General features: G+C 61.7%; 51 protein-coding genes, 8 tRNA genes and 1 pseudogene (1 of these 60 cut by a window edge). 48 read left to right on the top strand and 12 right to left on the bottom strand.

All coding sequences use genetic code 11. The features are described 5' to 3' along the window. On the bottom strand, positions 1–511 hold the 5' portion of the coding sequence (locus tag P8014_RS01970) for a peptidylprolyl isomerase (protein ID WP_337815624.1). It extends 8 nt beyond the left edge of the window; 511 of the gene's 519 nt are visible here — the first part of the coding sequence; the start codon lies at positions 509–511; the stop codon falls past the left edge of the window. 110 nt (positions 512–621) lie between these two features. Here P8014_RS01970 and gltX point away from each other — a divergent pair, with 110 nt between their 5' ends. Continuing rightward, positions 622–2,049, top strand: a complete 1,428-nt coding sequence (gene gltX / locus P8014_RS01965; protein WP_337815656.1) for a glutamate--tRNA ligase — start codon at positions 622–624, stop codon at positions 2,047–2,049. A 37-nt stretch (positions 2,050–2,086) separates the two neighbouring features. Then, positions 2,087–3,469 carry a cysteine--tRNA ligase gene (gene cysS / locus P8014_RS01960; RefSeq protein WP_337815623.1) on the top strand — a complete coding sequence of 461 codons (1,383 nt, stop codon included), beginning with the start codon at positions 2,087–2,089 and terminating at the stop codon, positions 3,467–3,469. Between the two features lie 3 nt (positions 3,470–3,472). On the opposite strand, the gene folD is transcribed toward cysS, so the two are convergent. After that, entirely contained in the window at positions 3,473–4,327 is an 855-nt protein-coding gene (gene folD, locus P8014_RS01955; protein ID WP_337815622.1) for a bifunctional methylenetetrahydrofolate dehydrogenase/methenyltetrahydrofolate cyclohydrolase FolD, read from the bottom strand. A 174-nt stretch (positions 4,328–4,501) separates the two neighbouring features. Between folD and P8014_RS01950 the strand changes: the two genes are divergently transcribed. The 13 genes and pseudogenes from P8014_RS01950 to P8014_RS01890 all read left to right on the top strand — a co-directional run bounded on the left by P8014_RS01950 (position 4,502) and on the right by P8014_RS01890 (position 13,778). Further along, a tRNA-Pro gene (locus P8014_RS01950) sits at positions 4,502–4,578 on the top strand. A gap of 26 nt (positions 4,579–4,604) precedes the next feature. Further along, positions 4,605–4,681, top strand: a tRNA-Arg gene (locus tag P8014_RS01945). A gap of 36 nt (positions 4,682–4,717) precedes the next feature. Continuing rightward, positions 4,718–4,793, top strand: a tRNA-His gene (locus tag P8014_RS01940). Positions 4,794–4,803: 10 nt separating this feature from the next. Continuing rightward, positions 4,804–4,879: transfer RNA gene (locus P8014_RS01935), tRNA-Lys, on the top strand. Positions 4,880–4,979: 100 nt separating this feature from the next. Further along, a tRNA-Leu gene (locus P8014_RS01930) sits at positions 4,980–5,064 on the top strand. Between the two features lie 49 nt (positions 5,065–5,113). Beyond that, positions 5,114–6,412 carry a trigger factor gene (tig, locus tag P8014_RS01925; protein WP_337815621.1) on the top strand — a complete coding sequence of 433 codons (1,299 nt, stop codon included), beginning with the start codon at positions 5,114–5,116 and terminating at the stop codon, positions 6,410–6,412. A gap of 4 nt (positions 6,413–6,416) precedes the next feature. After that, positions 6,417–7,052 carry an ATP-dependent Clp endopeptidase proteolytic subunit ClpP gene (gene clpP, locus P8014_RS01920; protein WP_337815620.1) on the top strand — a complete coding sequence of 212 codons (636 nt, stop codon included), beginning with the start codon at positions 6,417–6,419 and terminating at the stop codon, positions 7,050–7,052. A 137-nt stretch (positions 7,053–7,189) separates the two neighbouring features. Further along, a complete protein-coding gene (gene clpX / locus P8014_RS01915; RefSeq protein WP_337815619.1) occupies positions 7,190–8,464 on the top strand; it encodes an ATP-dependent Clp protease ATP-binding subunit ClpX in 1,275 nt (424 codons plus the stop codon). Positions 8,465–8,694: 230 nt separating this feature from the next. Then, a pseudogene (gene lon, locus P8014_RS01910) lies at positions 8,695–11,037 on the top strand (endopeptidase La); the annotation flags it as partial. Between the two features lie 303 nt (positions 11,038–11,340). Continuing rightward, on the top strand, positions 11,341–11,613 hold the full coding sequence (locus P8014_RS01905; protein ID WP_337815618.1) for an HU family DNA-binding protein: 273 nt from the start codon (positions 11,341–11,343) through the stop codon (positions 11,611–11,613). A 10-nt stretch (positions 11,614–11,623) separates the two neighbouring features. Continuing rightward, positions 11,624–11,699: transfer RNA gene (locus P8014_RS01900), tRNA-Val, on the top strand. Positions 11,700–11,712: 13 nt separating this feature from the next. Further along, positions 11,713–11,789, top strand: a tRNA-Asp gene (locus P8014_RS01895). A 93-nt stretch (positions 11,790–11,882) separates the two neighbouring features. Continuing rightward, a complete protein-coding gene (locus P8014_RS01890) occupies positions 11,883–13,778 on the top strand; it encodes a SurA N-terminal domain-containing protein (protein WP_337815617.1) in 1,896 nt (631 codons plus the stop codon). A 39-nt stretch (positions 13,779–13,817) separates the two neighbouring features. Here P8014_RS01890 and P8014_RS01885 read toward each other — a convergent pair whose 3' ends face one another. From P8014_RS01885 to P8014_RS01870, 4 genes are all read right to left on the bottom strand, one after another. After that, positions 13,818–14,063, bottom strand: a complete 246-nt coding sequence (locus P8014_RS01885) for a hypothetical protein (RefSeq protein WP_337815616.1) — start codon at positions 14,061–14,063, stop codon at positions 13,818–13,820. 86 nt (positions 14,064–14,149) lie between these two features. Beyond that, positions 14,150–14,836, bottom strand: a complete 687-nt coding sequence (locus P8014_RS01880) for an FHA domain-containing protein (RefSeq protein ID WP_337815615.1) — start codon at positions 14,834–14,836, stop codon at positions 14,150–14,152. Positions 14,837–14,877: 41 nt separating this feature from the next. Next, on the bottom strand, positions 14,878–15,702 hold the full coding sequence (locus P8014_RS01875; protein WP_337815614.1) for a Stp1/IreP family PP2C-type Ser/Thr phosphatase: 825 nt from the start codon (positions 15,700–15,702) through the stop codon (positions 14,878–14,880). Further along, complete coding sequence (locus P8014_RS01870; protein ID WP_337815613.1) at positions 15,699–18,365, bottom strand: serine/threonine-protein kinase; 2,667 nt, start codon at positions 18,363–18,365, stop codon at positions 15,699–15,701. Before P8014_RS01870 ends, P8014_RS01875 begins: the two co-directional genes overlap by 4 nt. Here P8014_RS01870 and P8014_RS01865 point away from each other — a divergent pair. Then, on the top strand, positions 18,364–18,492 hold the full coding sequence (locus P8014_RS01865; protein ID WP_337815612.1) for a hypothetical protein: 129 nt from the start codon (positions 18,364–18,366) through the stop codon (positions 18,490–18,492). The genes P8014_RS01870 and P8014_RS01865 overlap by 2 nt on opposite strands. A 125-nt stretch (positions 18,493–18,617) precedes the next feature. Here the strand turns inward: P8014_RS01865 and P8014_RS01860 are convergent, their stop codons facing one another. Further along, entirely contained in the window at positions 18,618–20,324 is a 1,707-nt protein-coding gene (locus P8014_RS01860) for a LysM peptidoglycan-binding domain-containing protein (protein WP_337815611.1), read from the bottom strand. Between the two features lie 254 nt (positions 20,325–20,578). Between P8014_RS01860 and P8014_RS01855 the strand changes: the two genes are divergently transcribed. Genes P8014_RS01855 through dnaQ form a run of 4 tightly spaced genes read left to right on the top strand, consistent with a single transcriptional unit; the run spans position 20,579 to position 23,170 of the window. Further along, positions 20,579–21,361 carry a methyltransferase domain-containing protein gene (locus P8014_RS01855; RefSeq protein ID WP_337815610.1) on the top strand — a complete coding sequence of 261 codons (783 nt, stop codon included), beginning with the start codon at positions 20,579–20,581 and terminating at the stop codon, positions 21,359–21,361. Continuing rightward, on the top strand, positions 21,342–21,794 hold the full coding sequence (gene rnhA / locus P8014_RS01850) for a ribonuclease HI (RefSeq protein ID WP_337815609.1): 453 nt from the start codon (positions 21,342–21,344) through the stop codon (positions 21,792–21,794). The genes P8014_RS01855 and rnhA overlap by 20 nt, the downstream gene beginning before the upstream one ends. After that, a complete protein-coding gene (locus P8014_RS01845; RefSeq protein ID WP_337815608.1) occupies positions 21,794–22,426 on the top strand; it encodes a LysE family translocator in 633 nt (210 codons plus the stop codon). Before rnhA ends, P8014_RS01845 begins: the two co-directional genes overlap by 1 nt. 18 nt (positions 22,427–22,444) lie before the next feature. Continuing rightward, positions 22,445–23,170, top strand: a complete 726-nt coding sequence (gene dnaQ, locus P8014_RS01840) for a DNA polymerase III subunit epsilon (protein ID WP_337815607.1) — start codon at positions 22,445–22,447, stop codon at positions 23,168–23,170. 7 nt (positions 23,171–23,177) lie between these two features. Here dnaQ and smpB read toward each other — a convergent pair whose 3' ends face one another. Further along, a complete protein-coding gene (smpB, locus tag P8014_RS01835; protein ID WP_337815606.1) occupies positions 23,178–23,654 on the bottom strand; it encodes an SsrA-binding protein SmpB in 477 nt (158 codons plus the stop codon). 112 nt (positions 23,655–23,766) lie between these two features. Between smpB and P8014_RS01830 the strand changes: the two genes are divergently transcribed. Genes P8014_RS01830 through P8014_RS01820 form a run of 3 tightly spaced genes read left to right on the top strand, consistent with a single transcriptional unit; the run spans position 23,767 to position 25,878 of the window. After that, positions 23,767–25,131, top strand: coding sequence for a sodium-dependent transporter (locus P8014_RS01830; protein WP_337815605.1), 1,365 nt, complete (start codon positions 23,767–23,769; stop codon positions 25,129–25,131). After that, the gene (locus P8014_RS01825; protein ID WP_337815604.1) at positions 25,128–25,565 is read left to right on the top strand and encodes a type II toxin-antitoxin system RatA family toxin; all 438 of its coding nucleotides are present in this window, start codon (positions 25,128–25,130) and stop codon (positions 25,563–25,565) included. The genes P8014_RS01830 and P8014_RS01825 overlap by 4 nt, the downstream gene beginning before the upstream one ends. A 13-nt stretch (positions 25,566–25,578) precedes the next feature. Continuing rightward, entirely contained in the window at positions 25,579–25,878 is a 300-nt protein-coding gene (locus tag P8014_RS01820) for an RnfH family protein (protein ID WP_337815603.1), read from the top strand. A 44-nt stretch (positions 25,879–25,922) separates the two neighbouring features. Here the strand turns inward: P8014_RS01820 and P8014_RS01815 are convergent, their stop codons facing one another. Further along, positions 25,923–26,258 (bottom strand): outer membrane protein assembly factor BamE, encoded by a 336-nt coding sequence (locus tag P8014_RS01815; RefSeq protein WP_337815602.1) that lies wholly within the window; start codon positions 26,256–26,258, stop codon positions 25,923–25,925. 110 nt (positions 26,259–26,368) lie between these two features. Between P8014_RS01815 and fur the strand changes: the two genes are divergently transcribed. After that, entirely contained in the window at positions 26,369–26,812 is a 444-nt protein-coding gene (gene fur, locus P8014_RS01810; protein ID WP_337815601.1) for a ferric iron uptake transcriptional regulator, read from the top strand. A gap of 408 nt (positions 26,813–27,220) precedes the next feature. Here fur and recN read toward each other — a convergent pair whose 3' ends face one another. Continuing rightward, positions 27,221–28,900 (bottom strand): DNA repair protein RecN, encoded by a 1,680-nt coding sequence (gene recN, locus P8014_RS01805; RefSeq protein WP_337815600.1) that lies wholly within the window; start codon positions 28,898–28,900, stop codon positions 27,221–27,223. 105 nt (positions 28,901–29,005) lie between these two features. Next, on the bottom strand, positions 29,006–29,875 hold the full coding sequence (locus tag P8014_RS01800; protein ID WP_337815599.1) for an NAD(+) kinase: 870 nt from the start codon (positions 29,873–29,875) through the stop codon (positions 29,006–29,008). Between the two features lie 93 nt (positions 29,876–29,968). Between P8014_RS01800 and hrcA the strand changes: the two genes are divergently transcribed. The 9 genes from hrcA to greA all read left to right on the top strand — a co-directional run bounded on the left by hrcA (position 29,969) and on the right by greA (position 41,568). Continuing rightward, on the top strand, positions 29,969–31,036 hold the full coding sequence (hrcA, locus tag P8014_RS01795; RefSeq protein ID WP_337815598.1) for a heat-inducible transcriptional repressor HrcA: 1,068 nt from the start codon (positions 29,969–29,971) through the stop codon (positions 31,034–31,036). Positions 31,037–31,174: 138 nt separating this feature from the next. Next, complete coding sequence (gene grpE / locus P8014_RS01790) at positions 31,175–31,723, top strand: nucleotide exchange factor GrpE (protein ID WP_337815597.1); 549 nt, start codon at positions 31,175–31,177, stop codon at positions 31,721–31,723. A gap of 100 nt (positions 31,724–31,823) precedes the next feature. Continuing rightward, complete coding sequence (dnaK, locus tag P8014_RS01785) at positions 31,824–33,752, top strand: molecular chaperone DnaK (RefSeq protein WP_337815596.1); 1,929 nt, start codon at positions 31,824–31,826, stop codon at positions 33,750–33,752. 188 nt (positions 33,753–33,940) lie between these two features. After that, positions 33,941–35,080, top strand: a complete 1,140-nt coding sequence (gene dnaJ / locus P8014_RS01780; RefSeq protein ID WP_337815595.1) for a molecular chaperone DnaJ — start codon at positions 33,941–33,943, stop codon at positions 35,078–35,080. A gap of 61 nt (positions 35,081–35,141) precedes the next feature. Next, positions 35,142–35,666, top strand: coding sequence for a DsrE family protein (locus P8014_RS01775; RefSeq protein ID WP_337815594.1), 525 nt, complete (start codon positions 35,142–35,144; stop codon positions 35,664–35,666). A gap of 18 nt (positions 35,667–35,684) precedes the next feature. Then, on the top strand, positions 35,685–36,488 hold the full coding sequence (dapB, locus tag P8014_RS01770; RefSeq protein ID WP_337815593.1) for a 4-hydroxy-tetrahydrodipicolinate reductase: 804 nt from the start codon (positions 35,685–35,687) through the stop codon (positions 36,486–36,488). Between the two features lie 215 nt (positions 36,489–36,703). Then, complete coding sequence (gene carA, locus P8014_RS01765) at positions 36,704–37,828, top strand: glutamine-hydrolyzing carbamoyl-phosphate synthase small subunit (RefSeq protein WP_337815592.1); 1,125 nt, start codon at positions 36,704–36,706, stop codon at positions 37,826–37,828. 27 nt (positions 37,829–37,855) lie between these two features. Then, positions 37,856–41,095, top strand: coding sequence for a carbamoyl-phosphate synthase large subunit (gene carB / locus P8014_RS01760; protein WP_337815591.1), 3,240 nt, complete (start codon positions 37,856–37,858; stop codon positions 41,093–41,095). Next, positions 41,092–41,568, top strand: coding sequence for a transcription elongation factor GreA (greA, locus tag P8014_RS01755; protein WP_337815590.1), 477 nt, complete (start codon positions 41,092–41,094; stop codon positions 41,566–41,568). Before carB ends, greA begins: the two co-directional genes overlap by 4 nt. A 7-nt stretch (positions 41,569–41,575) precedes the next feature. Here greA and P8014_RS01750 read toward each other — a convergent pair whose 3' ends face one another. After that, positions 41,576–41,845: a YhbY family RNA-binding protein gene (locus tag P8014_RS01750; RefSeq protein ID WP_337815589.1), complete on the bottom strand. Its 270-nt coding sequence runs from the start codon at positions 41,843–41,845 to the stop codon at positions 41,576–41,578. A gap of 46 nt (positions 41,846–41,891) precedes the next feature. Between P8014_RS01750 and rlmE the strand changes: the two genes are divergently transcribed. The 15 genes from rlmE to nuoH form a co-directional block, all read left to right on the top strand. After that, the gene (gene rlmE / locus P8014_RS01745) at positions 41,892–42,512 is read left to right on the top strand and encodes a 23S rRNA (uridine(2552)-2'-O)-methyltransferase RlmE (RefSeq protein ID WP_337815588.1); all 621 of its coding nucleotides are present in this window, start codon (positions 41,892–41,894) and stop codon (positions 42,510–42,512) included. Positions 42,513–42,553: 41 nt separating this feature from the next. Beyond that, a complete protein-coding gene (ftsH, locus tag P8014_RS01740; protein WP_337815587.1) occupies positions 42,554–44,485 on the top strand; it encodes an ATP-dependent zinc metalloprotease FtsH in 1,932 nt (643 codons plus the stop codon). A 10-nt stretch (positions 44,486–44,495) separates the two neighbouring features. Next, a complete protein-coding gene (gene folP / locus P8014_RS01735) occupies positions 44,496–45,404 on the top strand; it encodes a dihydropteroate synthase (protein WP_337815586.1) in 909 nt (302 codons plus the stop codon). After that, a complete protein-coding gene (glmM, locus tag P8014_RS01730) occupies positions 45,394–46,758 on the top strand; it encodes a phosphoglucosamine mutase (RefSeq protein ID WP_337815585.1) in 1,365 nt (454 codons plus the stop codon). Before folP ends, glmM begins: the two co-directional genes overlap by 11 nt. 64 nt (positions 46,759–46,822) lie before the next feature. Then, on the top strand, positions 46,823–47,569 hold the full coding sequence (tpiA, locus tag P8014_RS01725) for a triose-phosphate isomerase (protein WP_337815584.1): 747 nt from the start codon (positions 46,823–46,825) through the stop codon (positions 47,567–47,569). Positions 47,570–47,578: 9 nt separating this feature from the next. Next, a complete protein-coding gene (gene secG, locus P8014_RS01720) occupies positions 47,579–47,947 on the top strand; it encodes a preprotein translocase subunit SecG (RefSeq protein ID WP_337815583.1) in 369 nt (122 codons plus the stop codon). 40 nt (positions 47,948–47,987) lie between these two features. Then, a tRNA-Leu gene (locus P8014_RS01715) sits at positions 47,988–48,072 on the top strand. A gap of 248 nt (positions 48,073–48,320) precedes the next feature. After that, complete coding sequence (locus P8014_RS01710; RefSeq protein ID WP_337815582.1) at positions 48,321–48,677, top strand: NADH-quinone oxidoreductase subunit A; 357 nt, start codon at positions 48,321–48,323, stop codon at positions 48,675–48,677. After that, the gene (locus P8014_RS01705; RefSeq protein WP_337815581.1) at positions 48,668–49,144 is read left to right on the top strand and encodes an NADH-quinone oxidoreductase subunit B family protein; all 477 of its coding nucleotides are present in this window, start codon (positions 48,668–48,670) and stop codon (positions 49,142–49,144) included. Before P8014_RS01710 ends, P8014_RS01705 begins: the two co-directional genes overlap by 10 nt. Positions 49,145–49,170: 26 nt before the next feature. Continuing rightward, positions 49,171–49,899 carry an NADH-quinone oxidoreductase subunit C gene (locus P8014_RS01700; RefSeq protein WP_337815580.1) on the top strand — a complete coding sequence of 243 codons (729 nt, stop codon included), beginning with the start codon at positions 49,171–49,173 and terminating at the stop codon, positions 49,897–49,899. Then, positions 49,892–51,145 (top strand): NADH-quinone oxidoreductase subunit D, encoded by a 1,254-nt coding sequence (locus tag P8014_RS01695; RefSeq protein WP_337815579.1) that lies wholly within the window; start codon positions 49,892–49,894, stop codon positions 51,143–51,145. Before P8014_RS01700 ends, P8014_RS01695 begins: the two co-directional genes overlap by 8 nt. Further along, positions 51,145–51,651, top strand: coding sequence for an NADH-quinone oxidoreductase subunit NuoE (nuoE, locus tag P8014_RS01690; protein ID WP_337815578.1), 507 nt, complete (start codon positions 51,145–51,147; stop codon positions 51,649–51,651). Before P8014_RS01695 ends, nuoE begins: the two co-directional genes overlap by 1 nt. A gap of 4 nt (positions 51,652–51,655) precedes the next feature. Next, on the top strand, positions 51,656–52,951 hold the full coding sequence (gene nuoF, locus P8014_RS01685; RefSeq protein WP_337815577.1) for an NADH-quinone oxidoreductase subunit NuoF: 1,296 nt from the start codon (positions 51,656–51,658) through the stop codon (positions 52,949–52,951). A gap of 14 nt (positions 52,952–52,965) precedes the next feature. After that, positions 52,966–55,344, top strand: coding sequence for an NADH-quinone oxidoreductase subunit NuoG (gene nuoG, locus P8014_RS01680; RefSeq protein ID WP_337815576.1), 2,379 nt, complete (start codon positions 52,966–52,968; stop codon positions 55,342–55,344). Then, positions 55,341–56,413 (top strand): NADH-quinone oxidoreductase subunit NuoH (nuoH, locus tag P8014_RS01675; protein WP_337815575.1); only part of this gene is annotated, 1,073 nt, incomplete at its 3' end. The genes nuoG and nuoH, both read left to right, overlap by 4 nt.

Here is a 56,413-nt window from a genome sequence, read left to right as displayed (position 1 = left end):
TGCGCTGCTTGGCGCTGGTGATGTGCACGGGCTCGACGGGGACGTCCTGATGTCCGGCGCGGTTGCCGGTCTGCACGCCCTCGATGTTGCGCACCACGTCCATGCCCTCGATGACGCGGCCGAACACGCAATAACCCCAGCCGGACTGCGTCTTGGACTGGAAGTTGAGGAAGTCGTTGTCCTTGACGTTGATGAAGAATTGCGAGGTCGCGGAATCGGGCACCGCGGTGCGCGCCATGGCAATGGCACCGGTTTCGTTCTTGAGTCCGTTGTCCGCCTCGTTGCGGATCGGCGCGTTGCCGGCCTTGTGCTGCATGTCCTCGGTGAGGCCGCCGCCCTGGACCATGAAGCCGCGGATGACGCGGTGGAAGATCGTGTCGTCGAAGAATCCCGCGTCGACGTAGGCGAGGAAGTTCTCCACCGTCACCGGTGCTTTTTCGGGATAGAGTTCGAGCACGATGGTGCCCTGGCTGGTGGACAGCTCGACGATGGGGTTGGCGTTGTCGCTCATGTGGTTGCCTTTCTGCGTATGGAATCGGATGGATACAAGGCCCGTCATGATACGGGCTGCGCTGCGCACGGGGAAGGTGACGGTTTGTTTGATCGGGGCTTTCGGCTACCATCCGCGCCATGTCTGAAACACCGCTAAAGACCCGTTTTGCTCCCAGTCCGACGGGCAATCTCCATCTGGGAAATCTGCGCACCGCACTGTTCTCGGCCCTGCATGCCCGGGGTAGGGGGGGAAGTTTCCTGCTGCGCATCGAAGATACCGATGCCGAGCGCTCGCGCGCCGAGTTCAGCGCGATGCTGCAGGACGATCTGCGCTGGCTAGGCCTCGAGTGGCAGGAAGGGCCGGGCGTCGGCGGCGCTGCCGGTCCTTACTTCCAGTCCGAACGCAGCACGATCTACGCCGATTACTATGCGCAGCTGCTCGAGAGGGATTTCGCCTACCCCTGCTTCTGCTCCCAGGAGCAGCTCGCTGCCGCACGCGCCAGCCAGCGCGCAGCGGGGCGGCCGCCGCGCTACCCCGGTACCTGCGCGCATCTGAGCCATGAGGAGGCGCGGGCGCGGCGGGAGGCCGGAGAGCCGCATACGCTGCGTTTCCGTGTGCCACAGGGCGAATCGATCGGGTTCGAGGATCTCGTGCGGGGGCCGCAGGTATTTCGCAGCGACGATATCGGCGATTTCGTCATTCGCCGCACCGACGGCACACCGGCGTTCTTCTTCTGCAACGCAGTCGACGATGCGCTGATGGGGGTGACGCACGTCTGGCGCGGCGAGGACCATATCAGCAATACGCCGCGTCAGTTGCTTCTGCTGCGTGCCCTCGGGTTGACTGAGCCGCATTACGGCCATCTTGCTCTGATCGTCGGCGAAGACGGTGCGCCGTTGTCCAAGCGCCATGGGGCGACGAGCCTGGGCGAGCTGAGAGAGCGGGGCTATCTCGCCGCGGCGCTGAACAATTACCTCGCGCGGTTGGGACACAGTTATGCCGATGACGCCCTGCTCGACATGGCCGGGCTCGCCGCCGGCTTCGATCCGGCCCGGCTGGGCCGGGCCGCGGCGCGTTTCGATCTTGCCCAGCTCGATCACTGGCAGCGCCAAGCGTTAGCTGCCGCTGACGAGGTGGCCTTGCTGCAATGGGCCGGTACGGCCTGCGATGCGGTTCCGGTCGAGTTACGCCCGGCTTTTATCGCGGCGATCAGGGATAATGTGTCATTTCCCGACGATGTGCGTCTGTGGGCGCAAGCGGTGTTCGCGGGCTCTCCGGTGTTCGATGCGCAAGCCGAGGAGGTGCTGCGTGGGGCGCCTGTGGCGTTGTTTAGGGCTGCATCGGATATGCTGCCTGCGCATGCCGGGGATTTTCGTGCCTGGGCCAAGGCGGTTGGGGTGCAGGCTGGAGTGAAGGGGCGCGAGCTATTCATGCCGTTGCGTGCGGCTCTCACGGGGCAGACGCACGGCCCCGAGATGGCGCGCATATTTCCCTTGATGGACGAGGTGCGGATGCGCGAACGTTTGCAGGCGGCGGCCGGAATCGCCGCGGGTTGAGAACCGGGTCGTGTGAGCAGGGCCTAAGGAAGAAACGATGCTGAAGATCTACAACACCCTGAGTCGCGACAAGGAAGTCTTCGAGCCCATCGAGGCCGGTCGCGTGCGCATGTATGTCTGCGGTATGACGGTGTACGACTACTGCCATGTCGGCCACGGGCGCATGCTGGTGGTGTTCGACATGGTGGTGCGCTATCTGCGCTGGTTGGGCTATGACGTTACCTACGTGCGCAACATCACGGATATCGACGACAAGATCATCCGCCGCGCGCACGAGAACGGCGAGAGCATCGATGCCCTGACCGAGCGCTTCATTCGCGCGATGCACGAGGATCTGGAGGCGCTGGGCGTGCAACCGCCGGATCTCGAGCCGCGCGCCACGCAGTCGATCGATGAGATCGTGAGCCTGATCGGCACGTTGATTGAGAAGAAGTACGCCTACCGCGCTGACAACGGCGATGTGTACTACGACGTGTCGCGCTTCGAACACTACGGCCGCCTGTCGGGCAAGGATCCAAAGGACCTTCGCGCCGGCGCGCGCGTCGATGTGATCGAGGCCAAGGATGATCCGCTGGATTTCGTGCTGTGGAAGGCCGCCAAGCCTGACGAGCCGGCCTGGGAATCTCCCTGGGGAGGCGGCCGGCCGGGTTGGCACATCGAGTGTTCGGCAATGTCGATCAAGGCGCTGGGGCCGCAGTTCGATATCCACGGCGGTGGCCTGGATCTACAGTTTCCACACCATGAAAACGAAATCGCGCAGAGTGAGGCGGCGACCTGCAGGCATTTCGTCAATTACTGGATGCACAACGGTTTCGTGCGTGTGAACGAGGAGAAAATGTCCAAGTCGCTGGGCAACTTCTTCACGCTGCGCGATGTGTTTGCGCGTTATCGTCCTGAGGTGGTTCGTTATTTCATCCTCACCAGCCACTACCGCAGTCCGCTGAACTACGCGGACGACCAGCTCGACGCCGCGCAGCAGGCGCTGGACCGCCTGTATACCGCCCTGCGCGGTCTGTCCGGTGCGGAAGCGTCGGCCGGTGGCGAGTGGGAGGAGCGTTTCCGTGCCGCGATGGACGATGACTTCAATACATCCGAAGCCATTGCCGTGTTGTTCGAGTTGGCGCGGGAGGTGAACCGGGCGCGTGATACTTCGCCGGCGGAGGCGGCCGCGCTGGCCGTGCAGCTTCGCCGCTTGGGAGGTGTGCTCGGCCTGCTGCAAGCCGACTCCGAGGAGTGGTTGCGCGGCACGGCGCAGGCCGGTGGTCTGTCCGACGCTGAGATAGAGGGGCTGATCGAGTTGCGCACCCAGGCGCGTCAGCAGCGTGATTTCGCTGAGGCCGATCGTATTCGCGACGAGTTGCAGGAGGCCGGCGTGGCGCTGGAGGACGGCGCGCAGGGAACGATCTGGCGCCGGCAATAAGCCTCAGCCTTCGCGTTGGCGGTAGGCGCTCAGCGTGTTGTGCAACAGCATGGCGCGCGTCATCGGTCCGACCCCGCCGGGTACCGGCGTGATGTGACCGGCGCGTTCACGCGCGGTGTCGTAATCCAGGTCACCGGTCAGGTGCCCGGCCTCGTCGCGGTTCATACCTACGTCTATGACGGTGGCGCCAGGCTTGATCCAGTCGCTGTTGACGACGCCGCGCTTGCCGACCGCCACCACGAGAATGTCAGCCGCGGCCACATAGCGCTCGAGGTCGGCGGTGAACCGATGGCAGATGGTTACGGTGGCTCCGGCCAGCAGCAGTTCCAAGGCCATCGGCCGTCCAACGATATTGGATGCGCCGACCACGGTGGCGTGTCGCCCCTTGTAGGTTTCGCCGATGCGATCGAGCAGGCGAATGATGCCGAAGGGCGTGCAGGGACGCAGTGCCGGCAGACGCAGGGTGAGGCGTCCGACGTTGTAGGGATGGAAGCCGTCGACGTCCTTGCCGGGGGCGATCCGCTCGATGACCGTTTCGGTGTCGATATGGCTCGGCAGTGGCAGCTGTACCAGGATGCCGTCGACCGTATCGTCGGTGTTGAGCCGGTCTATGAGTCCGAGCAGTTCCTTCTGAGTGGTGTTTTCGGGCAGTAGGTGAGCCTGAGAGCTGAAACCGACTTGCACGCAGTCTTCACGTTTCTTGCGTACGTAGATCTGTGAGGCCGGATCGTCCCCGACCAGCACGACTGCTAGGCCGGGCAGGCGTGCGCCGCTGCCGCGCAGGCGCTCGACCTCTTGCGATATTTCGTCGAGGATCAGTGCGGCCTCGGCTTTGCCGTCGATGAACTCGGCGGTCATGTGCGGTGTCCTTCCCTATGGGGTGGTGACGGCGAGGCCGCGATTCTCGCATGAGCCCCTGATGCCGGCAAGGTTACGGATTTTGACGGGCGTTGACGAGGTGGTGGGGCTTGGGTAATATGCGCCTCCTGTGCAGCGCCGCCAGAGTTTGAGTGACACTCAACGCAGGTGATCCGGGGTATAGCGCAGTCTGGTAGCGCGCCTGCTTTGGGAGCAGGATGTCGGGGGTTCGAATCCCTCTACCCCGACCATTCACTCCTGGCAGGGTGTTACGAATGCGCCCGTAGCTCAGTTGGATAGAGCATTCGCCTTCTAAGCGAACGGTCGCAGGTTCGAGTCCTGCCGGGCGCGCCATAATTGCCCGGCTGGGTTGCACTGAAGATTTTTATGGTGGGCGTAGCTCAGTTGGTAGAGCCCTGGATTGTGATTCCAGTCGTCGTGGGTTCGAGTCCCATCGCCCACCCCAATTAGTTTTTGGGCCGTTAGCTCAATTGGTAGAGCAGTTGACTCTTAATCAATTGGTTGTAGGTTCGAGTCCTACACGGCCCACCAATTCGGAAAGTCATGCAAAGGCCCGCCACCGAGCGGGCCTTTGCATATGTGCGTGTCGTGGCTGTTGCCTCATGTTAGAATTTCCGGTTTAACGGTTTCGGCGAAAGTGGCGGAATTGGTAGACGCGCTGGATTTAGGTTCCAGTGGGGCAACCCGTGAGAGTTCGAGTCTCTCCTTTCGCACCACAATACGCGCCCGATGGCGCGCGGTACGTTATTCAAGAGGTGGTTTCGAATGCAGGTTTCGATTGAGTCGACCGGTAGTCTTGAGCGCAAGATGATTGTGCGGGTGCCGGTGGAGCGCATCGACACGGAGGTGCAGAAGCGTCTGCGTACGATGAGCAAGCGCATCAAGGTGGATGGGTTCCGACCCGGCAAGGTGCCGCTCAAGCTGGTGCAGCAGCGCTATGGCAGTGAGGTCTATCAGGATGTCGTCGGCGAGGTGATGCAGTCGAGCTTCCGCGAGGCCGTGCTGCAGGAAGAGCTGGCGCTGGCGGGTAGTCCTCAGATCGAACTGAATTCGCCCCAGCAAGACGGCGAGCTTGAGTATGTGGCCACCTTCGAGGTCTATCCGCAGATCGAACTCAAGTCGTTGGCCGAACTGAGCGTGACGCGTCCGGTCGCGGAAGTGACCGATGCCGACGTGGACAAGATGTTCGAAACGCTGCGCAAGCAACGTCGGACTTGGGAGGCGGCCGGTCGCGCGGCGCAGGACGGCGACCAAGTGGTGATGGACTTCAAGGGGATGCTCGACGGCGAACCTTTTGAGGGCGGCAGTGCGGAAAACCACAGTTTGGTGCTCGGCGAGGGGCGACTCATCGAGAGTTTCGAGTCGCAGCTCAGGGGGCTTTCGGTCGGCGATGAAAAGACGTTGGACGTGACTTTCCCCGAGAGTTATCACGCCAAGGACCTGGCAGGTCAGACGGTACAGTTCGAGATCAAGGTCAAGCAGGTCGATGCCCCGAACCTCCCGGAGGTGGATGATGAGTTCGCCAAGGCCTTCGGCGTGAGCGAGGGTGGCGTCGAGGGGTTGCGTGTCGAAGTGCGTGGCAACATGGAACGTGAACTCAAGCAGGCGCTCAAAGAACGCCTTAAGACGCAGGTCATGGATGCGTTGTACGCGGCCAACGAGGTCGAGTTGCCTGCCGCGCTGGTGAAGGACGAGATCGGCCGGATGCGTGCCCAGGTCGGCGAGGCGATGAGCGAGGAAGCGCGGGCCAATTTGCCCGACAACCTTTTTGAGGAGCAGGCGCGCCGTCGCGTCAGCCTGGGCCTGATCATCGGTGAGCTGGTGCGTGCGGAGAAGGTGGAACTGGATTCGGTGCGTGTCGACGAGACGCTGCAGGGCCTGGCCGCAGGCTACGAAGAGCCCGAACAGGTGGTGCGCTACTACCGCGGCAATCGTGAGGCGATGGCCAGCGTCGAAGCGCTGGTGCTCGAGGATCAGGTCATGGACCATGTGGCGGCGCAGGCGCAGGTGGCCGAGGAGCAGCGGAGCTTCGACCAGGTTATGAACCCCGGCAAGGGAGAGTGACGATATGAGCGTGATCGATGACGGCAAAGGTGGTGCACTGGACGCGCAGGCGCTGAATCTGGTTCCGATGGTCGTCGAGCAGACGGCCCGCGGCGAGCGTGCCTACGACATCTATTCGCGCCTGCTCAAGGAACGTGTGGTGTTCGCTGTGGGGCCGGTCGAGGACTACATGGCGAACGTGATCGTCGCCCAGTTGCTGTTTCTCGAGTCCGAGAATCCCGACAAGGACATCAGCCTCTATATCAACTCGCCCGGCGGCGCCGTGACCGCAGGCATGGCGATCTACGATACCATGCAGTTCATCAAGCCGCAGGTCAGTACGTTGTGCATCGGACAGGCCGCCAGTATGGGGGCGGTGTTGCTGGCCGGCGGTGCGGAAGGTAAGCGTTACTGTCTGCCGCATTCCCGGGTCATGATCCACCAGCCGCTTGGTGGTTTTCAGGGGCAGGCGACCGATATCGATATTCACGCCCGCGAGATTCTCAAGATCCGCGAACAGCTCAACGAGATCCTGGCTCAGCACACCGGGCAGAGCGTTGAACGTATTCGCGAGGATACCGAGCGTGATCGGTTTCTCGGCCCCGATGAGGCAGTCGAATATGGTTTGGTCGACAAAATGATGAACGCGCGTTCGAACTGAGTAAACCATCCGGGATAGGCCTCTTGTTTTGCCCCGGTCGTGATCGTTCCGGGGTAATATCCCTGTAATCTTCCGGCTTGCATCTTCCGTGCAAACCGGGCAATGTGTGTTTGAAAGAACCCCTCTGAGAGGTGCCGATGAGCGACGACAAACACCTCACCTCCGATAGCGGCAAGCTGCTTTACTGCTCGTTCTGCGGCAAGAGCCAGAACGAAGTTCGCAAGCTCATCGCCGGTCCGTCGGTTTTTATCTGTGACGAATGCGTTGAACTGTGTAACGACATCATCCGCGAGGAGATGGGCGAGCAGAGTCCGCTGGGTGGGGGTGAGCTGCCCAAGCCGCAGGAAATCAAGCAGATACTCGACGAATATGTGGTGGGGCAGGACCGTGCCAAGAAGGTATTGTCGGTGGCGGTTTACAACCACTACAAGCGCCTGAACGTGCGTACCCATAAGGATGCCGTTGAGCTGTCCAAAAGCAACATTCTGCTGATCGGACCGACGGGGTCCGGTAAGACGTTGTTGGCGGAGACGCTTGCGCGCCTGCTCAACGTGCCGTTCACCATCGCCGATGCGACGACCCTGACCGAAGCCGGCTATGTCGGCGAAGATGTCGAGAACATCATCCAGAAGCTGTTGCAGAAGTGCGATTACGATGTCGAGAAGGCGCAGACGGGTATTGTCTACATCGATGAGATCGACAAGATTTCGCGCAAGTCCGACAATCCGTCCATCACCCGTGACGTTTCCGGTGAAGGCGTGCAGCAGGCGCTGCTCAAACTGATCGAGGGCACCGTCGCATCGGTGCCTCCGCAAGGTGGACGCAAGCATCCGCAGCAGGAGTTCCTGCAGGTCGATACCCGTAATATCCTGTTTATCGTCGGTGGCGCATTCGCGGGTCTGGAAAAGATCATCCAGAATCGTTCGGCCAAGACGGGCATCGGTTTCTCGGCCGAGGTGCAGAGCAAGGAAGTCACCCGACCGACCGGTGAACTGCTGTTCGAGGTCGAGCCGGAGGACCTGATTCGTTTTGGCCTGATTCCAGAGTTCGTCGGACGTCTGCCTGTGGTTGCGACGTTGGAGGAACTCGACGAGGAGGCGTTGGTCACGATTCTGGTCGAGCCCCGCAACTCGCTGGTCAAGCAGTATTGCAAGCTGTTCGAGATGGAGGGCGTCGAACTTGAGTTTCGTGAGGATGCCCTGGGTGCGGTGGCGCGCAAGGCGATGGAGCGCAAGACGGGTGCGCGAGGGCTGCGCACCATCATCGAACAGGTCTTGCTGGATACGATGTACGATCTGCCTTCCCTGGAAAACGTCACCAAAGCGGTCGTCGACGATGCCGTCATCCGCGGCGAGGCTAAGCCCTACCTCATCTATGAGGGTGGGGAGTATCAGCGCGCCGCCGCCGACTGAGCCGCGGCACCTGCCCGCCCGCCTTGAAATGGTGGGCGGGCGCCCTCATTCATATCTCATGGCAGATCCCGCTGGCGCGTATAGCGCGCCAGCGTCGGCGATGCCGATCCACTGTACTGTACCAACGACGCTCGATGTTCCGCTTGGCGCTAATGGCGAGAGGGTAGGGAACGTCGTATGTCCATGCCCCAGCGTTGATTCGCGAGGACTCAATGGAAAACGATTCGAACATGCCTGTGCAGACCGCAGACGAACAGACCGTGATAGTTCCTGTGTTACCCCTGCGAGACGTGGTGGTCTACCCGCACATGGTCATCCCCCTTTTCGTCGGTCGTGACAAGTCGATCAAGGCGCTTGATCTGGCGATGGCGGACAACAAGAAGATTCTGCTGGTTGCGCAGCGCAGCGCAGAGGTGGATGAACCTGGACCGGACGATATTCATCGGATCGGTACGCTGTCGTCGATTCTGCAGCTGCTGAAACTTCCCGACGGTACCATCAAGGTGCTGGTGGAGGGTACGGACCGTGCGCAGGTGGTCGGTTTCCATGAGACGGACGGGACTTTTTCCGCGCAGATCCGTGTGCTTGAGCCCGAGGTGGCGAGCGAGGAACGCGAGATCGAGGTGCTGAGCCGGACGGTGCTCAACCTGTTCGATCAGTACGTCAAGCTCAACAAGAAGATTCCGCCTGAAATTCTGACCTCGCTGGCCGGTATCGATGATGCGGCGCGACTCGCCGATACTGTGGCCGCGCATATGGCGCTCAAGCTCGAGGAAAAGCAGCGCGTGCTGGAAATACAGGATATGCATGCCCGGCTCGAGCACATTATGGGGCTGATCGAGGCCGAGATCGATCTTTTGCAGATCGAGAAGCGCATACGCGGACGCGTTAAGCAGCAGATGGAAAAGAGTCAGCGCGAGTATTATTTGAATGAGCAGATGAAGGCCATTCAGAAGGAACTCGGGGAACTCGAGGATGCGCCGAACGAGGTTGAGGAACTGGCCAAGCGCATCGAAAAGGCCGGCATGCCCAAGGAGGCGCGCCAGAAGGCCGATGCGGAACTCAACAAACTCAAGATGATGTCGCCGATGTCGGCGGAAGCCACGGTGGTGCGCAATTACATCGACTGGCTGGTCAACGTGCCGTGGAAGAAGCGGTCGCGCGTCAGCCACGACCTGGTTGCCGCTCAGCGCATACTGGATGAAGACCACTTCGGGTTGGAAAAGGTCAAGGAGCGCATTCTCGAATACTTGGCTGTGCAGCAGCGTGTAAAGAAACTCAAGGGGCCGATTCTTTGCCTTGTGGGGCCTCCCGGTGTTGGCAAGACCTCATTGGGTCAGTCGATCGCGCGTGCCACCAACCGCAAGTTCACTCGCATGGCGCTGGGCGGCGTACGTGACGAGGCTGAAATCCGCGGGCACCGCCGTACGTACATCGGTTCCCTGCCGGGTAAGATCGTGCAGAATCTGTCGAGGGTTGGTACGCGTAATCCGCTCTTTTTATTGGATGAAATTGATAAAATGGCAATGGATTTCCGTGGTGATCCGGCGTCGGCACTACTGGAAGTGCTGGATCCCGAGCAGAACAGCACGTTCGCGGATCACTATCTGGAGGTCGAGTGCGATCTGTCCGACGTGTTGTTCGTCGCCACGGCGAACAGCATGAACATTCCGGGGCCTCTGCTGGATCGCATGGAGGTGATTAGGCTGCCGGGCTATACGGAGGACGAAAAAACCAGCATCGCCGAACGTTATTTGTTGCCCAAGCAGCTCAAGAACAACGGCTTGCGCAAGGACGAGCTGAAGCTGAGCGAGGGCGGGATGCGTGACATCGTGCGTTACTACACGCGCGAAGCGGGTGTGCGAAATCTCGAACGCGAGATTTCCAAGATCTGTCGCAAGGTGGTGATGCAACATGGCCTGGATCAGGAAGGTGAGCGCAGCGTGTCGGTGACGCCGCGTAACCTGGAAAAGTACCTTGGCGTAAAGCGATTCCGCTATGGCCGGGCAGAAGAGATGGATCAAATCGGACAGGTCACCGGCTTGGCCTGGACTGAGGTCGGTGGCGATCTGCTGACGATCGAAACGACCACGATCCCGGGCAAGGGGGCGGTGATCCGCACCGGACAGCTCGGCGACGTGATGAAGGAGTCGATCGAGGCGGCGCGTTCCGTGGTGCGCTCGCGTGCGCATGTGCTGGGCATAGAGAGCGATTACTTCGAGAAGCACGACATTCATATCCACGTGCCGGAGGGTGCAACGCCCAAGGACGGTCCCAGTGCCGGTATCGCCATGTGCACGGCGCTGGTGTCGTCCATCACGGGCATACCGGTCAAGGCCGAGGTCGCGATGACCGGTGAGATCACTCTGCGCGGCGAGGTGTTGCCCATCGGTGGCTTGAAGGAGAAGCTGCTGGCTGCGCATCGCGGCGGTATTACCACCGTATTGATCCCGCAAGAAAACGAGAAGGATCTGGCCGAGATTCCGAAGAACATCAAACAGAAACTCGATATCCGTCCGGTGCGCTGGATAGATGAGGTTCTAGCGGTCGCATTGCTGCGTCAACCTGAGCCATTGGCCGCATCTTCTGATAAACTCCCAGCGGTAGGGACGGGTCATAAGAAGGCGAGCCGAGACTCCAAGAAAGACGGTTTGCAGCATCATTGATCCGGGGGCTTCGGAAGCTTCAATCTTGTTGACAGTTTCCGGGGGCGCTTGCTATAAAGCACACCCCTGCGGCCGATTAAGAACGCGTTACGGCAGCGGCTGTGTGGCTTCAGAAAGCTCCCTGTTATCCGTCTGTAAACGGGCCAGTCGTGTGATACACGGGGTCTGGCTGAGTAGCCATTACGCATTCAACGAATTGGGGAAGACTCCATGAATAAATCCGAATTGATCGATGCCATCGCCGCTAAGGCGGATCTTTCCAAAGCGGCCGCGGGCAAGGCTGTGGACGCTTTTGTCGAATCTGTTACCGAAGCGCTGAAGAGTGACGATCAGGTCGTTGTCGTTGGTTTCGGCAGCTTCTCCGTGCGCAAGCGTGAAGCCCGTTCCGGCCGCAATCCGCGCACTGGTGAAACCATCGAGATCGCAGCATCCAATCTTCCTGCATTTAAGCCTGGCAAAGCGCTGAAAGATGCTGTAAACTAGCGGGCTTTCCGGGTGCTTAGCTCAGCTGGTAGAGCGTCGCCCTTACAAGGCGAATGTCGGGGGTTCGATTCCCTCAGCACCCACCAGGGCAAAAGTTTGGGAGTGGTAGTTCAGTTGGTTAGAATACCGGCCTGTCACGCCGGGGGTCGCGGGTTCGAGTCCCGTCCACTCCGCCAGCAGTACGAGGAAGGGCGCCTGATCAGGCGCCCTTTTTTGTTTGTGACATCATCAATTGCTTTTCCCGCCGCCTGACGAGGAGGCTGTTGCACATGCTTCAAACCATTCGTGATCGCGCGTCTGGCTGGATCGCGTACGCCATCGTTTTACTGATCAGTGTTCCCTTCGCGCTGTGGGGGGTAAACCACTATCTCGATGGTGGTGGTAAACAGGTTGCCGCCGAGGTTGGTGGCACTTCTATATCGATTCAGGCATTTGCGCGCGCTTACCGCGAGCAGCAGATGCGTCTTGAACAGGCTTTCGGCGGTAAGCTTCCCTCCGGCCTCAATAGCCAGACCATCAAGCAGATGGTGCTGCGGCGGCTTGTACGTGATGCCGTGTTCCATGAGGCGGCGACTGGCGCGGGCTATCAGGTAACGGATAAGGAACTGCTCGACCAGCTTGCGCAATATCCGGTATTCAAGGTGGATGGCAAGTTCTCCAAGACTCGCTATGAACAGGTGCTGCATGCCCAGGCTATGGTTCCGCTGCAGTTCGAGGGCAGATTGCGACGCGCCATCGCCACCGCGCAGTTGCAGGGCGGTATTCAGCAAACTGCTTTCTCGACGCCGCATCAGGCGGAACAGCTATTGCGTCTGCGCGACGAACAGCGCGAGCTGAGCTTCTCGATTATTCCCGCCTCGCGTTACGCAGATTCGGTTAAGGTCAACGCCAAGGCGGTCAAAGCCTATTACCACCGGCACAAGTCCGATTACATGACGGCGGAGAAAGTGAAGTTGGCTTATCTGCGCTTGGATGTGGCCGGTCTCGAAAAGGATGTGAAGGTCTCCGATAACGAGCTGCGCAATTATTTTCAAACGCACCAGGCGCAATTCGAACAGCCGGAACGGGCTACGGCGCGGTCGATCGTCGTCGACTTGGTTTCTGAGAGCCAGGGCGAAGCCGCAGTGCGTCTCAGGGGGATCGCTGAAGGCTTGAAGAAGGGCGACAGCTTCGCCAGTCTGGCCCGACGCTATTCCCAGGCCGCGAACGCCAAGCAGGGTGGTGCCTTGGGAGAGATAACCCGGGGCGATCTGCCGAATCAGGTGGCCAGTGCCTTGTTCGCATTGAAGCCTGGGCAGGTGACTCCGCCGATCAAGGTCAATCAGAAGGTTTACCGGCTCAAGCTGGAGGCTCTGCATAAGGCGGCCGAGCCGAGTTTCGAGGCGATCAAGGCTCAGGTCAAGACCGCCTACGTTCAGTTCATTGCGCAGCGTCAGTTCAACGACGAAGCTCAGCGTCTGGCCGATCTGACCTACAAGAATCCGGGTTCGCTCGAGCCGGCTGCGAAGGCTCTTGGGCTGAAGGTGGAAAATACGGGATGGTTGACACGTGAGGGTGGCGGGCAGGGCGTTGGTGCTAACGCCAAGGTGCTTCAGGCCGCTTTTTCGACCGAAGTGCTGAATAACGGCTCCAACAGCCAGCCGCTACAGCTCGGCCAGCATGAAGTGGTCGTGGTGCGTGCATTGGAGCACAAGACTCCGGAACAGAAGCCGCTGGATGAGGTGCGTGCAGCTATTCGTAGAGTGCTTGCCAAGCAGGCCGCTGACAAGCAGGCTGAAAAAGTGGGTAAGGCACTGATTGCAGACCTGAACTCCGGTAAATCGCTGGCTGGTGTCGCGCCGGGCGGTAAATCTTCCGTGCATGTGCTCGGCTGGGTAGGCCGTCAGGGAGCCAAAGACATTCCGGCATCAGTTGTCACTGCGGCATTTCAACTTCCTGCGCCAGCCAGTGGGAAGAGCGGCGCGGGTGGCGTACGCCTGAATAATGGTAACTATGCGATTTTCGAGATCACTGGAGTCAAACGTCCCGAGCCGGACGCGAAGCAGGTCGGCATGGTGCAGGGTCAGTTGGCTCATTTGTTCGGTCAGGTGGAATTGCAGGTTGTGTATCAGGCTCTGGAACGTGCCGACAAGGTCAAGGTTTATCCTAACAATCTGAACTTCTGAGTGGCAGCGGCGACACGCGAATGCCAGTTGCCGCGCTGCCTAGCCACTTATTTCGGCGGCTTCGCTGTACGGCGAGCCGAGCCGTAGCCTCGCGTGCTGGATAGAGCCGGCTAGCAGGCCTGTCGGGCGACCGGCATCGGCGACGGGCGGGGAGACGACGTCGTAGCGTCGCTTGTCGAGAAGCAGGTTGCTGATGTGATTGACCGACACATCCTGGCTCAGCGGATGGATACGGCTGACCAGGGTCTCGTCGTGGTTTGTTCTTGTTAGGGCATGTGGCGGCATTATGAAGCGTATCCGCTCCAGAGCGGCTCTCATGTCCGCAGCCTAGCGCGCCCTCGTGTCAGGCTGTGACACGGTGTTGTACGTGATTACTGGGTGACGTGAAACACCATGCGGATGCCGTTGAGTTGAATCACGTCCCCCTCGTTGAGTGCGATCGAACGGGCGCTGACGGGGCTGTCGTTCACTATGGGGTAGCGGTTGTCGGCGTCGGCTTCGACACCGATGATGACGTATTTGTCCCCGCGGCGGGTGATGGCCGCGACCTGTTGTCCCGGTTTGCCAAGGGTGGTCATGGCGCGCGTCAGTGGGAACAGCTTGCCCTTGTTCGTGCCATTGAGGATTTTCAGCTGTCCGCGTCTGGGGCTGCCTGGTTTTCCGTCTGTCTCCGCCACACCGGAGAGCTTGTCGCCCTGTGGGTTCTGGGGCGGCAGCGTCGGACGTATCACCATGGTTTTGTCATAGTGATCCTCATCCTCGCTGCTGGCGAGTTCGTTCTCGTATTGCAACTGGTGTATGCCAAGGATGATGATGTCGCCGTTATGCAGGGCATGTTTGGTGATGCGCTTGCTGTTGACGTAGGTGCCGTTGGTGCTCTGCAGGTCCTCGAGGAAGGAATCGTTGAGCACGGTGAGTATTTGACAGTGATAGCCGCTGACGGCGCGATCGTCTATCTGGATGTCGTTGTCGCCGCGTCGTCCAATGGTGATGCAGTCCCGGTCGAGGGTGAATTCGTCGAGTATGCGCATGTTCTCGGATAGGATCAGCTTAGCCATCGTGATTCTTCTCCAGAAAGCGATATCCGCCCCAGTCCCGTTCAGCGCAACCATCCGCGGATGCGCCGATACCATGGACGACGCAGCGGAGCGCTGTCGATGGAAGGGCGTACGAGTATCAGAGATATATTATCTTTCCCGCCATTGCTGTTGGCGAGATCTATCAGTTTCTGCGCACATTGCTGCAGATCGTCGCAGGCACCGAGCACGCGCGCGATAACTTCCTCGTCAAGCATGTCGTACAGCCCGTCGGAGCATAGTGCGTAAAGGTCACCGGGCAAGACGAGTTCTTCCTGGATGTCGACGGCAACGCTTTCGTCGACACCCAGCGCTCGGGTGACGAGATTGCGCTGGACCATCGAGCATGCTTCCTGCTCGGTATAGAATCCGCGGTCCACCAGTTCCTGGCGCATGGTGTGATCGCTGGTGAGTTGCTCGAGCTGCTCCTGGCGGAAGCGGTATAGGCGGGAATCGCCGACGTGGGCTATGCTCAGCCGGTCCAGGTAGAAGACCGCGACTACGAGCGTCGTGCCCATCCCTGCGTACTGGGGTTGTTCGCATGAAGAGTCGTAAATCTTGTGGTTGGCCTGGATCACTGCTTCGCGTGCGGCGAGGCTTTCGCCGGTGTAGCCGAGATTTTCGTCGATCTCGCCGGGAGTAAGCTGCGGCAGTCGTGCTTCCAGGCATTCGAGCACGGTGTTGACGGCGATTGCGCTGGCGACTTCGCCACCGCGGTGCCCGCCCATGCCATCGGCCAGGACGAAAGTGCCGATGCCGGCGTTGGTGGATACATGGTCCTCGTTCTTGCGGCGCACCCGCCCTCGGTCGGTCACGGCGCTCCAATCGAACAGTTCGCTCTGATTCATGCGTTCATTTTCCTGATCTCGTGGGCGCACTGTATGAGGCGCTCGGCCATTTCACGTCCCGTCTGGAAGCGTCTGTCCGGATTCTTCTGCAGGACCTTGTTGATGATTGGGCTGACGCATGGGGCGAGGTCATCCCGCAGACTGTTCAGAGCGGGATGGGCTTCATTGGTGATTTTATACATCAATGATGCCATTGTGTCGGCCTGGAAGGGCAGGCGGCCGGTTAGAAGCTGAAAACAGGTGATGCCCAGGGAGAACAGGTCGGCGCGTCCGTCGAGCCGCTGGCCGGCGAGTTGTTCCGGCGACATGTAAGAGGGCGTGCCCATGACGGTGCCGGTTTTCGTACGGCTGGCATCGGTGATGCGGGCGATGCCGAAATCGGTCAGCTTGACGCTGTTGTGGTCTACGTCGTAGACGATATTCGCCGGTTTGATGTCGCGGTGCACGACGTGATGCTGATGGGCGTAGTCGAGGGCCACCGCGCACTTGGCGATGATCTCGAGCACGGTCGAGGTCGGCAGCAGGTGTTTGCGGTTGAGGAAGTTGGTGAGATTGCGCCCCGAGAGGTACTCCATCGCGATGTAGGCGAGGTCGTGCTCTTCGCCTACATCGTAGACGGTAACGATGTTGGGATGGTTGAGTCGCCCGGCGGTTTCTGCCTCGCGGTAGAAACGGCGTTTGACCTGGTCGATTTCTTCGACATCGAATTCCGAGGATAGCGGTAGCGTTTTGATCGCGACGATGCGGCCGATTTTCGGATCTCGCCCCGCGTAGACCACGCTCATGGCGCCGCGCCCGAGTTCACGATCGATCTCATAACGGCCGAGCATCGGTTTTTGCAATCCGTCGCTTTCCAGAATGATCGTACCGGCGCTGGCGATACCGCCGTTGCCGCGAACCGGCGTCAGCTTGACGTCGTTGAGCGAGCCGGTCCGCTTGAGGCGTTCCTTGACGTCGCGGTAGTGACGGTCGTGTTGGTGGATATGCGAGTAGACGTCGTGCGCTTTGTTGAAGCGCCGGCGGCGTTCGTAGTCGAGTGCCAGATTGTAGAGCAGTTCGAAGCCGGGCTCGCCCGCGGGCAACTGGCGGAAACGGTCGAAGGCCAGATCCAGTTGTCCTTGACCCTGGAATGCGAGTCCCAACATGCGGGCGTTTTCGATGGAATTCGCCGCTGTCGGCAGTAGGCCGCGTCCGCTTGATAGGCGTCGTTTAAGTAGCAGCAGCAGCTGTCCACAGACCAACAGCAGACTGGGACTGGCGAGCGCGATCCAGACGCCGTGATTGAGCAGCGGATACAGCATGGCGATCAGCAGCGCGCTGAACAGCAGCAGCGTGGCGACGACGGCGATGCGGTTGCCGAGCAGCGGCAGCAGAACAATCAGATAACCCAAGACCGCGGCCCAAATGACCAACCTGACCCACACGGCCCAGCCCGGCGTGTAGAAGGAGTCCTGATTGAGTACGCTGGAAACCTCGTCGGCCAGGATCTCCACCGATGGACTACGTGTCCCGGCCGCCGTGTCGAATTGCGTTGCGACGCTGGGTGCCGTAAGTCCGATTAGAACAATCTTGTCGCGGAAAACTTCGGGTGCGACGTTGCCGTTGAGTACGTCGGCAAAGCTGTATGTGGTGAAGGCTGTGCCCGTGGAGCCCGAGGGACGGTAGAAATGCGGCCGTATCCGAAGATTCGGCCCGGTGCGGATGGTCAGCGAGCCGGCGGTGAGCAGCCCGGTGCCGGGCTGATAGGCGACCTTGTCAGCTGGAAGATGGAGGCTTTGCAAAGCGAGCAGTAGGCCGAGACTGGGTAAATAGTGTCCGTAATAGCGAACCGCGAGCGGAAGTTGCCGAATACGGCCGTCGTCGTCCGCGGCAGGCGAGAAGATGCCGATGCCGTGGGCATCTTCGGCGAAAGCGGGTAGGGGCGGCTGGATGGCATAGGCGGAAACGGCGTTAGCCAGGTTATTCCCATGCGCCAACGACCGCAGTAGGTTGCTCCGTATCGCCTCTGGCAGCTCGGCATCGGGTTTGCCCTGAGTGATGCCCGGCTCGAATGACATGCTCAGGTCGACGTTGCCGGCACGTTTGATCGCAGCGGCCAGGATGCGGTCCGTATTGAGGTGGCGTTCGAGTTCGTTGACGGTCGCACGCAGTCTTCGCAGGTCGTCCGAAAGTTTGCGCAACGGCGCCTTATTGCGCAGATAGCGGTCGAGTTGGGCGAGCGTTTGCGGCGCCCTGCGTCCCATGGTCCGGGCGCTGAGCAGTACGTCGTGGCGCACACTGCCGAGTGTTGTCGCCGCTTTCGGCAATGATGAGGTCTGATATTGGTTCTGCAGCTGATGGATGGCTGTCAGTCCCGGATCGATTTGAGGTTCGACCAGGGGCAGGATGGCCGCAACGGCGGTGGGTTTGCCCGCGTCGATGACATCAAGCAGTTCGGCCAGGCGGTTGCGCGGCCAAGGCCAGGAACCCAGTGAATCGATGCTTTTGGGATCGACGGCGATAATGGCGATGCGCGGCGTCGGCGCCGCAGAAGCGAGACGCATCGCCGTGTCATAAACCACGTAGTCGAGGCGGTGCATCTGGCCTAGTGCGGCGGCTACTACCGCGACCAGCCCGACTACCAGGCCCAGGAACCATTCTCTGGTCCAAAAGGACTCGCGCATGGACAGATCGATCCAGCTGTGTATCGTTATATGTCTTATCAGTCAGCCGGCCTTGGGGCATCTGGAGTGGACCTTGCGGCTCATTCCGCTCGCCCGGCTATTCGGCGTGTTTCTGGCTGGCTGTTGAATTTTCGTTCATGCGCTGGGAATGGGTCGCCGCTACGCGAACTCGTTCGGCTTACGTTTGGTAAACCCAGTTCTCCCTTCTATTCGATTCGGCTGAGCGGCTCCAAGCTCACGGTCGGACTCGACTCAGCTTTCGTTTTGTTGTTGCGTCACGTCTACACGTAGTTTGAGCGGCTGGCCGGGGTGCAGTAGATTCTTCTGTCCCAGGTCGTTCCAGCGTCGAATGTCGGGGATATCCACGCCAAAGCGCTGGGCGATGCTGTAAAGGGAGTCTCCACGACGTACGGTATATGAGACGGTACGCACCTGCCCGTTGCCGCTTGGGGCCGAGAGAGTCGGGCTGGCCGAGGCGTACCGTGTCGGCTTAACCCATATGATGAGTTTCTTGCCAAGGTGTAGCGGGGAATGCGTGCTGATGCCGTTCCAGCGTGCCAACTGCTGGACACTCACGCGATAACGGCGAGCCAGATCCCACAGTGTGTCGCCGGAGCGAATGGTATGAGTCCGTCTCTGGCCGCGTCCCCTGGGCAGAGGATTGGTGACTTTGCGCGGGCCCCCGGCCAGTGCATAGACCCTGTATGGCCGGGATGAACGCGGTACGATCAGATAATGGCCCGCACGGATGGTGTTGCCCCGAAGGTGATTGCTCTGACGGATGATGGATATCGTCGTATGGTATTCGAGGGCGATCTGGCTGAGAGTGTCGCCCGGACGTACGCGATGCCGTATCCAGGTCACCCGTTCGCGTGAGGGAACCTTGGCCAAGGCCACCTTGAAGTCGGTGACGCGGCTTGCCGGCAGCAGCAGGCGGTGCGGGCCGTCCGGATCGGTTGCCCAACGGTTGTAGCCCGGGTTGAGCAGGTAGAGTTCCTTGAGCTGGATGCCGGCGAGTTTTGCGGCCAGTGCCATGTCGATCTGCGACTTGAGGTCGACGACCGCAAGATAGGGTTTGTCGGGAATCGGCCACAGCTGTACGGCGTACTTCTGCGGGTCTGCAACAATGGCTTTGACGGCCAGCAATTTGGGGACGTAGTGGCGTGTTTCGACCGGCAGATTGAGGTGCCAGAAATCGGTTGGGCGGTGGCGGCGCTGGTTATAGCGGATGGCGGCCTGAACGGTGCCCGCACCTGAGTTGTATGCAGCCAAGGCCAGCAGCCAACTGCCGAACTGGTCGTGGAGCAACTGCAAATAGTCCAGCGCTGCGTTGGTCGAGGCGTAGATGTCGCGGCGGCCGTCATACCACCAGTTCTGTTTGAGCCCGAAATGCAGCCCCGTCGACGGTGTGAACTGCCAGATGCCGGCTGCGCGGCTGCGCGAATAGGCGTAGGGAATGAAGGCGCTTTCGACGACTGGCAGCAGTGCGAGTTCGGTCGGCATGTGCCGCTTCTTCAACTGCTGGAGAATATAGTACAGGTAGGGCTCGGCGCGGGCCGTGACGCGCTCAAGATAGGCGGCGTGTTTGCTGTACCAGCCGAGTTCGGCCTGGACGCGCGGCCGCGAAGTGTCGGCGGGAAGGCCGAAGCCGGATCTGATGCTGGACCAGATGGTGGCGTCGTGTGGGGCCTGGGCCTTTGTGGCGCTCGCTTCCTTTAGCAGATCCGGAAACAGCGGCAACGGAGTTTCGGCTTCTGTCTTGACGATGTCCTCGGACTCGTCGGATGCGCCGGCCTGGGGTGAAGCAGTCTGTTTGCAGTTGCCGCTAGCCGCACTGGCAGGTTCGCGGCCTTCCGGGGTGACGACACCTTGCGTACACGGTGTTGTCCCGGCGACAGGGCCTCCGGTCTGGACAACGGCCTCTGCTTGCTGCTGGGTCGTCGACGACGACGTATCCATCGCCTGATGTCCTGGGAGCGCAGCGCAGCCTCCCAATGAGAGGGCTATAAGCAGGCTTGGAAGCGCTTTCGGCGAATGGACTTTTCTTAGGAATTTCATGCGCGCATAGCTTAACCGTGAAGTACTTCTGGAACAAGTTTTATAAGGTCGGACCGTCGCCGTTACACGGGGTATGCTTATGGCGTGTCGTAAGAAGGGGTGTCGGCAGCGGCGTGCTGGCCGGCGACTCGGCGCTGACGTTATGCTTTCGGCGCATGAGCGCTGACGATAGCAAGGGTGAAGTCATGGTGGGCGAGCAGGCGCTCGTGGAGTGGTATCGTAGCCCGCAGGGCCGCGAGGTCATGGGGCTGTTGCGTGCCGAGTTGGCCGAGCTGTTGGCCGAGCGTTTCGGATATCTGGGCGTTCAACTGGGCGGGGGCGGAATGGAGCCATCGCTGCTTGATTCCAGCCGCGTTCGCCAGCGTGAAGTGATAAGCTCGCTGCCCCAACGTGGGACGATACGTGCCTCGGCTCAAGCGCTGCCGCTGGCTTCGGAATGTGCCGATCTATTGTTGCTGGCGCATGTGCTGGAACGCACTGCGGACCCATATCCGCTGTTCCGGGAGCTGGAGCGTGTGCTGGTACCCGAAGGCGACGCGGTCATCCTCAGCTTCAATCCATGGGGTATCTGGGGCGTTTGGTCCTGGTTTACCGGCTCATTGCAGCGGGAAGGTCATGAGCCCTGGCGCGGGCGTTTTTATTCGACGCGAAGGGTCAAGGACTGGCTGCGGCTGTTGGGTTTCGAAATCGTCGAGGTGCGGCGTTTGGTGTACCGTCCGCCGTCTTGGCGCGGCTGGCTGGGGTGCAAGCTTCATTGGCTGGAGCGCGCAGGACCGCGCTGGTTCCCAGTGCTGGGCGGCGTGCAGATCATCGTCGCCCGTAAGCGGCGAACACGTATGACGCTGATTCGTCCACGCTGGCGTCGCCGGTCGGCGATTGCCAGTGGTGTGGTCAAACCGACTTCCAGGAGTATGTTTCGTGTCGACGACCGAGGTTGAAATATTCACCGACGGCGCTTGCCGGGGTAATCCGGGTCCCGGTGGCTGGGGGGCTCTGCTGAACTATGACGGTACCAAGCGCGAGATCTCCGGGGCCGAAGGTCAGACGACCAACAACCGTATGGAACTGCTCGCCGCGATCTCGGCGCTGGAAGCTCTCAAACGGCCCTGCAAGGTCGTGCTGACGACCGATTCCGTCTATGTTCGCGATGGCATCACGCGCTGGTTGGCAGGATGGAAGCGCAAGGGTTGGCGTACCGCGTCCGGTTCGCCGGTGAAGAATCAGGATTTATGGCAACAGTTGGACGCTGCCGCTGCGCGCCATGAGGTGCGCTGGGAATGGGTCAAGGGGCATGCCGGACATCCCGGCAACGAAGCTGCGGACCGCCTTGCCAATGAGGCGATCGACCGTATGCAGGGGGGCGGTGCGTAATGCTGGAAGCCCAGGTGTGGTGGGTGTTCGTGCCCGCGTCCTTGGCGCTGATCATTGCGCCGGGGCCGGATCTGGTGTTTCTTTTGGCGCAGGGCGTGCGGCGCGGGCGTAGCGCCGGGCTGGCCACGGCGTTCGGTCTGGCCAGCGGCAACTTGGTACATACCTTGGGTGCTGCGCTGGGTGTGTCGGTCATCTTTCGGACTTCTGCGCTGGCTTTCACCTTGCTGAAATTCGCCGGTGTACTGTATCTGCTCTATCTGGCTTGGCACGCTCTGCGTTCGGGGGCAACGCCGCCCGGAGGGGCGGCATCCCTTCAGGAGCGCTCGTTGGGGACACTGTTTCGGCGCGGCGTGTTGATGAACGTGCTAAACCCCAAGGTCGCATTGTTTTTCCTCGCGTTTCTGCCGCAGTTTGCGCATCCTGAGCTGGGTCCTGTAGGTTTGCAGATGCTGCTCCTGGGCGGCGTCTTTACTCTGTTGGTGATGGCGGTCTTCAGCGCGGCGGGTTGGTTTGCCGGAGTGCTGCGTCCCTGGTTGTCGCGGCGCGGCGTCAGCTTGAGACGACTTAGTGCCTGGCTGATGGCCGGAATCTATTCGGCGCTGGCGCTGCGCCTGGCGCTGGTGACCCGGTGAGAGCAGAAGGAGACATTGATGCGACAAGTCGTGCTGGATACGGAAACCACCGGCCTTGAGCCGCAGCAGGGGCATCGGATCATCGAAATCGGCTGTGTGGAACTGGAAAACCGCCGCCCCACGGGGCGTCATTTCCATCACTACATCCAGCCCGACCGCGAAGTGGACGAAGGCGCGCTGGCGGTCCACGGCATCAGCAACGAGTTTCTGGCCGACAAGCCGCGTTTCGAGGAGGTTGTCGACGAGTTCGTCGAATTCGTCCGCGGCAGTGAACTCGTCATCCACAATGCGCCGTTCGATATTGGCTTCCTGGACGCCGAACTTAGTCGTCTTGAGGGCCGCCATGCTCCGATGCAGGATCTGTGCTCGGTAACCGATTCGCTGGTGTTGGCGCGCCAGATGCACCCTGGCCAGCGCAACAGCCTGGATGCCTTGTGCAAGCGCTACGGCGTGAACAACGAGCACCGCGAGCTGCACGGCGCGTTGCTCGACGCCCGTATTCTGGCGGACGTGTATCTGGTCATGACGGGTGGCCAGACCAGTCTCTCGCTGGCGGCGCACGATGCCGAGGGCGACGGCGAAACGTCGGGCTCAACCGAGGGGATTCGCCGTCTGTCCGCCGAGCGGCCTCGGCTGCGGGTCGTCCGCGCCGCAGACGAAGAACTCGAACGCCATGCGGCGACGCTGGAGGCGATCGCCTCCGCAAACGGCGGACAGTGTCTGTGGAGCAGGGAAGAGGGCTGAGCGCGTTTCAGCGGGCGTGTTTGAGCAGGCGCTCGCGGTTGCGGCTCCACTCGCGTTCCCGTTCGGTGTCGCGCTTGTCGTGCTGCTTCTTGCCCTTGGCCAGGCCCAGTTCCAGCTTGGCGCGGCCGCGTTTCCAGTACATCGACAGGGGGACGAGGGCGTAACCCTTGCGCTCCACGGCGCCGATCAGGCGGTTGATCTCCTCGCGGTGCAGCAACAGTCGCCGGGTGCGTGTGGCATCGGGGCTAACGTGAGTCGAGGCGCTTGCCAGCGGCGAGAGATGCACGCCGAACAGCCAGACTTCGCCGTCGCGTACGAAGGCGTAGCTTTCGTTCAGTTGCACGCGGCCTGCGCGCAGGCTTTTGACTTCCCAGCCTTCGAATGAAATGCCAGCTTCGAAAGTGTCTTCGATGAAGTACTCATGACGCGCACGACGGTTCACCGCGATGGTTGCGGGGCCGGTCTTGGGTTTGTTCTTGCTCATCTCGCCATTATAGGGAATCTATGGACGATCCGTCCTGACGCATTGAGGCTTATGCGTCGATCGCGGACAATAAAGCCTTTTGCGCGGAGCAGTCTCTTATGCTGGGAATGCGGTGAGCGAACGCAAGTCGATACACGGTGAATGGTCCTCGCAGCTGGCGTTCTTCCTCGCGGCCACCGGCTCGGCGGTCGGACTGGGCAATATCTGGCAGTTTCCCTTCATCGACGGCAACAACGGCGGCGGGGCGTTTGTGCTGATCTATCTGGCCTGTATCGTGCTGATCGGGCTGCCTATCCTGATCGCCGAGGTTACGCTGGGCCGGCGTGGCCGTGAAAGCCCGGTCAATACGTTGCGTGGCCTGGCCCTCGACGAGGGGCGTAGCCGGGCCTGGGTGGGGGTCGGTTTCATCAGCATGGTGTCCGGCATCATCATCCTGTCTTTCTACAGCGTGGTCGCCGGCTGGAGTCTCGACTATCTGCTGCTGAGCTTGCGTGGCGCTTATGCCGGTGCATCACCCGATCGCGTCAGTCGCATGTTTGCCGGACTGACCGCGAACCCGTGGCGGCAGATGTTCTGGTTCACCCTGTTTCTCGCCGTTAGTCTATGGTTCTCGGCGCGCGGCGTTCGCGCGGGTCTGGAGCGGGCCGCGCGCATCATGATGCCGCTGCTGTTCGCGCTGTTGCTGTTGCTGGTCGTCTATGCGCTGATCGTCGGTGATGCGGGTGCCGCCTTCAGTTATCTGTTCAGTCCTGATTTCTCCCGTCTCGACGGACAGGCGGTGCTGCTGGCCATGGGGCATTCCTTTTTCACTCTGAGCCTCGGGATCGGAGCGATGATGGTCTATGGCGCGTATACCCCCAACAACGTTTCGATCTTTCGGGTCAGCATATGGGTCGCGGTTGCCGATACCGGTGTCGCTCTGTTCGCCGGTATGGCGATTTTTTCGTTGGTCTTCGCAAAGGGGTTGGCGCCGGCTCAGGGGCCTGGGCTGATCTTTACCACGTTGCCGGTGGCGTTCGGCGCAATGCCGCTGGGGAGCTTGTTCGGTGCTGCGTTCTTCGCTGTTTTGGTGCTTGCGGCGTGGACATCCGCCGTATCGATGATCGAGCCGACGGTCGCTTGGTTGGAGGAGCGCGGGTGGGTGCGCATGAGGGCCGTACTCGCGGTCGGTGCTGTGGTCTGGCTGCTGGGCATGGTGCTGGACTTCTCATTCAACATTTGGTCCGGCGTGGCGTGGCAGGGCAGAACCCTGTTCGAGCTGTTTAACTTCGTCAGCTCGGATATCATGCTGCCCCTTGGGGGATTTCTGATCGCGTTGTTCGCCGGTTGGATGGTGTCCGAACGTTCGCTGCGCAGGGAATTGGGCGTGAGCCGTCCGCTGTTGCGCCTATGGCTGCTGGTACTGCGGTACGTGACGCCAGTCGGAGTGCTGCTGATCTTTTTGAATGCCCTGGGACTGATTCGGGGAGCTTTATGACGACATTGAGCCGTAGTGCGCTGGTGCCTTATGCGCCGTACGAAATGTATGCGCTGGTTAACGAGATCGAGCGCTATCCGGAGTTCCTGCCGTGGTGTAAGTCCACGCAGATCCACGAACGCAGCGAGGACGAGGTGCGTGCGACCATCGACATGGCCAAGGGCAGCATGCGCAAGTCGTTCACTACACGCAACAACATGCAGAACGACAAGATGATAGAGATCAGCCTGGTCGATGGGCCGTTCAGTCACTTGCATGGCTTCTGGCGTTTCGACTTGCTGGGGGAGAAGGCCTGCAAGGTATCGCTGGATATCGAGTTCGATTTCTCCAATCGTCTGCTTGGCCTCGCGGTGGGGCCGATGTTCGGGCAGATCGTCGCCTCGCTGGTCGATGCCTTCGTCAAGCGTGCGCGAGATGTGTACGGGCCTCGGTGAATACGGAGGCAAGATGAAAGCGCCCGATTGTCAGGCATATTTTATGGTTGAGGTGGCCTATGCAAGGCCGGATCGGCAGCTGCTTCTGTCTCTGCCGGCCCATGCAGGTATGCGCCTGGATGAAGCCGTGCGGCGCTCAGGCGTACTCGAGCGGTATCCGGAGATCGATCTGGAACATTGTCGAATCGGCGTATTCGGCAAGCTGCGTCGGCCTGATGACCGGGTGCGCCCTGGTGACCGTATTGAGATTTACCGATCATTGATCGCCGACCCGAAGGAAAGCCGGCGACGGCGCGCTGCGCGGCCGGCTTGAGGGCGGCTGGTGGCCGGGGATATGCCACGAGGCCGTGGCCTTCTCTACGGTTTTTGTTTCGTTTTTTCGCCGCCTCTGACGATGCGCACGAGATGCTTGTCGGCGAAATAGAGAGTTAAGTGTTTGGTGATGGTTTTGCCGAAGCTCGGCTGGTCGTAGTAGGTGTAGTCCCAGCGGTTGGGATTGAAGGCGTCAACCAATAGCGGCTCGCCCAGAATGAAACGCACCTGGGATTCGCTCATGCCGGTTTTGAGCTGGGCCAGCGCCTGCTTGTCGACGACGTTGCCCTGCTGTATGGGAGGGCGATAGCCTTGGAACCAGCCGCAGCCGCCCAGTGCTAGAATGAGGGCCGCGATAAGCGAAATGCGTATGTGTTTCATTCGTGTTCGTCTGGAGTGCATGCGGAGCGTATCATAGCAGGTTGTGGTTCTGCGGAGTCGGCGAGGCGGGTCCGGAGGCTTGCGGCCATCGTATCAGGCGAGGAGGGCGTATGCCGACATCCGAGGGGCAGGAACTCAAGCGAGCGGGGCTGAAGGTGACCCTGCCGCGCATGAAGATATTGGAAATACTGGAAACGGCAGAACCGAGTCATTTGACCGCCGAGGACATTTACCGGCGTTTGCTGGAGTCCGGCGAGGAGATTGGTCTGGCTACGGTGTACCGAGTGCTGACGCAGTTCGAGGCCGCCGACCTTGTTCACCGCCACCATTTCGAAGGTGGGCAGGCGGTTTTCGAACTCGATCGCGGGCATCATCACGATCATATCGTGTGCGTGGAATGCGGCCACGTCGAGGAGTTCTACGACGAGATGATCGAGGCCAGGCAGAAAGCAGTTGCCGCCGAGGCCGGTTTCGAGATCAGCGATCATTCGCTGATCCTGTATGGGCGCTGCAAGCGGCCTGATTGTCCGAACCGGCGCGATGCGTTGACCTAGTCGGTGCATTGGTGGTCCGCTGTTTGTTCGCGGCGGAACTGAGTTGAAACTCGTTGTATCGGGATGGCTGAGCCATTTTGAGTACGAGTCGCTGCCCTGTTTTTGGTCAGGGCATGCGTGGCGCTGAAGCATTTCTAAAGCCCTTTTGCTCGGCTGTTGAAGGGGGCGTGAATCAGCGCTGGTGGTTCTGGTCTTGTGCGTCTCGATGCGATGCACTCGTTGGCTGTGGCAGCTTGTTTCGGGTGCGATTTGAAGTATGGGGATTCTCTCTGAATTAGCGATGTACCCGAAACGGGCCTCGGAGCTAAAAACAGGAAAAGATTTTGCCGACACCTCAATTCCCGCTCGAAATCACTCCCAAGCGTTCAACGCAGATGCTGATTCCGTTCGGGAAAGAGGCAAACACCTTCAAGCGTCAGCCTGCGCGATCCGTAGCATCTCTTTGGCGTGGGCGCGCGTCTGTTCGGTCATACGCATGCCGCCAAGCATGCGCGCCAGCTCTTCGATACGGGTGGCCGGTTCGGCGAGCCTGAGAATCTGCGTCTGGGTGGAGTTGCTGCCCTTGACCTTGCTGACGGCAAGATGGTGATGCGCCTGCGCGGCGACCTGCGGCAGATGCGTGACGCAGAGTACCTGATGGCGGCTGCCCAGCGAGCGCAGCATGCGGCCGACCACTTCGGCGACGCCGCCACCGATGCCGCTGTCGACTTCATCGAAAATCAGCGTCGGGATGCGCTTGTCGTGAGTCGCGGCAAGCTGTATAGCCAGGCTGATACGAGACAGTTCGCCGCCTGAGGCGACCTTGGCCAGAGCTTGCTGTGGCTGGCCCGGATTGGCGCTGACCTTGAATTCGATGCGATCGCAGCCATGTGCCGTGGGTGGGCCGTCCGGCGTGCTGGTGACTTCGACGCTGAAGCGGCCGCCTTCCATGCCTAACGTCTGCATCGCCTCGGTTACGCTGCGTTCGAGTGTGGCGGCGCTATTGCGCCGGGCCGCGCTGATTGCGTCTGCCTGCGTCCGCCAGGTGGCTTCGCTCGTCTCCAATTCGGCGGCCAGTTCGATCCGCCGCGCGTCGGCGTGCGCGAGTCCGTCCAGTTCGGCGCTCAGTTCATTGAGGCGCCCGGCAAGTTCCTCCGGTTCACAGCGGTGTTTGCGCGCCAGCGACTGGAGTTGGGCGATGCGGGTCTCGACGGCGTCGAGGCGTTCCGGGTCGAGTTGCAGGCCGTCGAGGTAGTGGCGCAGCTCTCCGGCGGCTTCGTCGATCTCGATCTGGGCGTTGCGCAACAGCTCCACGCTGGCGCCGAGTGCGGCATCGTGACGGCCGGCCTCCTCGAGCGCACCGAGCGCCTGGGTCAGGAGGCTGTGCACGTCCGGTTCGCCGTCGAACAGGAGGGAATGAGTTTGCTGTACGTTTTCCAGCAGCTGTCCCGCGTGCGCTAGACGCTCATGCTGCTCGGACAGTTCGGCGAATTCGCCGGCAACCGGGGCGGCCGTTTGCAACTCGTCGACCTGAAACGTCAGGAAGTCGAGGCGTTCCTGACGCTGGTCGTCGGCGAGGCTCATGGCATCCAGACGTTCGCGCAGCCGCTGCCAGGCGCGGAATTGCCCGGCGAGGGTCAGCAATGCGTCGGCGTGCCCTGCCTGCAGGTCGAGTATGTCGCGTTGGTGATCACGATGCCCTAGGACTTGATGTGCGTGCTGGCCATGGATGCTGACCAACTGCTCGCCGAGTTCACGCAGCATCTGCAGTGTGGCCGGTGAGCCGTTGAGGTAAGCGCGCGAGCGTCCGTCCTGGCCGATGACGCGGCGCACCACGCATTCTTCGCCCGTATCGAGGTCGCGCTCGGCGAGCCAGGTCTGGGCGTCGGGAACGTCGGCAAGATCGAGCGTTGCGCTGATCTCCGCGCGTTCGCGGCCGGCGCGTACCACGCTGCTGTCGGCACGATCGCCGAGAACCAGGCCGATGGCGTCGACCAGGATCGATTTTCCGGCGCCGGTCTCGCCGGTCAGTGCGGTCATGCCGCCTTCCAGATCGAGTTCGAGCCGGTCGATGATGGCGAAATCGCGAATCAGGATGTGAGTGAGCATACGTATCCGTCAACGGCGAGAAACAGGGTGCTGATACTCGTCGTATCAGACATGAACGAGCCGCATTTGTCTAACCGGCATCGCTTCGCAGTCAATTCCGCCACCTCAGTGCTTCTCACCCCAGCGCAGCTTGGCGCGCAGGATGTGAAAATGGTCGTAGTCGGGTGGGTGCAGCAGGCGCAGCATGGCGGGTTTCTGCCGGATGCGGATGCGGTCGCCGGGCTGCAGCCTGGTGGTCGTGTGCCCGTCGAAGGCGACTTGCGACGCGGTTTGGTTCTGCTCGTACAGCACAATCTCGATCTGCGACTGGGCGCCGATGACGATTGGGCGGTTGCTCAGCGTATGCGGGCAGATCGGCACCAGCAGAATGGCCGCGAGCGCCGGGCTGATGACGGGCCCCCCGGCCGAAAGCGCATAGGCGGTGGAGCCTGTGGGGGTGGATACGACGAGCCCGTCCGCACGCTGGCTGTTGACGAAGCGGTGGTCGACGAAGGTGTCGAACTCGATCATGCGTACTACTTCGTGGCTGTGGAGGACGACGTCGTTGAGAGCATCCTGTCGGGTTACCAGGGTGCCGTCGCGCCAGACTTCGCTGTGCAGCAAGGCGCGGGATTCCTCCACGAAGTGTCCGGCTAGGATGGTGTCGATCACCGGCAACATGCGTTCTGGCAAGACGTCGACCAGGAAGCCGAGGCGCCCGAGATTGACGCCGACCAACGGTACGTCGTCGTCGGCCAGCGAGCGGCTTGCATTGAGCAGGGTGCCGTCGCCCCCGACCACGATGGCTAGGTCGCAGCGCTGCCCGATGGTGGCTCGGGAATGCAGTGTCTCGGTGGGCAGCAGTCCCTCGGCGCTTTCGTCCAGCAGTGTTTCGTAGGCGTGTTCCCGCAAGTGCTCAAGCAACTGTGCGAGCGGTGTCGCGAGGCGGGGGTCGTCGCGCTTCGCGATGACGCCGATAGTCTGAAATGGCTTCATAAACAGTTGCTTGTCTGTTGTTTGGTGGATTGTCTTGACAGCTTGCGGGTCTATTGTAATGATCCTGAGCGACTTGTTGCACACATCAGCGCAATGGCGCAGACAACGCAGAACTTCCAAAACGACAGTGCGCTGAATGATCGCTCCCTACGCATCCTCAAGGTGCTTGTGGAGGAGTACATTCGCCATGGACAGCCGATCGGATCGGGGACTTTGTCGCGTACTTCGGGGCTGAAGCTCAGCTCCGCGACGGTGCGCAATGTCGTTGCCGACCTGGAGGCTATGGGGTTCGTGCGCTCGCCGCATACTTCCGCCGGCCGTGTTCCCACCGCGCTAGGCTACCGCCTGTTCGTCGATACGTTGCTCAAGCAGTGTCCACCCGTTGCCGGGGATTTGAAGCGCATGCGCGTCCAGTTGGATCCGGATCGCGCTGCCGGCGATCTGGTCGAGTCGGCCTCCGACGTACTGTCAGGCATCACTCATCTGGCCGGAGTGGTGACTCTGCCCCGCGGCATTCAGTCCGCCTTACGACAGATCGAATTCCTGCCGCTGTCCGGGCAGCGCGTGCTGGCCATTCTGGTGATGAATCAGCGTGATGTGCAGAACAGGATCATTCAGCTCGACCGCGATTATTCGAAGTCCGAGCTGGAGCAAATGGCCAACTACCTCAATACGCATTTCGCCGGTCGCGACCTGCGCGCGATTCGTGGCGAACTGCTGCGCGAACTCGATGAGATGCGCGCGGACATGGACCGCCTGATGCGCAGCGCTATCGAACTGGGCGGCAAGGCGCTGGCCGACGAAGAGCCCGGAGAGGGCGGTTACATACTGGCGGGGCAGGGTAATCTGCTCGAATACCAGGAGCTGGCGGATCTGGATCGCCTGCGCGCGCTGTTCTCGGCGTTTGCCGAGCGGCGCAAGATACTGCATCTGCTGGACAAGAGCGCCAGCGCCGAGGATGTGCAGATATTCATCGGCCACGAATCGGGTTACGACGTGTTCGACTATCTGAGCGTGGTCGCGGCGCCGTACACCGTCAACGGCGAGGTGATTGGCGTGCTTGGCGTGATCGGGCCGACGCGCATGCCCTACGACCGGGTGATCCCGGTGGTGGATATTACGGCCCGCATGCTCGGAGAAGCGCTCGATTCGCGGAGCTGAGACGCGCACGCGCGCGTCGGTCATGGCGCATACCCTTGAAGTTTTTTCCCCTGACCCCAGTTACTGGCGGGATCGCCGGATTCCCTTCGCGGAGTCCGCGTGTCGCGATTATTCAATGGGAACTTGGAGCAATCACTCATGAGTGAAAAGAATCCACAGGAACGCGACGAAACGCAGTCGCCCGAAGAGGTCGCCACCGAGCAGGCCCCGGGGGATGCGCTCGACGTCCTGCAACGGGATCTCGAGGCCATGGAGGACAAGGCGAAGGAGCATTGGGACCAGTTTCTGCGCACCCAGGCCGAGTTGGAGAACCTGCGCCGCCGTGCCGAGCGTGATCTGGAGAATGCGCACAAATACGCTTTGGAGCGTTTCGCCGGCGAACTGCTGCCGGTCAAGGACAGCCTCGAGATGGGCCTGGACGCCGCAGCCGGCGGCGAGGCCGAGAAAATTCGCGAGGGTATGGAGCTGACGCTGCGCATGCTGACGCAAGTGCTCGAGAAGTTCGGCATCCAGGAGATCAATCCCGCTGGCGAGCGCTTCGACCCCGAACGCCACCAGGCGATGACGGCGCAGCCCACCGACGAATGTCCGCCGAACACCGTGCTGACGGTCATGCAGAAGGGTTATCTGTTGAACGACCGCCTGCTGCGGCCGGCCATGGTAATGGTCTCGAAAGCGCCGGAGTGAGGGCGCAGGGCGGAGCGCCTTGAATTTTCGGGCTGCGCCCCAACGATTTATTCCAACGTTTCACCAGAAATTCCGAATATCAGGTTGGAGAACACAAGACATGGGTAAGATCATCGGTATCGACCTCGGCACCACGAACTCCTGCGTTGCGGTGATGGAGGGCGGCAAGGCCAAGGTCATCGAAAACAGCGAAGGCGACCGCACCACGCCGTCGATCATCGCGTTCGGCGACGAGGAGGTGCTGGTCGGCCAGTCGGCCAAACGCCAGGCCGTCACCAATCCCACCAATACCTTGTTCGCGGTCAAGCGCCTGATCGGGCGCCGCTTCGACGAGCGCGAGGTACAGAAGGACATCAAGCTCGTTCCCTACCAGATCGTCAAGGCCGACAACGGCGACGCCTGGGTCGAGGCCAGAGGCAAGAAGATGGCGCCGCCCGAGGTCTCCGCGCGCGTGCTGATGAAGATGAAGAAGACGGCGGAAGACTATCTCGGCGAGCCCGTGACCGAGGCGGTCATCACTGTGCCGGCCTATTTCAACGACTCGCAGCGCCAGGCGACCAAGGATGCCGGCAAGATCGCCGGGCTGGAAGTCAAGCGCATCATCAATGAGCCGACTGCCGCTGCACTGGCCTTCGGTATGGACAAGAAGGGTGGCGACCGCAAGATCGCGGTTTACGATCTGGGCGGCGGCACCTTCGATATCTCCATCATCGAGATCGCTGACGTTGACGGCGAGATGCAGTTCGAGGTGCTGGCGACCAACGGCGACACCTTCCTCGGCGGTGAGGACTTCGACATGAGGCTCATCGACTACCTGGCCGATGAGTTCAAGAAGGAGCAGGGCATCGACCTGCGCGGCGATCCGCTGGCCATGCAGCGCCTCAAGGAAGCTGCCGAGAAGGCCAAGATCGAGCTGTCTTCCGCGCAGCAGACCGAGGTCAACCTGCCCTACGTCACCGCCGACCAGACCGGCCCCAAGCACCTGAATGTCAAGGTTACGCGTGCCAAGCTCGAGTCTCTGGTCGAGGAACTGCTCACCCGCTCAATCGAACCCTGCAAGCTCGCGCTCAAGGATGCCGGTCTGTCGACCTCCGAGGTCGACGACGTCATCCTGGTCGGCGGTCAGACCCGTATGCCGAAGGTGCAGGAAGCGGTCAAGGACTTTTTCGGCAAGGAGCCGCGCAGGGACGTCAACCCGGACGAGGCTGTGGCCATCGGTGCGGCGATCCAGGGTGGGGTGCTCGGCGGCGACGTCAAGGACGTGTTGCTGCTCGACGTCACTCCGCTGTCGCTGGGCATCGAGACCCTGGGCGGCGTGATGACCAAACTCATCGAACGCAACACCACGATCCCGACCAAGGCGAACCAGGTGTTCTCCACCGCTGACGACAACCAGACGGCGGTGACGGTGCACGTGCTACAGGGCGAACGCGAGAGTGCGGCGAACAACAAGTCGCTGGGACGCTTCGATTTGGCCGATATTCCGCCGGCTCCGCGAGGCGTGCCGCAGATCGAGGTCACCTTCGATATTGATGCCAACGGCATTCTCAACGTGTCCGCCAAGGACAAGGCTACAGGCAAAGAGCAGTCGATCGTCATCAAGGCCTCCTCCGGCCTGTCCGACGACGAGATCGACAATATGGTCAAGGATGCCGAGGCGCACCGCGACGAGGATAAGAAGTTCCAGGAGTTGGTGGCCGTGCGCAATCAGGCCGACAACCTGGTCCACGCCACCGAAAAGTCGCTTAAGGAAAACAGCGACAAGATCTCGGACGAGGAGAAGGCTGAAGTCGAGCAGGCGGTCGAAGCTTTGCGAGAAGCGCTCAAGAGCGACGACAAGGACGCCATCGACGCCAAGACTCAGGCTCTGGGCGAGGCTTCCGGCAAGATCGCCGAGAAGCTCTACAGTCAGGATGCGGCGGCTGGAGCCGGTGAGGCGGAAGCCTCGGCGCAGGGCGCGTCGGAGTCCAAGAAGGATGACGACGTGGTTGATGCGGAGTTCGAAGAGGTCAAGGAAAACAAGAAGTAAGTGAGTCGAGGCGGCGATTTTCGGGCCGCCGTCAAAACGATCCGTCGGGGGTGGTGGTTCGGCATTGGAAAAGCAATGCCTGAATCCCGCCCCCGACGTTTGATCGTCGACGCTGCAGGCGGCATGGTTCCGGATCAACGGAGTCGGCGCAGTGACCGGCAATGTTTCTCGGGGTTTTCAGTACACATATGTCAAAACGCGATTATTACGAAGTGTTGGGTGTGGAGCGCACGGCAACCGACGCCGAACTGAAGAAGGCGTATCGCCGTCTGGCGATGAAATACCATCCGGATCGCAACCCGGACGACGAAGAGGCCATGGAGCATTTCAAAGAGGCCAAAGAGGCCTATGAGGTGCTTTCCGATGCGCAGAAGCGAGCCGCTTACGATCAGTTCGGCCATGCCGGGGTGGATCCGGGAGCGGCTGGAGGCGGAGCCGGCTTCGGCGGCGCCGGCTTCGGCGACATCTTCGGGGATATTTTCGGTGACATCTTCGGCGGAGGGCGCGGCGGTCGTGAGCGCGCCTATCGCGGTTCGGATCTGCAGTACAACCTCGATCTGACGCTTGAGGAGGCCGTGTTCGGCACCGAGGTGCAGATCCGCGTGCCAACCGTCGTCGCTTGCGAGACCTGCGGCGGTAGCGGCGCGAAGCCGGGTACCAGTCCTCAGACCTGCTCGACCTGCGGGGGTGTTGGCCAGGTGCGCATCCAGCAGGGTTTCTTCTCCGTTCAGCAGACTTGCCCGCGTTGTCACGGTAGCGGACAGGTGATCAGCGACCCGTGCGCGGCCTGCCACGGCGAGGGACGTGTGCGCGAGTCCAAGACTCTGTCGGTCAAGGTCCCGGCCGGGGTCGACACCGGCGACCGCATTCGGCTCGCCGGCGAGGGCGAGGCGGGCGTGAACGGTGGTCCCGCGGGGGACCTCTACGTACAGATTCGCGTCAAGCCGCACAAGATATTCACCCGCCAGGGTGATGACTTGCAGTGTGATGTGCCGATCAGCTTCGCCACTGCCGCTTTGGGTGGCGAGATCGATGTTCCCACGCTGGGCGGACGGGCTAAACTCAAGATTCCAGCGGAAACGCAGAGCAACCGACAGTTCCGTTTGCGTGGCAAGGGCATCAAGCCTGTGCGTGGCGGCCCTGAAGGGGATCTGCTGTGTCGCGTGAGCGTGGAGACGCCGGTTAATCTGACGCGTGAACAGAAGGAGATGCTGCAGTCCTTCGAGGACTCGCTCAGGAGTGGCGGAAAACGGCACAATCCGCAGGCACACGGCTGGTTGGATGGTGTGAAGGGCTTTTTCGAAGACCTTAAATCCTGGCTGCATTGAGGGGCTGGTCCGGCTCCCGTTTCCAGGGTGGTCAGGTTTCACAGCCTTGAAAGGGGGAGTTATGAGCGACGACAATCATGTGCGTGCGAAATTGGAGCGCGAGCGAGTGGATGACGGACGGCGGCGGTTGTTGGGCGGCGGCGTCATCGCCGGCGCCGGCCTGGTCGGGTTGGCTTCGGCGCGGGTGGCGCAGGCCTCCGACGAACTCCGCTTCCCGGGCGACCCGGCTGCGCACAAGGTCGTGTATCAGTTCAACAAGATTGATGCCGATTACCAGGAGCATGTGTTGTTCTCGGTCGGCGCCTTGCTGCGCGCCTATCCGGACAACGTGGACATCGCGGTGGTCGCGTTCGGACCCGGCATACATATTCTTGGCAAGCACCCGCAACGCCCGGTCAGCGAGTTGACCCGCCAGCGCGTATCGAGCCTTGCGCAGTACGGTGTGCAGTTCCACGCCTGTGGCAATACGATGAAGAGCCTGAAGTGGACCGATGCGGACCTGCTGCCGTTCGCCAAGCGGGTCGAGGTCGGTGCGGCGGATCTGATGGAGTTGCAGGAGCAGGGTTATGCCTACATCAGTTGGTGACAAATCGAGGGATCACGGATGACGCGAATTGCGGTGGTAGGTGCCAGCGGTCGCATGGGACGCAGCCTGGTGGAGGCTTCGCTGGCTCAGGACGGCGTCGAACTGGCTGCAGCGATCGATCGGGCCGGCAGCGACGCGGTCGGGCGTGATGCCGGAGAGCTTGCCGGCGTCGGCGCCATCGGTGTGTCGGTGGTTGATGATCTGGAGAAGGTCGCGCAGGACTTCGACGTGCTGATCGACTTCACCCTGCCCGAGGCCACTCTGGTGCATGCCGAGTTCTGTCGCAGGTACGGCAAGCGCATGGTCATCGGCACCACGGGCTTCGGCACCGGGCAGCGCGCGGAACTCGATGCGGTAGCCGAGGATATCGCCCTGGTGTTGGCCCCGAACATGAGCGTCGGCGTCAATCTCTGTCTCAAGCTGCTCGATACGGCGGCCCGCGTCCTGGGCGACGAGGTAGACATCGAGATCGTCGAGGCCCATCACCGCCACAAGGTCGACGCTCCGTCGGGCACCGCGCTGCGTATGGGCGAGGTGGTCGCCGAGGCGCTGGGGCGCGATCTTGACGAGTGCGCCGTCTACGGCCGCGAGGGCCGGACCGGCGCGCGCGAGCGCAAGACCATCGGTTTCGAGACCATTCGCGCCGGCGATATCGTGGGTGAGCACACGGTGATGTTTGCCGGTCTCGGAGAGCGGGTCGAGATCGTGCACAAGGCTTCCAGTCGAATGACCTTCGCCAATGGTGCGCTGCGCGCTGCGCGGTGGGTCATGGGGCGTGAGCGCGGCCGCTACGATATGCAGGACGTTCTGGAAATGGGCTGACGATGGGTTGTATAGAGGCGGCTGCACGCGTGGACATGGCCCTGGGCCTCGCGTAAAATCGCGCTTCGCCTGATGAAGAGCTGGTGCGCGCGGCGTCGACGACGCCCGGCGCCTTTGCGCACGCCTGCACTGCGCTTCTTCGCGGCTGCAAACGTTAATCCGCGACGGGATAGGCTGATGCCTTCCCGTTTTCTGTATCTGGATGGGTGATCAAGTTGAAACGACCTGCGTTGTTAGCACTTGAAGACGGGAGTCTCTTTCACGGAGAGGCGATTGGCGCCGGTGGCGAGAGTGTTGGCGAGGTGGTTTTCAATACGGCGTTGACTGGCTATCAGGAGATTCTTACCGATCCTTCCTACGCGCGCCAGATCGTTACGCTGACCTACCCGCATATCGGCAACGTAGGCGCCAACACAGAGGACGAGGAGTCCGCGCAGATTTTCTCCAGCGGTCTGGTGGTGCGCGATTTGCCACTGCGCAGTTCCAACTGGCGCTCGCAGGGCTCCCTGGAGGACTATCTGAGGCAGTGCGGCGTGGTGGCGATCGCCGGCATCGACACCAGGCGCTTGACGCGCATCCTGCGCGACAAGGGTGCGCAGAACGGCTGTCTCCAGGCTGACGAGGTGGATGTCGAACGGGCGCTGGCAGCCGCGTGCGGTTTCCCGGGCCTCAAAGGCATGGATCTGGCGCGCGAAGTGACCACCGGCAAGCCCTATGAGTGGCACGACGGCTCTTGGCTCGAGACTGGTGGTTTCGCCGCCTACGAGGCATCCGATCAGCCTCTGCATGTGGTCGCCTATGATTTCGGCGTGAAACGCAACATCCTGCGCATGCTTGCCGACCGCGGTTGCCGTATCACCGTCGTGCCGGCCCAGACGCCGGCGGATGAAGTGTTGGCGCTGCAGCCCGATGGCGTGTTCCTGTCCAATGGCCCCGGCGATCCGGAACCCTGTGACTACGCGGTTGAGTCGATTCGCGCGCTGCTTGAGCGCAAGCTGCCCGTGTTCGGCATCTGTCTCGGTCATCAGTTGCTGGGCCTGGCCAGCGGCGCCAGTACCACCAAGATGAAATTCGGCCATCACGGCGCCAACCACCCGGTGCAGGATCTGGATAGCGGGCGTGTCATGATCAGCTCACAGAATCATGGTTTCGCCGTCGACGAGACGAGTCTGCCGCCGGTCCTGCGGGCGACCCATCGCTCGCTGTTCGACGGCAGCTTGCAGGGCGTCGAGCGTACCGATTGTCCTGCCTTCAGTTTCCAGGGACATCCGGAGGCGAGTCCGGGGCCGCACGACGTGGCCGGCCTTTTCGACCGTTTCATCGAACTCATGCGTGCCTGAGGCAGGCTCTCGGACTATCTGAAGACTATGCCAAAACGTTCTAATATCAAAAGTGTTCTTATCGTCGGTGCCGGGCCGATCGTGATCGGGCAAGCCTGTGAATTCGACTATTCCGGAGCGCAGGCCTGCAAGGCGTTGAAGGAAGAAGGCTTCCGGGTCATTCTGGTCAATTCCAACCCGGCCACGATCATGACCGATCCCGAGATGGCGGATTCGGTCTACATCGAGCCCATCGAATGGCGTAGCGTGGAACGCATCATCGCCGCCGAACGACCCGATGCGCTGCTGCCGACCATGGGCGGCCAGACCGCGCTCAACTGCGCGCTGGACCTGGCGCGCGAGGGCGTTCTCGAACGCTATGGCGTGGAAATGATCGGTGCGGACCAGGACGCCATCGACATGGCCGAAGACCGCGAGCGTTTCCGCCGGGCGATGGGCGATATCGGCCTGGAATGCCCGCGCGCGTCGATCGCGCACAGTTTCGAGGAGGCTTTGCAGGCGCAGGCCAGCATCGGCTATCCGGTGATCATCCGGCCGTCCTTCACCATGGGCGGCAGCGGCGGCGGCATTGCTTATAACCGCGAGGAGTTCGAGGAGATCGTCAAGCGCGGCCTGGAACTGTCGCCGACGCATGAAATCCTGCTGGAAGAGTCCGTACTCGGCTGGAAAGAGTACGAGATGGAAGTCGTGCGCGACCACGCCGATAACTGCATCATCATTTGCTCGATCGAGAACCTCGACCCGATGGGTGTGCACACCGGTGACTCGATCACCGTGGCGCCGGCGCAGACGCTCACCGACAAGGAATACCAGCGCATGCGCGATGCCTCGCTCGCCGTGCTGCGCAAGATCGGCGTCGACACGGGTGGTTCGAACGTGCAGTTCGCCGTTGATCCGGAGACGGGGCGCCTGCTGGTCATCGAAATGAATCCGCGCGTTTCGCGTTCCTCGGCGCTGGCCTCCAAGGCGACCGGTTTCCCCATCGCCAAGGTCGCGGCCAAGCTTGCTGTCGGCTACACGCTGGACGAACTGCGCAACGAAATCACCGGCGGCGCCACGCCGGCCTCTTTCGAGCCGACCATCGATTACGTGGTCACCAAGATCCCGCGCTTCACTTTCGAGAAGTTTCCGCGGGCCGATCGCCGACTGACCACGCAAATGAAGTCGGTCGGCGAGGTGATGGCGATCGGGCGCAGCTTCCAGGAGTCCTTCCAGAAGGCCCTGCGCGGTCTGGAGATCGGCGTCGACGGTCTTAACGAGATGGTCGATCCGGCGGATGGCGAGGAGGCGCTGGCGCGCGTGCGGCAGGAACTGCGCGTGCCGAGCGCCGAGCGCATCTGGTATGTCGGTGACGCTTTCCGCCTAGGGCTGAGTTTGGAGGACGTGTTCGGGCTCACGCACATCGATCCCTGGTTCCTGGCGCAGATCGAGGATCTGGTGCTCACCGAGAACGACCTCAAGGGCACGTCGATGGATGCGCTCGACGTGGATGCGCTGCGCGGCCTCAAGCGCAAGGGTTTCTCCGATCGCCGTCTCGCACGCCTGTTGGACGAGACCGAAAAAACCCTGCGTCGGCGGCGCCACGAACTCGGCGTGCGCCCCGTCTACAAGCGGGTAGACACCTGCGCCGCCGAGTTTGCTACCTCCACAGCCTATCTGTATTCCACCTACGAGGAGGAGTGCGAGGCGCTGCCTTCTCAGCGCGACAAGATCATCGTGCTTGGCGGCGGCCCGAACCGCATCGGCCAGGGCATCGAGTTCGATTACTGCTGCGTGCATGCCTCGCTGGCTCTGCGCGAGGACGGTTACGAGTCGATCATGGTCAACTGCAATCCGGAGACCGTGTCGACCGATTACGATATCTCCGATCGCCTGTACTTCGAGCCGCTAACTCTGGAGGATGTGCTGGAGATCATCGAGATCGAGAGTCCGAAAGGAGTGGTGGTACAGTACGGCGGGCAGACGCCGCTCAAGCTGGCACGCGATCTGGAGGCCGCCGGCGCGCCGATCATCGGCACATCGCCCGAGTCCATCGATCTGGCCGAGGATCGCGAACGTTTCCAGCAGCTGATCGGCGAACTCGAACTGATGCAGCCGCCCAACCGCACCGCACGCAGCGAGGCCGAGGCGACGCGGCTGGCCGAGCAGGTCGGTTATCCGGTCGTGGTGCGCCCGTCCTACGTGCTCGGCGGACGGGCGATGGAGATCGTCTACAACGAAGAGGATCTGCAGCGCTACATGCGCGAGGCGGTCAAGGTTTCCAACGACGCCCCGGTGTTGCTGGACCACTTTCTGGACGATGCTATCGAGGTGGATGTCGACGCGATCTGCGACGGCGAGGATGTGATGATCGGCGGCATCATGCAGCATATCGAACAGGCTGGCGTACATTCCGGCGATTCGGCCTGTTCGCTGCCGACCTACTCGCTGGACGAGGGGATTCTGGATCGCATGCGCGAGCAGGTGCGCAGCATGGCGCTGGGCCTGAAGGTCGTCGGTCTGATGAATACCCAGTTCGCGATCAAGGGAGACGATATCTATGTGCTGGAGGTGAACCCGCGCGCCTCGCGTACGGTGCCGTTCGTCTCCAAGGTGGTCGGCTTGCCGCTGGCCAAGATAGCCGCACGCTGCATGGCGGGGCGCAGCCTGCGCGAACAAGCGATGGGCGGCGAGGTCAAACCGCCTTACTTCGCGGTGAAGGAGGCGGTGTTCCCCTTTATCAAGTTCCCCGGCGTCGACCCGATCCTGGGGCCGGAAATGAAGTCCACCGGCGAAGTGATGGGTGTTGGCCGCAGCTTCGGCGAAGCCTTCGCCAAGGCCCAGCTCGGCGCCGGTGTGGAGCTGCCGCGCGGTGGGCGCGCGTTCATCAGCGTGCGCGATGAGGACAAGGCGGGTGCGGTGGAAGTGACCCGAGTGCTGCTGTCGCGCGGCTTCCAGGTCGTGGCCACCAGCGGTACGGCGGCGGCTCTTCAGGCGGCGGGTCTGGAGTGCGAGGTCGTGAACAAGGTCACGGAAGGGCGTCCGCACATCGTCGATATGATCAAGAACGACCAAATCGACCTGATCGTCAACACGACGGCGAACAAGCAGGCCATCGCGGACTCCTTTACCATTCGCCGCGAGGCGTTGCAGCACAAGGTGACGTACACCACCACGGTCGCCGCGGCGATCGCCATGGGGCACGCGATGGAATTCCTGGAGAACGAAGCGGTTTACCGCTTGCAGGATTTACACAAGGAGAACTTGAACATGGAGAATCGGCGATGAGCAAGGTGCCGTTGACGCTCCGTGGAGCCGAAATGCTCAAGACGGAGCTGCAGAAGCTCAAATCGGAAGAGCGCCCGCGCGTCGTGGCGGCGATCGCCGAAGCGCGTGCGCATGGCGATCTAAAGGAAAACGCCGAATATCATGCGGCGCGCGAGCAGCAGGGCTTCATCGAAGGACGCATCAAGGAGATCGAGGCCAAGCTGAGCAACGCGCAGGTGATCGACGTCACCAAGCTGAACGCGGGCGGCAAGGTCGTGTTCGGTGCGACGGTGGACCTGGCCGACGAAGACGGTGGGGACGAGGTGACCTATCAGATCGTCGGCGAGGACGAGGCGGACATCAAGAATGGGCGCATCTCCGTCAGTTCGCCCATCGCGCGCGCGCTGATTGGCAAGGAGGAGGGCGACATTGCCGTGGTGCAGGCGCCCGGCGGAACCCGTGAGTACGAAGTCCTCGCCGTGCGTTACGTCTGATCTGGTTTCATTCGGGGCGTTTGCGGTAGATCGTGGCAGTGCCGCCGATACGCTGGATCAGTGTGGAGCCGGTCTGCGCAAGCAGTTGTTCGACGATGGTGTCGGCGTTTTCCCGGTCCGCCGCGATTTTGATCTTCAGCAGTTCGTGATGATCGAGCGCGAGTTCCAGTTCTTCCCTCAGGGCGTCGTGAAGCCCTTTTTGTCCGATCAGGATGACCGGCTTGAGATGATGCGCCTGGGCTTTCAGGTCGCGTCGTTGCTGCTTGTCCAATTCCATCGTGTTTGGTCCGTGCTTGTCGGGGCGCGCAGTGTAGGAGTTCAGGGTGGCGCGTAGCAAGAGCAGCAAACGCTGGTTGAAGGAGCATTTCGGCGATGCCTATGTGCAGAAGGCGCAGGCCGAGGGCATGCGCTCGCGTGCGGCCTACAAGCTGATCGAACTCGACGAGCGAACCGGTCTGTTCAAGCCGGGCATGGCCGTGGTCGACCTTGGAGCGGCTCCCGGAGGCTGGAGTCAGGTGGCGCGTGACCGCGTCGGGCCCAGTGGACGGGTGGTGGCTACGGACATCCTGATGATGGATGAACTGGCCGATGTGGAGTTTCTCCAGGGTGACTTTCGCGAGGAATCCGTGCTGCAGGCGTTGCTCGAACGGTTGGGCGGACGTGTGGCCGACCTTGTAATCTCGGATATGGCGCCCAATATAAGTGGCGTGGATGCGGTGGACCAACCGCGGGCCATGGTGTTGGCCGAGTTGGCCTTGGATATGGCGGAGCGTGTGCTCAAGCCCGGCGGGACGTTTGTGATGAAGCTGTTCCAGGGCGAGGGCTCCGATGCCTTTCTAATGGAGGTGCGCCGTCGTTTCGGTAAGGTTTCGGTACGCAAGCCGAAGGCGTCCCGTCCACGCAGTAGGGAAGTCTACATCGTGGCCGTGGGCCACAAACTGTAGTAATGTCCATTCGAGAGTGGACGGCGTATTGAGGTGTCGCCTTGAACGATCTGGTTAAAAACATCATCTTGTGGGCGGTCATTGCCGTCGTGCTGATGTCGGTATTCAACAACTTCAGTCAGCAGGGCGGATCTTCGTCGTCCGCGATGAGCTACTCGCAATTCATCGAAGCGGTGAAGAGCGGTCGCGTGCGCAGCGTGATGATCGACGGGGATACGCTCAAGGGCGTCACCGACGGCGGCGGCAAGTTCACCACGTATACTCCGCCCAACGATCCGGGCATGATCGGCGACCTGCTGAACAATGGGGTCGACGTCTCCGCTGCGGCGCCGAAGAAGGAGTCGCTGCTGCTGTCGATTCTGATCAGCTGGTTCCCGATGCTGTTGCTGATCGGCGTGTGGATATTCTTCCTGCGTCAGATGCAGGGCGGCGGCGGCGGTCGTGGAGCCATGTCCTTCGGCAAGAGCCGTGCACGCATGATGACCGAGGACCAGGTCAAGGTCACATTCGCCGACGTGGCGGGTGTCGAAGAGGCGAAGGAGGAAGTGGCCGAGTTGGTCGAATTCCTGCGCGATCCCGGCAAGTTTCAGAAACTCGGCGGCAAGATTCCCCGCGGCGTGCTGATGGTGGGTTCGCCCGGCACGGGTAAGACGCTGCTGGCCAAGGCCATTGCCGGCGAAGCCAAGGTGCCGTTCTTCAGCATCTCCGGTTCGGACTTCGTGGAAATGTTCGTCGGCGTCGGCGCTTCACGTGTGCGCGACATGTTCGAGCAGGCCAAGAAGCATGCGCCGTGCATCATTTTCATCGACGAGATCGACGCGGTTGGCCGCCATCGCGGTGCCGGCCTCGGCGGTGGGCACGACGAGCGCGAGCAGACCCTGAACCAGTTGCTGGTCGAGATGGACGGTTTCGAGGGTACCGAGGGTGTCATCGTGATCGCCGCGACCAACCGCCCAGACGTACTCGATCCCGCGCTGCTGCGTCCAGGGCGCTTCGACCGCCAGGTGGTGGTGCCGCTGCCCGACGTGCGCGGCCGTGAGCAGATTCTCAAGGTACACATGCGTCGTGTGCCGGTCGGCGACGATGTGCAGCCGTCTATCATCGCGCGGGGTACGCCAGGCTTTTCCGGTGCCGATCTGGCCAATCTGGTCAATGAGGCGTCGTTGTTCGCTGCGCGCGCAAACAAGCACACCGTGAATATGCTCGAGTTCGAGCGAGCCAAGGACAAGATCATGATGGGCTCCGAGCGTCGCTCCATGGTGATGAGCGACGAGGAGAAGAAACAGACTGCCTATCATGAGTCCGGGCACGCCATCGTCGGTCTCACCGTGCCGGATCATGATCCGGTGTACAAGGTCAGCATCATCCCGCGCGGGCGTGCGCTGGGCGTGACCATGTTCCTGCCCGAGGAAGACCGCTACAGCTACAGCAAGCAGCGTCTCGAGAGTCAGATTTCGAGTCTGTTCGGCGGCCGTATTGCCGAGGAGCTGATTTTCGGCGGCGAAAAGGTGACCACCGGTGCTTCCAACGACATCGAGCGAGCCACGGATATCGCGCGCAACATGGTGACCAAGTGGGGGCTGTCGCAGCGCCTCGGACCGCTCGCCTACAGCGAGGATGAGGGCGAGGTGTTCCTTGGGCGCAGCGTGACGCAGCACAAGCAGGTTTCCGACGAGACGGCGCATGCCATCGACGAGGAAATCCGTGCGGTAATCGAGCGCAACTACAACCGCGCGGTGCAGATCCTGACCGACAACATGGACAAGCTGCATCTGATGGCCGAAGCGCTGATCAAGTTCGAGACCATCGATACCAAGCAGATCGAAGACATCATGGCCGGCAAGCAGCCGCGTCCGCCGTCGGATTGGAGCGATGAGGGCCCCACCTCGGGACCGACCGCCCCGACCGGCGAAAAACAGCCTGACTCGGAGTCGGGCGGCGGCAAGATCGGCGATCCCGCCAGCCTGCATTGACCGATCGGCGATGACGGTGAGGTCCGCGGGGGCGGCGCCCGGTAATCGGGTGCCGCCCCATTCGTTGGAGCTGCGCTGTGCAGAGCAGTGCATCGACCTGTCCATGCCCCGCATCATGGGCATTCTGAACGTGACGCCAGACTCCTTTTCCGACGGCGGTCGCTACGATGCGCTGGAGCGCGCGCTAGCCCATGCCTGGGAGATGGTCGAGGAGGGCGCTGCGGTCATCGACGTCGGCGGCGAGTCCACGCGGCCCGGTGCGGCCGAGGTGCCTGAGGATGAGGAGCTGCGTCGTGTCGTCCCGGTTGTGCGACGATTGGCGCAGGAGTTGCCCGTGCCGATTTCTGTCGATACGCGGCGGGCGGAAGTGATGCGTCAGTGCATTGCCGAAGGCGCCGGCATGATCAACGACATCAATGCCTTGCAAGAGCCGGGAGCCCTCGAGGCTGTTGCGAACAGCTCTGTGGCCGTCTGCCTGATGCATATGCGCGGCCAACCGCGAACCATGCAGGAGGCGCCGCATTATTCCGACGTCGTCAAGGAGGTGCTGACGTTCCTGCGCCGTCGGCTGCGACGTTGCGAGGTGGCGGGTGTCGGCGCCGAACGTATCGTATTGGATCCGGGGGTCGGCTTTGGCAAGACCCCGGAGCACAATCTGGCGCTGCTCAGGGCCACTCCGCAACTGCTCGAGCTGGGCTGCCCGGTGTTGATCGGGGTTTCGCGCAAGAGCTTGATCGGAGCGCTGCTGGGTGGCGTCGAGGTGGAGAAGCGGCTGTTCGGCAGCGTCGGAGCGGCGGTCGCCGCCGCCCTGGCGGGGGCGCGTTTGCTGCGCGTTCACGACGTGCGGGCCACGCACGAAGCGGTGCAGGTCGCATGGGCCGTGCGGGCAAATACGAATGGGGAGAGCGATGAGCGATAAACGTCGATATTTCGGTACGGACGGTATTCGTGGCAGGGTCGGTTCGGCGCCGATGACGCCCGATTTCGTGTTGCGGCTCGGCTGGGCCGTCGGTCGCGTGTTGGCGCGGGAAGGCCGGCGCCTCATTCTGGTCGGCAAGGATACCCGTATCTCCGGATACATGTTCGAGTCCGTGCTCGAGTCGGGTTTGTCCGCTGCAGGCGTCAATACGCGACTGATTGGTCCGATGCCCACGCCCGGCGTGGCTTATCTGACGCGCACTTTTCGGGCCAATGCAGGGATCGTCATCAGCGCCTCGCACAATCCTTATTACGATAATGGTATCAAGTTCTTTTCCGGGCAGGGTACCAAGCTTCCGGATTCGGTAGAGGAGGCTATAGAAGAGGAACTCGAACGCGAGATGTCGGTGGTCGATTCCGCGGAGTTGGGCAAGGTCGAACGCATGCCGGATGCCGTCGGACGCTATATCGAGTTCTGCAAGAGTACGGTCCCGTCCGGCACCAATCTGCGAGGACTCAAGGTGGTCGTCGACTGCGCCAACGGGGCGACCTATCAGGTTGCGCCGGCTGTGTTCACCGAGTTGGGCGCCGAGGTGGTTTCGATCTGCGATGAGCCGGATGGATTGAACATCAATGCCGGTTGCGGTTCCACAAATCCGGAGAGGCTTGCCGATGCCGTGCTCAGTCAACATGCCGATCTCGGCATCGCGCTGGACGGCGACGGCGACCGCGTCATCATGGTCGACAGCGCCGGCGAGGCGGTCGACGGGGACGATCTGCTGTTTATCCTGGCTCGCGCGCGACTCAGGCGCGATGCGCTGGTCGGGGGCGTGGGCGGCACGTTGATGAGTAATCTTGGCCTCGAACTAGCCCTGTCCGAGTTGAGCGTACCTTTTGCGCGAGCGGCGGTTGGCGACAGGTATGTGATGGAGTTGCTGCAGGCCCAGGGCTGGCAGCTCGGTGGGGAGACGTCCGGTCATCTCATCTGTCTGGACCATCACACTACCGGTGACGGCATCATCGCGGCGCTGGAGGTGCTGGTCGAAGCGGCTGATAGCGGTTTGAGCCTGCAGGAGCTGAGGGCTGATTTCTACAAGTACCCGCAGGTGTTGGTCAATGTGCCAATGCACCGAGGTTTCGATCTGCAAGGCAACGCGCAAGTTGCCGAAGCGGTGAGGGACGTCGAATCGACGCTGGGGACGAAGGGCCGCGTTCTGCTGCGCCCCTCGGGTACGGAGCCGCTGCTTCGGGTGATGGTCGAGGGGCTTGAAGCTCGTCAGGTGCGCATGCTCGCCGATCAGCTGGCAGGTGCGGTGCGCGCTGCCCAGGCAGGCGAAGCGTTGTCTGTGGATTGATTTATGTGCGGGCCGACGGTAATCTTGCCCGCTTTCGCAAAGCGACATTGACGAGGTATCAACGATGCGACAGCGATTGGTTGCCGGCAACTGGAAATTGAATGGTTCCCGGGATCTGGTCCGTTCGCTCGTAGGCGCTTTGGTCGACGGAGCCGACAGCGGAATCGAGGCCGAGGTTGCGGTTTGCCCCCCCTTCGTTTATCTGTCCGAGACGGCTGCGGTGCTGAACGGTTCGCCGCTCCGACTGGGTGCACAGGATGTCTGTGCAGAAGCCGAGGGAGCGTTCACAGGTGAGATCTCGGCAACGATGCTGGCGGAGGTCGGTTGCCGCTATGTCATCGTCGGGCATTCCGAGCGGCGCAGTCTGTACGGTGAAGACGATGCGCTGGTGGCACGTAAGTTCGTGGCGGTACGAGCCGCGGGCCTGGTGCCGATCCTGTGCGTCGGCGAATCGCTGGAGGAGCGCGAAAGCGGCGTTACCGAGACGGTCGTTGCGCGTCAGTTGGATGCTGTCGTCGAAGCGGCCGGCGCCGATGCGGTTGCGCAGGCCGTGATCGCTTATGAACCTGTTTGGGCGATCGGTACGGGCTTGACGGCGAGCCCCGAGCAGGCACAGTCGGTGCATGCGTTCATGCGGGCCCGGTTGCAGGAATCGACCGCTGCCGCAAGTCAGAGCTGCATGCTCTACGGTGGCAGCGTGAAGCCGGGCAATGCGGAAGAGCTTTTCGCCATGCCCGATATCGACGGCGGCTTGATCGGTGGCGCATCGCTGGATGCCGAAGCCTTTTTGGCGATCTGCCGCGCGGCTTGAGAGGATTTGATGCTTTATTCATTGCTTATCGGACTTCAGGTGGTCGCTGCCATCGCGATCATCGTCTTGGTGCTGCTGCAGCACGGAAAGGGCGCAGACGCGGGCGCGGCTTTCGGCAGCGGCGCGTCGGGCACGGTTTTCGGTGCTCGCGGTTCCGGGACGTTCCTGAGCCGTATTACGGGGATCTTGGCGGCGGTATTCTTTCTGAACAGCCTCGGTCTGGCATATCTTTCGGCGCATGCCGGCGCCGGCAGCAGCGTGGTCAATCAGCCGGGTGCACAGCAGATTGTGGATGGGGCAGGTAAGCCGACACCTGCAACGAGTGCCACGCCGAAAACGACGCCTGTTCCGGCGCAGTCCGACGTACCGAAGCAATGACTAATGCATTTGTTTATGGTAGATTTATAATTTGGCTTTAGCCGATGTGGTGGAATTGGTAGACACGCTATCTTGAGGGGGTAGTGGCGAAAGCCGTGCCGGTTCGACTCCGGCCATCGGCACCAGGCATGAGGCCGCTGTGGTACTAAGTTACCGCAGTGGCTTTATTTTAATCCATGGCTTTTTTTAACCCATTGAAAAGAAAACTTTATTAGTTTTCTCTGTTATTGACAGCGCAAAAAATACTGACATAGACTCGAGTAGTCAGAGAGCGTCGCTTACGGCGCCGAAAACAAAAAATCCAATCGCCGCGTGATCGATAGATCGCTTTGAATATAGCTGCGAAGGGACGTCAGCAGGAGGAGCGGGCGTTATGCTGGAGAATTATCTCCCGATTCTGGTTTTTGTCCTCGTCGGCTTGATCGTCGGCGTCGCTCCTCTTGCAATGGGGATGCTGCTGGGACCGCGGCGTCCAGATCCGGCCAAGGACGCGCCATACGAGTGCGGTTTCGAGGCCTTCGAGGATTCGCGCATGAAGTTCGACGTGCGCTATTACCTCGTTGCCATCCTGTTCATCGTTTTCGACCTGGAGATCGCCTTTCTGTTTCCGTGGGCGGTGGCACTGGGACATATCGGGCTGTTCGGGCTTCTGGCCATGGCCGTGTTCCTGGGCGTTTTGGTGGTCGGATTCATTTACGAATGGAAGAAGGGGGCGCTGGAATGGGAATAGAGGGCGTTCTGGAAAAGGGCTGGGTCACCACCAGCGCCGATAAGCTCATCAACTGGGCGCGAACTGGTTCGCTGTGGCCGATGACCTTCGGTCTGGCGTGTTGTGCGGTTGAAATGATGCACGCGGGCGCGGCCCGCTACGACCTCGATCGTTTCGGCATTCTGTTCCGGCCCAGTCCGCGGCAGTCGGACGTGATGATCGTGGCCGGCACGCTGGTCAACAAGATGGCGCCCGCCTTGCGCAAGGTCTACGACCAGATGGCGGAGCCGCGTTGGGTTATTTCGATGGGCTCATGCGCCAACGGCGGTGGTTACTACCACTATTCCTATGCCGTCGTGCGTGGCTGCGACCGTATCGTTCCTGTCGATATCTACGTGCCGGGTTGCCCGCCGACGGCTGAAGCGCTGTTGTACGGAATCCTGCAATTGCAGAACAAAATTCGCAGAACCAACACCATCGCGCGATGAGTGCGCCCACGGGGGGCGACACACACATGACGGATGAACTGAAGACCTTGTCCGAAGCGTTGCAAAAGCGCTTCGGCGACAGCATCGAACTGCCCCGCGCGGCGCATGGGGAACTCACGCTGGTGGTGACCGGGGACGTATTACCGGAAATTGCCTGTGCGCTGCGTGACGAGTCGGCGTTCGCTTTCGAACAACTCATCGATCTGTGCGGCGTTGACTATCTGCATTACGGCGTCGACGAGTGGCGTACCGACGAGTCTTCCACTGAGGGCTTCAGTCGGGGCGTGCAGCCGAGCACCTCAGCCTATTTCAGCTTCGAGGAGCCGCCGCCGGTCTGTCGGCACGACGGTCCCCGGTTCGCAGCCGTCTACCACCTGCTTTCGGTGTCGAACAACCGGCGCCTGCGGCTCAGGGCCTATTGTCCCGATGATGATATGCCGCGTCTGCCGAGTCTGACCGGCGTCTGGCCTGTGGCGAACTGGTTCGAGCGCGAGGCCTTCGACCTGTTTGGCATTCTGTTCGACGGACATCCGGACCTGCGTCGCCTATTGACCGACTACGGCTTCATCGGACACCCGTTCCGCAAGGATTTCCCGCTGATCGGGCATGTCGAAATGCGCTACGACCCTGAACAGATGCGGGTGGTCTATGAGCCGGTGAGCATCGAGCCCCGCGTATTGGTGCCACGGGTGATTCGCCACGACAGCCGCTATGCCGGCCAGCCGGTTGCAGACGAGGGCGAAACCGATGCCTGAGATTCGCAACTACACCCTGAACTTCGGCCCGCAGCATCCGTCCGCGCATGGCGTGCTGCGACTGGTGCTGGAGATGGACGGCGAAGTGATCGAGCGCGCCGATCCGCATATCGGCCTGCTGCACCGCGCGACGGAAAAACTTGCTGAGAGCAAGCCGTACAACCAGAGCATCGGCTACATGGACCGCCTCGACTACGTGTCCATGATGTGCAACGAACACGGCTACCTCCTTGCCATCGAGAAGTTGCTGGGCGTCGAGGTGCCTTTGCGCGCCCAGTACATCCGCGTCATGTTTGACGAGGTGACGCGCCTGCTCAATCATCTGCTGTGGCTGGGGGCGCACGCCTTGGATATCGGCGCCATGAGCGTTTTCCTCTACGCCTTTCGGGAGCGAGAGGACCTGATGGACTGCTACGAGGCGGTGTCCGGCGCGCGTCTGCATGCGACCTACTATCGCCCCGGCGGTGTCTATCGGGACCTGCCTGACAGCATGCCGAAATACGCTGATTCGCGCTGGCGCAGCGAGCGCGAAGTCGCGCGTCTGAACGAAGACCGCAGCGGCTCGCTACTCGATTTTCTCGAGGCCTTTACCGACCGCTTCCCCGGCTGCGTGGACGAATACGAGACGCTGCTGACGGATAACCGCATCTGGAAACAGCGCACGGTGGATATCGGTGTGGTGTCGCCCGAGCGTGCGCTGGCGCTCGGCTTTACCGGTCCGATGCTGCGTGGCTCGGGTATTGAGTGGGATCTGCGCAAGAAGCAGCCCTACGAAGTCTATGACCGTCTCGATTTCGATATTCCGGTGGGCGTCAACGGCGACAGCTATGACCGCTACCTGGTGCGAGTGGAAGAGATGCGTCAGGCCAACCGCATCATCAAACAGTGCATTGACTGGCTGCGTCGGAATCCCGGCCCGGTCATGTCGGATAACCACAAGCTGACGGCGCCGTCGCGCGAAGCGATGAAGGCCGAGATGGAATCGCTGATTCATCACTTCAAGCTGTTCACCGAGGGCTATTGCCTGCCGGAAGGCGAGGCCTATGCCGGGGTGGAGCATCCGAAAGGCGAATTCGGTGTGTACCTGGTCTCTGACGGCGCGAACAAGCCTTACCGGCTCAAGGTGCGTGCACCGGGCTTCGTGCATCTGTCGGCATTGGACGAGATGAGCCGCGGCCACATGCTGGCGGACGTGGTGGCCATCATTGGCACGCAGGACATTGTTTTCGGGGAGGTGGACCGCTGATGAACGACAGCAGCGCACCGCAGGGCGTGAAACTTTTGTCCGCGCATGTCAGGCACGAAATCGACGAGTGGCTGAAACGCTATCCGGATGACCAGCGCCAGTCCGCCGTGCTGGCCGCGCTGCGCGCCGTGCAGCATGAGGATCACTGGCTGAACACGGAGAAAATGGATGCGGTGGCCGAGTACATCGGCATTCCGCCGATCGCCGTCTACGAGGTCGCCAGTTTTTACTCCATGTTCAACCTGAAACCGGTCGGGCGTCACACCATCGCGGTGTGTACCAATGTGTCCTGCATGCTGCGCGGCGGTGACGATGTCGTGACGTACATCGAGGACAAATTGGGCGTCAAGCTGGGTGAGAGTACGCCCGACGGCAGGTTCTTCCTCAAGCGTGAGGAAGAGTGCCTGGCCGCCTGCTGTGGTGCACCGATGATGCAGGTCGACCACGTCTATCATGAGAATCTGACGCCCGCGAAAGTGGACGAGATTCTCGATTCGCTGGAGTGACGGTGTGAATCAGGTCTGTCTGACAACGCTGAACCACCCCGAACCGTGGAGCCTGGAGGCCTATCAGGCCCAGGGCGGCTATGAGGCGTGGCGCAAGCTCCTGACCGAGCGGCCGACGCGTGACGAGGTTATCGAGAACGTCAAGTTGTCGAACCTGCGTGGACGTGGCGGTGCGGGCTTCCCCACCGGCCTGAAATGGAGCTTCATGCCGCGCCAGGCTCCGGGGCAGAAATACATCGTCTGCAATTCCGACGAGTCCGAACCGGGTACCTGCAAGGATCGCGACATTCTGCGCTTCAACCCGCATGCGCTGGTCGAGGGCATGGCGATCGGGGGTTTCGCGATCGGCGCCACGGTCGGCTACAACTACATGCGCGGCGAGTTCATGGACGAGGTCTACCGGCGCTTCACCCGCGCGGTGGAGGAGGCCTACGAACTCGGCCTGCTCGGGAAGGATATCCAAGGTAGCGGCATCGATTTCGACCTGTATCCGACACTGGGCGCGGGCGCCTACATCTGCGGCGAGGAGACGGCGCTGATCGAGTCGCTGGAAGGCAAGAAGGGGCAGCCGCGCTTCAAGCCACCGTTCCCGGCCAACTTCGGGCTGTACGGCCGTCCAACCACGATCAACAACACCGAGACGCTATCTTCGGTGCCCGCGATCATGCGCAACGGCGGCGCCTGGTTCTCGGGCTTGGGTACCGAAAAATCCGGCGGCGAGAAGATTTACTCCGTGTCCGGCCACGTCAACCGGCCCGGCAATTACGAAGTGCCCATGGGGCTGCCGTTCTCGGCGCTGCTGGAGATGGCCGGCGGGGTCCTCGAGGGACGCGAACTCAAGGCCGTGATCCCGGGCGGCTCCTCGGTGCCGGTGGTGCCCGGCGAAGTCATGCTCAAGGCGAGCATGGACTACGAGTCCGTTGCCAAGGCCGGTTCGATGCTGGGCTCCGGCGCCGTCATGGTGCTCGACGAGACCGCCGACATGGTCAAGGTGCTACAGCGTATTTCACGCTTCTATTTCAAGGAGTCCTGCGGGCAGTGCACGCCGTGCCGAGAGGGCACCGGTTGGCTGTACCGCATGCTCACCCGAATCGTCGAGGGTAAGGGCCAGGCCGAGGATCTGGAGCGACTTGACGACGTGGCGAGCAAGATCGAGGGGCGCACGATCTGTGCGTTGGGTGATGCTGCGGCCATGCCGGTGCGCAGCTTCCTCAAGCATTACCGGCACGAATTCGTGCACTATATCGAGCACGGTCGCAGCATGGTGACCGCCGCACCGACGCCCTGGGCAGCAACCTGAGGACGCCGATGGTTATGAGTGAACAGCAGGTCACGATTCAGATCGACGGCGTCAGCTATCCCGCCCCGCGCGGCGCGATGCTGATCGAAGTCGCCGATGCCCATGGCATCGAGATTCCGCGTTTCTGTTATCACAAGAAACTTTCGGTGGCGGCCAACTGCCGCATGTGTCTGGTCGAGGTCGAGCGCGCACCCAAGCCGCTGCCGGCCTGTGCGACGCCGGTGCAGGACGGGATGAAGATCCACACCCGCTCGCCGCTGGCGTTGGCCGCACAGCAGGGGACCATGGAGTTCCTGCTGATCAATCACCCGCTGGACTGCCCGATCTGCGATCAGGGCGGCGAGTGCGAACTGCAGGACGTGGCCATGGGTTTCGGCCGCGACGTGTCGAGCTACGTCGAAGCCAAGCGCGTGGTGCCGGATCCGGACATCGGGCCGCTGGTGGCCACCGACATGACCCGCTGCATCCACTGTACGCGCTGCGTGCGCTTCGGCGACGAGATCGCCGGGCTGCGCGAGCTGGGCGCGACGGGGCGTGGCGAGAACATGCGTATCGGCACCTTTGTCGCGCACACCATGACCTCGGAGCTGTCGGGCAACGTGATCGACCTGTGCCCGGTGGGTGCGCTCACCGCCAAGCCCTCGCGTTTCTCCGGCCGTGCCTGGGAAATGATCCAGCATGCCGGCATTGCCGCGCATGACTGCATCGGCTCGAACGTCTACGCGCATACCTTGCGCGGCCAGATCGTGCGCGTGGTGCCGCGTGAGAACGAGTCGCTCAACGAGACCTGGATTTCCGATCGCGACCGCTTCGCCTATGAGGGTCTGAATGCCGCCGACCGCGTGCTCGTACCCAAGATCAAGGTGCGCGGCCGCTGGAAGGATACCGACTGGGATACCGCTCTGGCCCGAGTGGCCGATGGACTGCGCGGGCATGCCCCGAAGGCCGTCGGTGCGTTGGCCGCACCGGGGGTAACGCTGGAAGAGGGCTATCTGCTGCAGAAGGTACTGCGCGGAATGGGCGTGCGTTCGATCGACCACCGCCTGCGCCAGTCGGATTTTCGCGATGCCGCCCGCGACCCGCTGTTTCCCTGGCTGGGGCAGTCGGTCGAGGAACTGGAGTCGAATGAAGCCGTGCTGCTGGTCGGTGCCAATCCGCGCAAGGATCAGCCCATTCTGGGGCATCGCCTGCGCAAGGCCGCTCTGGAAGGCGCCCGGATCATGGACATCAATCCGCGGGCCTTCGAGACCACGCATGACATGGCCGTGCGCCACACGGTCGCGCCGCAGGCAATGGGCGAGGCGCTGGCGGACCTGTTGTCGGCCGTTTGCGGCAGGACGGACGACGAGCCGCCTGCCTGGCTGGGCCGGCGCGAGCCGACCGACTGGGCGCTGCAGATGGCGGAGTGCCTGGACACGGCGCAGAACGCCAGTGTGTTGCTTGGGCTCCAGGCGCTGAATCATCCCGATTACTCGAGTCTGCGCGCGCTGGCCGGCGAGATTGCTACGCGCACGGGGGCCGTGCTCGGCTATCTGCCCGAAGGCGGCAACGCACCCGGCGCCTGGGTCGCCGGTGTACTGCCGCACCGTGGACCTGGCGGTCAGGCCTTGGCGGAACCCGGTCTGGATGCTCAGGCGATGTGCGCCCAGCCGCGTTCGGCCTACGTTCTGTACGGTGTCGAGCCCGACTACGACTGCGCCGATCCCTCGGTGGCTCTGGAGGCGGTGCGTCAGGCTGAATTCGTCGCCGTGTTCGCGTCCTACGCGAATTCCCGCACGCTGGAGTACGCAGACGTCATTCTGCCTATCGCGGCGCCGGAGGAGACTTCGGGTACTCTCGTTAATGTGGAAGGCCGATGGCAGAGCTTCCGTGGCATCACGCCGCCGCCCGGCGATGTGCGCCCCGGCTGGAAGGTGCTGCGGGTGTTGGGCAACATGGTCGATCTGCGCGGCTTCGAGTTCATGAGTTCCGAAGCCGTTCGCGAGGAACTCAAGGGATTGCTGCCGGCGGGGCTGTGTTTCGACAACACGATCGGCGCTTCGGTCGATTTCGAGGCGAGTTGGGCACATGATTCCGCACCGCTGGTGCGTGGCGGTGGCCACGGCATCTACGCGGTCGATGCGCAGGTGCGCCGCGCAGAGGCACTGCAGCGTACGCCCGATGCGGTGCGTGCCGGTGTCTGGCTCAATGCCGCCGAGCGCAGCCGCCTAGGTCTGAGCGATAACGAACGCGTGCGTGTGGTCCAGGGGGAGGCTTCCGCTGTGCTCGATCTGCATACCGATGACAAGCTGGCCGACGGCGTGGCCTGGATCCCGGCCGGCGTCACCGGTAGCGAGATGCTGGGCCCGATCTGTGGGCCGGTAGTCATCGAACCGGTCGGAGGTGGCTCATGAGCGCCTTGCTGGTGTCTTTGTGGATGGCGTTTCCGGCCGATCTGCGCACGCTGCTGCTGATTCTCGGCAAAGTGATTCTAGTCCTCGTGCCGCTGCTGGTGGTGGTGGCGTATTTCACCTTCGCCGAACGCAAGATCATTGGGTACATCCAGGTCCGCATGGGGCCGAATCGCGTCGGTCCCAAAGGATGGCTGCAGCCGATCGCCGATGCGGTCAAGCTGATGTTCAAGGAGGTGATTCTGCCGACCAACGCGAATCGCTTCCTATTCCTGTTGGCGCCGGTGCTGGCGCTGGCGCCGGCGTTGGCGGCCTGGGCGGTGATTCCCTTTAACGATGGCTGGATACTGTCCGACATCAACGCCGGCCTGCTGTACCTGCTGGCGATGACCTCGCTCGGCGTGTACGGCGTGATCCTGGCGGGCTGGGCATCGAACTCCAAATACGCGCTGCTCGGCGCATTGCGCTCGGCGGCGCAGATCGTCGCCTACGAGATTGCCATGGGCTTCGCTTTGGTCGGTGTGCTCATGGCCAGCGGCAGTCTGAATCTGGGCGACATCGTGCGTGCGCAGAGCGGTGGCGTACTGCACTGGTACTGGCTGCCGCTGCTGCCGATGTTCATGGTCTATCTGATCTCCGGCGTGGCCGAGACCAACCGCGCGCCCTTCGACGTGGCAGAGGGCGAATCGGAGATCGTCGCCGGCTTCCACGTCGAGTATTCCGGCATGGCCTTCGCGGTGTTCTTCCTCGCCGAGTACGCCAACATGGTGCTGATCTCGGCGCTGGCTGCACTGATGTTCCTCGGTGGTTGGCTGTCGCCGTTCGGCTCCTGGGGTGCGCACGTGCCGTATCTCGGCCCGCTGCTGGCGGGGGGGCTGCACTGGCTGCTGATCAAGGCTGCGGTGTTCATGTTTCTGTTCCTGTGGTTCCGGGCGACCTTCCCGCGTTACCGTTACGACCAGATCATGCGTCTCGGCTGGAAGGTGCTGATTCCGGTCACCATCGTGTGGATCTTGGTCGAGGGCTTGGCACTGGCGTTCAATGTCGGGCCGTGGTTCGCGAGGGGGCTGGC

Source organism: Acidihalobacter sp., from assembly GCF_037381185.1.
Classification (GTDB): Bacteria; Pseudomonadota; Gammaproteobacteria; order DSM-5130; family Acidihalobacteraceae; genus Acidihalobacter_A.
The sequence above is the reverse complement of the archived record's forward strand: the minus strand, read 5'-3'. Positions and strand labels throughout refer to the sequence as shown.

What these genes read in the sequence shown, in the direction of transcription:
- dnaJ (WP_337815595.1), top strand. Translation starts at nt 33,941, where the DNA reads ATGTCAAAACGCGATTATTACGAAGTGTTGGGTGTGGAGCGCACGGCA.
- greA (WP_337815590.1), top strand. Translation starts at nt 41,092, where the DNA reads ATGAGCAAGGTGCCGTTGACGCTCCGTGGAGCCGAAATGCTCAAGACG.
- P8014_RS01875 (WP_337815614.1), bottom strand. Translation starts at nt 15,702, where the DNA reads ATGAATCAGAGCGAACTGTTCGATTGGAGCGCCGTGACCGACCGAGGG.
- recN (WP_337815600.1), bottom strand. Translation starts at nt 28,900, where the DNA reads ATGCTCACTCACATCCTGATTCGCGATTTCGCCATCATCGACCGGCTC.
- tig (WP_337815621.1), top strand. Translation starts at nt 5,114, where the DNA reads ATGCAGGTTTCGATTGAGTCGACCGGTAGTCTTGAGCGCAAGATGATT.
- P8014_RS01825 (WP_337815604.1), top strand. Translation starts at nt 25,128, where the DNA reads ATGACGACATTGAGCCGTAGTGCGCTGGTGCCTTATGCGCCGTACGAA.
- dnaQ (WP_337815607.1), top strand. Translation starts at nt 22,445, where the DNA reads ATGCGACAAGTCGTGCTGGATACGGAAACCACCGGCCTTGAGCCGCAG.
- P8014_RS01700 (WP_337815580.1), top strand. Translation starts at nt 49,171, where the DNA reads ATGACGGATGAACTGAAGACCTTGTCCGAAGCGTTGCAAAAGCGCTTC.
- P8014_RS01820 (WP_337815603.1), top strand. Translation starts at nt 25,579, where the DNA reads ATGAAAGCGCCCGATTGTCAGGCATATTTTATGGTTGAGGTGGCCTAT.
- P8014_RS01750 (WP_337815589.1), bottom strand. Translation starts at nt 41,845, where the DNA reads ATGGAATTGGACAAGCAGCAACGACGCGACCTGAAAGCCCAGGCGCAT.
- P8014_RS01800 (WP_337815599.1), bottom strand. Translation starts at nt 29,875, where the DNA reads ATGAAGCCATTTCAGACTATCGGCGTCATCGCGAAGCGCGACGACCCC.
- fur (WP_337815601.1), top strand. Translation starts at nt 26,369, where the DNA reads ATGCCGACATCCGAGGGGCAGGAACTCAAGCGAGCGGGGCTGAAGGTG.
- nuoE (WP_337815578.1), top strand. Translation starts at nt 51,145, where the DNA reads ATGAACGACAGCAGCGCACCGCAGGGCGTGAAACTTTTGTCCGCGCAT.
- smpB (WP_337815606.1), bottom strand. Translation starts at nt 23,654, where the DNA reads ATGAGCAAGAACAAACCCAAGACCGGCCCCGCAACCATCGCGGTGAAC.
- P8014_RS01905 (WP_337815618.1), top strand. Translation starts at nt 11,341, where the DNA reads ATGAATAAATCCGAATTGATCGATGCCATCGCCGCTAAGGCGGATCTT.
- P8014_RS01775 (WP_337815594.1), top strand. Translation starts at nt 35,142, where the DNA reads ATGAGCGACGACAATCATGTGCGTGCGAAATTGGAGCGCGAGCGAGTG.
- carB (WP_337815591.1), top strand. Translation starts at nt 37,856, where the DNA reads ATGCCAAAACGTTCTAATATCAAAAGTGTTCTTATCGTCGGTGCCGGG.
- P8014_RS01890 (WP_337815617.1), top strand. Translation starts at nt 11,883, where the DNA reads ATGCTTCAAACCATTCGTGATCGCGCGTCTGGCTGGATCGCGTACGCC.
- P8014_RS01815 (WP_337815602.1), bottom strand. Translation starts at nt 26,258, where the DNA reads ATGAAACACATACGCATTTCGCTTATCGCGGCCCTCATTCTAGCACTG.
- P8014_RS01705 (WP_337815581.1), top strand. Translation starts at nt 48,668, where the DNA reads ATGGGAATAGAGGGCGTTCTGGAAAAGGGCTGGGTCACCACCAGCGCC.
- P8014_RS01870 (WP_337815613.1), bottom strand. Translation starts at nt 18,365, where the DNA reads ATGCGCGAGTCCTTTTGGACCAGAGAATGGTTCCTGGGCCTGGTAGTC.
- P8014_RS01860 (WP_337815611.1), bottom strand. Translation starts at nt 20,324, where the DNA reads ATGGATACGTCGTCGTCGACGACCCAGCAGCAAGCAGAGGCCGTTGTC.
- hrcA (WP_337815598.1), top strand. Translation starts at nt 29,969, where the DNA reads ATGGCGCAGACAACGCAGAACTTCCAAAACGACAGTGCGCTGAATGAT.
- dnaK (WP_337815596.1), top strand. Translation starts at nt 31,824, where the DNA reads ATGGGTAAGATCATCGGTATCGACCTCGGCACCACGAACTCCTGCGTT.
- P8014_RS01865 (WP_337815612.1), top strand. Translation starts at nt 18,364, where the DNA reads ATGGACAGATCGATCCAGCTGTGTATCGTTATATGTCTTATCAGTCAG.
- clpP (WP_337815620.1), top strand. Translation starts at nt 6,417, where the DNA reads ATGAGCGTGATCGATGACGGCAAAGGTGGTGCACTGGACGCGCAGGCG.
- P8014_RS01845 (WP_337815608.1), top strand. Translation starts at nt 21,794, where the DNA reads ATGCTGGAAGCCCAGGTGTGGTGGGTGTTCGTGCCCGCGTCCTTGGCG.
- grpE (WP_337815597.1), top strand. Translation starts at nt 31,175, where the DNA reads ATGAGTGAAAAGAATCCACAGGAACGCGACGAAACGCAGTCGCCCGAA.
- P8014_RS01880 (WP_337815615.1), bottom strand. Translation starts at nt 14,836, where the DNA reads ATGGCTAAGCTGATCCTATCCGAGAACATGCGCATACTCGACGAATTC.
- cysS (WP_337815623.1), top strand. Translation starts at nt 2,087, where the DNA reads ATGCTGAAGATCTACAACACCCTGAGTCGCGACAAGGAAGTCTTCGAG.
- clpX (WP_337815619.1), top strand. Translation starts at nt 7,190, where the DNA reads ATGAGCGACGACAAACACCTCACCTCCGATAGCGGCAAGCTGCTTTAC.
- P8014_RS01885 (WP_337815616.1), bottom strand. Translation starts at nt 14,063, where the DNA reads ATGCCGCCACATGCCCTAACAAGAACAAACCACGACGAGACCCTGGTC.
- secG (WP_337815583.1), top strand. Translation starts at nt 47,579, where the DNA reads ATGCTTTATTCATTGCTTATCGGACTTCAGGTGGTCGCTGCCATCGCG.
- P8014_RS01695 (WP_337815579.1), top strand. Translation starts at nt 49,892, where the DNA reads ATGCCTGAGATTCGCAACTACACCCTGAACTTCGGCCCGCAGCATCCG.
- P8014_RS01710 (WP_337815582.1), top strand. Translation starts at nt 48,321, where the DNA reads ATGCTGGAGAATTATCTCCCGATTCTGGTTTTTGTCCTCGTCGGCTTG.
- P8014_RS01855 (WP_337815610.1), top strand. Translation starts at nt 20,579, where the DNA reads ATGAGCGCTGACGATAGCAAGGGTGAAGTCATGGTGGGCGAGCAGGCG.
- nuoG (WP_337815576.1), top strand. Translation starts at nt 52,966, where the DNA reads ATGAGTGAACAGCAGGTCACGATTCAGATCGACGGCGTCAGCTATCCC.
- glmM (WP_337815585.1), top strand. Translation starts at nt 45,394, where the DNA reads ATGAGCGATAAACGTCGATATTTCGGTACGGACGGTATTCGTGGCAGG.
- folD (WP_337815622.1), bottom strand. Translation starts at nt 4,327, where the DNA reads ATGACCGCCGAGTTCATCGACGGCAAAGCCGAGGCCGCACTGATCCTC.
- tpiA (WP_337815584.1), top strand. Translation starts at nt 46,823, where the DNA reads ATGCGACAGCGATTGGTTGCCGGCAACTGGAAATTGAATGGTTCCCGG.
- folP (WP_337815586.1), top strand. Translation starts at nt 44,496, where the DNA reads ATGACGGTGAGGTCCGCGGGGGCGGCGCCCGGTAATCGGGTGCCGCCC.
- dapB (WP_337815593.1), top strand. Translation starts at nt 35,685, where the DNA reads ATGACGCGAATTGCGGTGGTAGGTGCCAGCGGTCGCATGGGACGCAGC.